General features: G+C 68.3%; 54 protein-coding genes and 1 pseudogene (1 of these 55 running past the window's edge). 32 read left to right on the forward strand and 23 right to left on the reverse strand.

Going from position 1 to position 56614, the window contains the following annotated elements; genetic code table 11:
• Positions 1-359, reverse strand: partial view of a DNA repair protein RadA gene (radA, locus tag EV186_RS02990; RefSeq protein WP_133847530.1) — the 5' end (the start) only. 1021 nt of this gene lie to the left of the window's left edge; 359 of the gene's 1380 nt are visible here — the first part of the coding sequence; the start codon lies at positions 357-359; the stop codon falls past the left edge of the window.
• 36 nt (positions 360-395) lie between these two features.
• Entirely contained in the window at positions 396-1091 is a 696-nt protein-coding gene (locus EV186_RS02995; protein ID WP_133847531.1) for a copper chaperone PCu(A)C, read from the reverse strand.
• Positions 1092-1382: 291 nt separating this feature from the next.
• On the opposite strand from EV186_RS02995, the gene EV186_RS03000 reads away from it, so the two are divergent.
• From EV186_RS03000 to EV186_RS03035, 8 genes are all read left to right on the forward strand, one after another.
• Positions 1383-1874 carry a CarD family transcriptional regulator gene (locus EV186_RS03000; RefSeq protein WP_133847532.1) on the forward strand — a complete coding sequence of 164 codons (492 nt, stop codon included), beginning with the start codon at positions 1383-1385 and terminating at the stop codon, positions 1872-1874.
• 45 nt (positions 1875-1919) lie between these two features.
• Positions 1920-2588, forward strand: a complete 669-nt coding sequence (gene ispD / locus EV186_RS03005) for a 2-C-methyl-D-erythritol 4-phosphate cytidylyltransferase (protein WP_133847533.1) — start codon at positions 1920-1922, stop codon at positions 2586-2588.
• Between the two features lie 373 nt (positions 2589-2961).
• Positions 2962-3426 (forward strand): 2-C-methyl-D-erythritol 2,4-cyclodiphosphate synthase, encoded by a 465-nt coding sequence (gene ispF, locus EV186_RS03010; protein ID WP_133847534.1) that lies wholly within the window; start codon positions 2962-2964, stop codon positions 3424-3426.
• Positions 3427-3435: 9 nt separating this feature from the next.
• Positions 3436-4062 (forward strand): HAD family hydrolase, encoded by a 627-nt coding sequence (locus EV186_RS03015; protein WP_133847535.1) that lies wholly within the window; start codon positions 3436-3438, stop codon positions 4060-4062.
• 34 nt (positions 4063-4096) lie between these two features.
• A complete protein-coding gene (cysS, locus tag EV186_RS03020) occupies positions 4097-5491 on the forward strand; it encodes a cysteine--tRNA ligase (protein ID WP_133847536.1) in 1395 nt (464 codons plus the stop codon).
• Positions 5492-5495: 4 nt separating this feature from the next.
• A complete protein-coding gene (gene rlmB, locus EV186_RS03025; protein WP_133847537.1) occupies positions 5496-6452 on the forward strand; it encodes a 23S rRNA (guanosine(2251)-2'-O)-methyltransferase RlmB in 957 nt (318 codons plus the stop codon).
• A gap of 453 nt (positions 6453-6905) precedes the next feature.
• On the forward strand, positions 6906-8339 hold the full coding sequence (locus EV186_RS03030; RefSeq protein ID WP_133847538.1) for an MBOAT family O-acyltransferase: 1434 nt from the start codon (positions 6906-6908) through the stop codon (positions 8337-8339).
• A gap of 635 nt (positions 8340-8974) precedes the next feature.
• On the forward strand, positions 8975-10222 hold the full coding sequence (locus tag EV186_RS03035; RefSeq protein ID WP_133847539.1) for a pentapeptide repeat-containing protein: 1248 nt from the start codon (positions 8975-8977) through the stop codon (positions 10220-10222).
• On the opposite strand, the gene EV186_RS03040 is transcribed toward EV186_RS03035, so the two are convergent.
• On the reverse strand, positions 10183-10656 hold the full coding sequence (locus EV186_RS03040) for an NUDIX hydrolase (RefSeq protein ID WP_133847540.1): 474 nt from the start codon (positions 10654-10656) through the stop codon (positions 10183-10185). The genes EV186_RS03035 and EV186_RS03040 overlap by 40 nt on opposite strands.
• Before the next feature lie 67 nt (positions 10657-10723).
• Here EV186_RS03040 and EV186_RS03045 point away from each other — a divergent pair, with 67 nt between their 5' ends.
• The 13 genes and pseudogenes from EV186_RS03045 (at position 10724) to EV186_RS03100 (ending at position 21602) form a co-directional block, all read left to right on the forward strand.
• Positions 10724-11503, forward strand: coding sequence for a GntR family transcriptional regulator (locus EV186_RS03045; RefSeq protein ID WP_133847541.1), 780 nt, complete (start codon positions 10724-10726; stop codon positions 11501-11503).
• A 120-nt stretch (positions 11504-11623) separates the two neighbouring features.
• Positions 11624-12073, forward strand: a complete 450-nt coding sequence (locus EV186_RS03050) for a hypothetical protein (RefSeq protein ID WP_133847542.1) — start codon at positions 11624-11626, stop codon at positions 12071-12073.
• Entirely contained in the window at positions 12073-12333 is a 261-nt protein-coding gene (locus EV186_RS03055) for a hypothetical protein (protein ID WP_133847543.1), read from the forward strand. Before EV186_RS03050 ends, EV186_RS03055 begins: the two co-directional genes overlap by 1 nt.
• Complete coding sequence (locus EV186_RS03060; protein ID WP_133847544.1) at positions 12330-12956, forward strand: hypothetical protein; 627 nt, start codon at positions 12330-12332, stop codon at positions 12954-12956. The genes EV186_RS03055 and EV186_RS03060 overlap by 4 nt, the downstream gene beginning before the upstream one ends.
• Positions 12957-13195: 239 nt before the next feature.
• Positions 13196-14806 carry a cell division protein FtsK gene (locus tag EV186_RS03065; protein WP_243753793.1) on the forward strand — a complete coding sequence of 537 codons (1611 nt, stop codon included), beginning with the start codon at positions 13196-13198 and terminating at the stop codon, positions 14804-14806.
• Positions 14803-14961 (forward strand): hypothetical protein, encoded by a 159-nt coding sequence (locus tag EV186_RS38690; protein WP_166658999.1) that lies wholly within the window; start codon positions 14803-14805, stop codon positions 14959-14961. Before EV186_RS03065 ends, EV186_RS38690 begins: the two co-directional genes overlap by 4 nt.
• 20 nt (positions 14962-14981) lie before the next feature.
• Complete coding sequence (locus EV186_RS03070; RefSeq protein ID WP_133847545.1) at positions 14982-15395, forward strand: hypothetical protein; 414 nt, start codon at positions 14982-14984, stop codon at positions 15393-15395.
• Positions 15392-17012: pseudogene (locus tag EV186_RS03075) on the forward strand (replication initiator). The gene EV186_RS03070 and the pseudogene EV186_RS03075 overlap by 4 nt, the downstream one beginning before the upstream one ends.
• Before the next feature lie 16 nt (positions 17013-17028).
• Positions 17029-17205, forward strand: a complete 177-nt coding sequence (locus tag EV186_RS03080; protein WP_133847546.1) for a helix-turn-helix domain-containing protein — start codon at positions 17029-17031, stop codon at positions 17203-17205.
• Positions 17206-17207: 2 nt separating this feature from the next.
• Entirely contained in the window at positions 17208-18416 is a 1209-nt protein-coding gene (locus EV186_RS03085) for a tyrosine-type recombinase/integrase (RefSeq protein WP_133847547.1), read from the forward strand.
• 118 nt (positions 18417-18534) lie between these two features.
• On the forward strand, positions 18535-19134 hold the full coding sequence (locus EV186_RS03090; protein WP_133847548.1) for a gamma carbonic anhydrase family protein: 600 nt from the start codon (positions 18535-18537) through the stop codon (positions 19132-19134).
• A gap of 43 nt (positions 19135-19177) precedes the next feature.
• Complete coding sequence (locus EV186_RS03095) at positions 19178-20413, forward strand: DUF445 domain-containing protein (RefSeq protein ID WP_424982361.1); 1236 nt, start codon at positions 19178-19180, stop codon at positions 20411-20413.
• 4 nt (positions 20414-20417) lie between these two features.
• On the forward strand, positions 20418-21602 hold the full coding sequence (locus tag EV186_RS03100) for a DUF445 domain-containing protein (RefSeq protein WP_243753794.1): 1185 nt from the start codon (positions 20418-20420) through the stop codon (positions 21600-21602).
• A gap of 479 nt (positions 21603-22081) precedes the next feature.
• Here the strand turns inward: EV186_RS03100 and EV186_RS03105 are convergent, their stop codons facing one another.
• The 3 genes from EV186_RS03105 to EV186_RS03115 are packed head-to-tail and all read right to left on the reverse strand — an operon-like array spanning position 22082 to position 24695.
• Positions 22082-22948 (reverse strand): metal ABC transporter permease, encoded by an 867-nt coding sequence (locus EV186_RS03105; RefSeq protein WP_133847549.1) that lies wholly within the window; start codon positions 22946-22948, stop codon positions 22082-22084.
• The gene (locus EV186_RS03110; protein WP_133847550.1) at positions 22948-23805 is read right to left on the reverse strand and encodes a metal ABC transporter ATP-binding protein; all 858 of its coding nucleotides are present in this window, start codon (positions 23803-23805) and stop codon (positions 22948-22950) included. The genes EV186_RS03105 and EV186_RS03110 overlap by 1 nt, the downstream gene beginning before the upstream one ends.
• Before the next feature lie 2 nt (positions 23806-23807).
• Positions 23808-24695 (reverse strand): metal ABC transporter solute-binding protein, Zn/Mn family, encoded by an 888-nt coding sequence (locus tag EV186_RS03115; RefSeq protein WP_243753795.1) that lies wholly within the window; start codon positions 24693-24695, stop codon positions 23808-23810.
• A 201-nt stretch (positions 24696-24896) separates the two neighbouring features.
• On the opposite strand from EV186_RS03115, the gene EV186_RS03120 reads away from it, so the two are divergent.
• The gene (locus EV186_RS03120; RefSeq protein ID WP_133847552.1) at positions 24897-25997 is read left to right on the forward strand and encodes a LacI family DNA-binding transcriptional regulator; all 1101 of its coding nucleotides are present in this window, start codon (positions 24897-24899) and stop codon (positions 25995-25997) included.
• A gap of 48 nt (positions 25998-26045) precedes the next feature.
• Here the strand turns inward: EV186_RS03120 and EV186_RS03125 are convergent, their stop codons facing one another.
• Positions 26046-26723 (reverse strand): hypothetical protein, encoded by a 678-nt coding sequence (locus EV186_RS03125; RefSeq protein ID WP_133847553.1) that lies wholly within the window; start codon positions 26721-26723, stop codon positions 26046-26048.
• A 163-nt stretch (positions 26724-26886) separates the two neighbouring features.
• Here EV186_RS03125 and EV186_RS03130 point away from each other — a divergent pair, with 163 nt between their 5' ends.
• The 4 genes from EV186_RS03130 (at position 26887) to EV186_RS03145 (ending at position 30497) form a co-directional block, all read left to right on the forward strand.
• Entirely contained in the window at positions 26887-27381 is a 495-nt protein-coding gene (locus EV186_RS03130) for a beta-class carbonic anhydrase (RefSeq protein ID WP_133847554.1), read from the forward strand.
• 16 nt (positions 27382-27397) lie between these two features.
• Positions 27398-28288 carry an HhH-GPD family protein gene (locus EV186_RS03135; protein WP_133847555.1) on the forward strand — a complete coding sequence of 297 codons (891 nt, stop codon included), beginning with the start codon at positions 27398-27400 and terminating at the stop codon, positions 28286-28288.
• A gap of 539 nt (positions 28289-28827) precedes the next feature.
• Positions 28828-29880 carry a peptidoglycan recognition protein family protein gene (locus EV186_RS03140; protein ID WP_133847556.1) on the forward strand — a complete coding sequence of 351 codons (1053 nt, stop codon included), beginning with the start codon at positions 28828-28830 and terminating at the stop codon, positions 29878-29880.
• Between the two features lie 104 nt (positions 29881-29984).
• Complete coding sequence (locus EV186_RS03145; RefSeq protein WP_133847557.1) at positions 29985-30497, forward strand: 2'-5' RNA ligase family protein; 513 nt, start codon at positions 29985-29987, stop codon at positions 30495-30497.
• Here the strand turns inward: EV186_RS03145 and EV186_RS03150 are convergent.
• Entirely contained in the window at positions 30484-31242 is a 759-nt protein-coding gene (locus tag EV186_RS03150) for an alpha/beta fold hydrolase (RefSeq protein WP_133847558.1), read from the reverse strand. The two genes, EV186_RS03145 and EV186_RS03150, sit on opposite strands and share 14 nt — an antisense overlap.
• 71 nt (positions 31243-31313) lie before the next feature.
• Here EV186_RS03150 and EV186_RS03155 point away from each other — a divergent pair, with 71 nt between their 5' ends.
• Together EV186_RS03155 and EV186_RS03160 are read left to right on the forward strand one after the other, a co-directional pair.
• Positions 31314-32744: a M1 family metallopeptidase gene (locus EV186_RS03155; RefSeq protein WP_133847559.1), complete on the forward strand. Its 1431-nt coding sequence runs from the start codon at positions 31314-31316 to the stop codon at positions 32742-32744.
• A 9-nt stretch (positions 32745-32753) separates the two neighbouring features.
• Positions 32754-33599: an SIR2 family NAD-dependent protein deacylase gene (locus tag EV186_RS03160; RefSeq protein ID WP_424981925.1), complete on the forward strand. Its 846-nt coding sequence runs from the start codon at positions 32754-32756 to the stop codon at positions 33597-33599.
• Here EV186_RS03160 and EV186_RS03165 read toward each other — a convergent pair.
• Positions 33572-34591, reverse strand: a complete 1020-nt coding sequence (locus EV186_RS03165; RefSeq protein WP_133847560.1) for an endonuclease/exonuclease/phosphatase family protein — start codon at positions 34589-34591, stop codon at positions 33572-33574. The genes EV186_RS03160 and EV186_RS03165 overlap by 28 nt on opposite strands.
• A gap of 711 nt (positions 34592-35302) precedes the next feature.
• Between EV186_RS03165 and EV186_RS03170 the strand changes: the two genes are divergently transcribed.
• Positions 35303-36283 carry an ATP-binding cassette domain-containing protein gene (locus tag EV186_RS03170; protein ID WP_133847561.1) on the forward strand — a complete coding sequence of 327 codons (981 nt, stop codon included), beginning with the start codon at positions 35303-35305 and terminating at the stop codon, positions 36281-36283.
• Entirely contained in the window at positions 36280-37095 is an 816-nt protein-coding gene (locus EV186_RS03175; RefSeq protein WP_133847562.1) for an ABC transporter permease, read from the forward strand. The genes EV186_RS03170 and EV186_RS03175 overlap by 4 nt, the downstream gene beginning before the upstream one ends.
• Positions 37096-37119: 24 nt before the next feature.
• Here EV186_RS03175 and EV186_RS03180 read toward each other — a convergent pair whose 3' ends face one another.
• The 3 genes from EV186_RS03180 to EV186_RS03190 form a co-directional block, all read right to left on the reverse strand.
• Positions 37120-40365: an AfsR/SARP family transcriptional regulator gene (locus tag EV186_RS03180; RefSeq protein ID WP_133847563.1), complete on the reverse strand. Its 3246-nt coding sequence runs from the start codon at positions 40363-40365 to the stop codon at positions 37120-37122.
• Complete coding sequence (locus tag EV186_RS03185; protein ID WP_166659001.1) at positions 40356-41456, reverse strand: DUF559 domain-containing protein; 1101 nt, start codon at positions 41454-41456, stop codon at positions 40356-40358. The genes EV186_RS03180 and EV186_RS03185 overlap by 10 nt, the downstream gene beginning before the upstream one ends.
• A 610-nt stretch (positions 41457-42066) precedes the next feature.
• Positions 42067-44619, reverse strand: a complete 2553-nt coding sequence (locus EV186_RS03190) for an ATP-dependent Clp protease ATP-binding subunit (RefSeq protein WP_133847565.1) — start codon at positions 44617-44619, stop codon at positions 42067-42069.
• Between the two features lie 268 nt (positions 44620-44887).
• Here EV186_RS03190 and EV186_RS03195 point away from each other — a divergent pair, with 268 nt between their 5' ends.
• Positions 44888-45697, forward strand: coding sequence for a (2Fe-2S)-binding protein (locus EV186_RS03195; RefSeq protein WP_133847566.1), 810 nt, complete (start codon positions 44888-44890; stop codon positions 45695-45697).
• A gap of 102 nt (positions 45698-45799) precedes the next feature.
• On the opposite strand, the gene EV186_RS03200 is transcribed toward EV186_RS03195, so the two are convergent.
• Complete coding sequence (locus EV186_RS03200) at positions 45800-46144, reverse strand: histone-like nucleoid-structuring protein Lsr2 (protein ID WP_133847567.1); 345 nt, start codon at positions 46142-46144, stop codon at positions 45800-45802.
• 124 nt (positions 46145-46268) lie between these two features.
• The gene (lysS, locus tag EV186_RS03205) at positions 46269-47723 is read right to left on the reverse strand and encodes a lysine--tRNA ligase (RefSeq protein WP_133848727.1); all 1455 of its coding nucleotides are present in this window, start codon (positions 47721-47723) and stop codon (positions 46269-46271) included.
• A 114-nt stretch (positions 47724-47837) separates the two neighbouring features.
• Between lysS and EV186_RS03210 the strand changes: the two genes are divergently transcribed.
• Positions 47838-48596: a class I SAM-dependent methyltransferase gene (locus EV186_RS03210; protein ID WP_208115460.1), complete on the forward strand. Its 759-nt coding sequence runs from the start codon at positions 47838-47840 to the stop codon at positions 48594-48596.
• Positions 48597-48987: 391 nt separating this feature from the next.
• Here the strand turns inward: EV186_RS03210 and EV186_RS03215 are convergent, their stop codons facing one another.
• The 9 genes from EV186_RS03215 to folB form a co-directional block, all read right to left on the reverse strand.
• The gene (locus EV186_RS03215; protein WP_133847569.1) at positions 48988-49791 is read right to left on the reverse strand and encodes a type III pantothenate kinase; all 804 of its coding nucleotides are present in this window, start codon (positions 49789-49791) and stop codon (positions 48988-48990) included.
• Between the two features lie 9 nt (positions 49792-49800).
• Positions 49801-50277 carry an aspartate 1-decarboxylase gene (gene panD / locus EV186_RS03220; protein WP_133847570.1) on the reverse strand — a complete coding sequence of 159 codons (477 nt, stop codon included), beginning with the start codon at positions 50275-50277 and terminating at the stop codon, positions 49801-49803.
• 11 nt (positions 50278-50288) lie between these two features.
• Positions 50289-51164: a pantoate--beta-alanine ligase gene (gene panC / locus EV186_RS03225; protein WP_133847571.1), complete on the reverse strand. Its 876-nt coding sequence runs from the start codon at positions 51162-51164 to the stop codon at positions 50289-50291.
• Entirely contained in the window at positions 51161-52057 is an 897-nt protein-coding gene (locus EV186_RS03230; RefSeq protein WP_133847572.1) for a Rossmann-like and DUF2520 domain-containing protein, read from the reverse strand. Before EV186_RS03230 ends, panC begins: the two co-directional genes overlap by 4 nt.
• 125 nt (positions 52058-52182) lie before the next feature.
• Entirely contained in the window at positions 52183-53355 is a 1173-nt protein-coding gene (locus tag EV186_RS03235; protein WP_243753796.1) for a PrsW family intramembrane metalloprotease, read from the reverse strand.
• Between the two features lie 24 nt (positions 53356-53379).
• Positions 53380-54924 (reverse strand): DUF6779 domain-containing protein, encoded by a 1545-nt coding sequence (locus EV186_RS03240; protein WP_133847573.1) that lies wholly within the window; start codon positions 54922-54924, stop codon positions 53380-53382.
• A 46-nt stretch (positions 54925-54970) separates the two neighbouring features.
• A complete protein-coding gene (locus EV186_RS03245; protein ID WP_133847574.1) occupies positions 54971-55441 on the reverse strand; it encodes a DUF3180 domain-containing protein in 471 nt (156 codons plus the stop codon).
• Positions 55438-55932: a 2-amino-4-hydroxy-6-hydroxymethyldihydropteridine diphosphokinase gene (gene folK / locus EV186_RS03250; protein WP_133847575.1), complete on the reverse strand. Its 495-nt coding sequence runs from the start codon at positions 55930-55932 to the stop codon at positions 55438-55440. The genes EV186_RS03245 and folK overlap by 4 nt, the downstream gene beginning before the upstream one ends.
• Positions 55929-56303: a dihydroneopterin aldolase gene (gene folB / locus EV186_RS03255; protein ID WP_133848729.1), complete on the reverse strand. Its 375-nt coding sequence runs from the start codon at positions 56301-56303 to the stop codon at positions 55929-55931. The genes folK and folB overlap by 4 nt, the downstream gene beginning before the upstream one ends.
• Between the last annotated feature and the right edge of the window lie 311 nt (positions 56304-56614).

Here is a 56614-nt window from a genome sequence, read left to right on the forward strand (position 1 = left end):
GTGGTGGCCGCCCATTGGTAGGTGACCTCGAGCAGCAGCGTCGACTTGCCGACCCCGGGCTCGCCCGCCAGCAGGACGACGACGCCCGGCACCAAACCGCCGCCCAGCACCCGGTCCAGCTCGTCGACGCCCGTCTTGGTCGCCCGCGCGGACTCGACGTCCACCTCGTGGATGCGTCGCGCGGGCGCGCTCGGGGCCCCCGCGGCCACCTTGGTCAGCGCGGACCGCGGCACACCGGTCTCCTCGAGGGAGCCCCAGGCCTGGCACTCCGGGCACCGGCCGAACCACTTCGCGACCTCGTGCCCGCACTCGCCACACCGGTAGGCGGCCTTCACGGTCCGTGCGTTCTTCGTCACCACGCCCTCACGGTAGAGGCGGGCACCGACAATCCGCGGTTACTCCGCCGGGGAGCCACCCGGCGGAGCGACCGGCACGTTCAGCGTCACCGAGCCCGACTGGGCGAAGGTGAAGGTGACGGTGATGCTCTGTCCGGGCTGCACCGTCGTGTTGACCTGCTTGAGCACGATGTTGATCTGGCCCGTCGGGAGCTGCGCGCTCGACGTCTCGGTCGTCGTGGTCGTCTCGGTCGTGGTGGTCGTGGTCTGCGACGAGCCACTGGTCTGGGTGCCCGTGGTGGTCGTCGGGGCGCTGCTGGACGAGGACTCGGCGGTCGGCGTGACCTGCGCCGTCGCGCTCTGGCTCGGCCGGTCCACGGCGTCCGCGCCCGCGACCAGCGCCGTGCCGGGCAGCAGGTCGAGCGAGCCGGTGAGCTCCGCGGGCTTGCTGATCGTGCTGGTCACCGAGACCAGGGTGTCCTTGACCGGACCGGAGTTGACGATCGTGACGATGAGCGGCACGTCGCTGCCGACCGCGTAGGTCCGCCCGTTCTCCGGGTACGCGACGAGCGCGTCGCGCACCGCGATCTTGCCCGCCTGGGCGATGCCGCCGTTGACCGCGGGCGGCATCCCCGAGGTCTGCGCGAGCTGGCCGGACCCGCACGCGGCCACCGTCAGCAGCGCGGCGATGCCGAGCCCCAGCACGGCCGGCACGGTCCGACGCCGAGGAGTCGCTTCCTGCTGTGCACGCCTCACGATCGCGGGTCCTTCCTAGCGTCACCCAGTCTCCGGCGGAAGGGTATCCGGGCACTCGCGCGCGTGTTGCGTGTGGTCCACCGGAAACGGTTCCGCCCACTGTCCACAGTGGAGATGAATTGGCGTTGTCCGGCCAAATCCCCAAGGGGCGCCATGCATGCCGCCAGCCGGTTTGTCAACCCCCGTTCGGCCCTGCATGGTGCCGCTGACCTGCGAAGACGGATCACCCATCCGGCGTGCCCCCTGTTCGGGCCGTGCTAAGATGGAGTCAGCGAAAGGGGCAGAGGACACATGGTTTTCAAGGTCGGAGAGACCGTCGTCTACCCGCACCACGGTGCCGCTCTCATCGAAGCAATCGAAACCCGAGTGATCAAGGGCGAGGAGAAGAAGTACCTCGTGCTCAAGGTCGCTCAGGGTGACCTCACGGTTCGCGTCCCCGCAGACAACGCCGAGATCGTAGGCGTGCGGGACGTGGTGGGCCAAGAGGGCCTGAACAGGGTTTTCGATGTGCTGCGTGCTCCTCACACCGAGGAGCCGACCAACTGGTCACGGCGGTACAAGGCCAACCTCGAGAAGCTCGCCTCCGGCGATGTGAACAAGGTTGCCGAAGTGGTGCGAGACCTTTGGCGGCGTGAGAAGGACCGTGGCTTGTCGGCAGGCGAGAAGCGGATGCTGGCCAAGGCGCGGCAGATCCTGGTCAGCGAGCTCGCCCTGGCCGAGGGCACCGATGAGGACAAGGCGGAGGTGCTCCTCGACGAGGTGCTCGCCGCCGCGCCCGTCTAACCTGACCGTTCAGCTCAAGACATCACCCCGTCCGGAAAAGCCGTCATGAGTGTCGTCGCGCTCGTGCCAGCCGCTGGGCGGGGTGAACGTCTTGGTGCGGACCTCCCCAAGGCGCTCGTTCCCGTTGCGGGGGCGCCCTTGCTCGTGCACGCGGTGCGCGGGCTGCTCGACTCCGGTTGTGTGGACCACGTCGTCGTGGCGGCCCCGCCGTTGCACGTCGAGCAGACCGAATCGCTTCTCTCCGGCTTGAGCCCGGTGACCGTCGTCGCCGGCGGCGCCGATCGCACGTCCTCGGTGCGCATCACCCTGGACCACGTTGTGGCATCGGACACCGTCGTGCTCGTGCACGACGCGGCGCGCGCGTTCACCCCGGCGTCGGTGATCAAGCGGGTCGTCGCGGCCGTTCAGTCGGGCAAACCGGCGGTGATCCCCGTCCTGGCCGTCACGGACACCATCAAGCAGGTCGACGCATCCGGTGTGGTGACCGCCACGATCGACCGCTCGTCCTTGCGCGCCGTCCAAACCCCGCAGGGCTTCGCCCTCGACGTCCTGCGCCGCGCCCACGCCTCAGCGGGCGACACCGCCACCGACGACGCCACTTTGGTCGAACGCCTCGGCATCCCGGTCCACACCGTCGAGGGCCACCCCCACGCCCTCAAGATCACCACCCCCTTCGACCTGGCCATAGCCGAATCCCACCTCCCCACCCCCTAACTCCCTCCCCCGGCCCCGCCACCCCTCAGCGGCCACCCTCCCCGCCTCGCCGCGTTCAGCGGGCTTAATCCCACCCCACCCGCCTGACCTGCGCCTCCGTCATTCAGCAGGCTTAATCCCGCACGCCCGCTGACACCCCTCCCCTGGCTGGCCGCGTTCAGCGGGCTTATTCACCGACACCTGTCTGACCTGCGGGTCTGTGATTCAGCGGGCTTAATCCCGCACACCCGCACACCCGCACACCCCAGGGCGGCGGCGTTCACCGGCTCGCCGCGTTCAGCGGGCTTAATCCCGCGCACCCCGCCTGACCTGCGGCCGCGGGATTCAGCGGGCTTATTCACGCGGGCCGGGCAGCGGATGGGAGGATCGCCGGGTGCGGGTAGGGATCGGAACGGACGTGCACCAGCTCGCCGAGGGCGTCGACTGCTGGCTGGCCGGCTTGAAGTGGGACGGCGCGCCCGGCTGCGTCGGCCACTCCGACGGCGACGTGGCCGCCCACGCCCTGTGCGACGCGCTGCTCTCCGCCGCCGGCCTCGGCGACCTCGGCGCCGTCTTCGGCGTCGACGACGAACGCTGGAAGGGCGCCTCCGGCGTGACCCTCCTGACCGAGGTCCGCAGGCTGGTCGAGGACGCCGGCTACCACGTCGGCAACGCCGCCGTGCAGGTCATCGGCAACCGGCCCCGCATCGGCCCGCGGCGCAAGGAAGCCGAGCAGGTCCTCACCGACGCGGTCGGCGGCCCGGTCGCGCTGTCCGGCAAGACCACCGACGGCCTCGGCCTCACCGGACGTGGCGAAGGTCTCGCCGCGATCGCCACCGCGCTGCTCCTCGATTCCTAGAGTGAAGGCATGACCGTTCGCGGCGTCCTGTTCGACTTCTCCGGCACCCTGTTCCACCTCGAACCCGAGCCCGGCCCCGGCACCGACCTGATCACGACCATGGCCTCGTCCGCGTTCCTCGAGCGCGACGTGCCCGCGGAGATCGCCGACGACTGGCACCGCCGCGACCTCGACTCCGACGTGCACCGCGCCGTCCACCTGCGTCTGCTGCAAGAGGCCGGTGTAGCCGACCCGGGCCCGGTCTACGAGCTGATGCGCGCGGGCACGTCCTGGCGGCGTTACCCGGACACCATCGAAGCCTTGACGCGCATCCGTTCCTACGGCCTGCCCGTCGCCGTGATCAGCAACATCGCCTGGGACATCGACGAAGCGCTGCGGCTCGGTGGCGCCCACGACCTCGTCGACTCGATCATCCTGTCCTATGTGGAGGGTGTGCAGAAGCCCGATCCGCGGATCTTCGAGCTCGCCTGCGAACGCGTCGGCATCAAACCGACCGACGCCCTGATGATCGGCGACAGCCCGGCCGACGCGGCGGCTACGGACGTGGGCGCCGAGTTCGAAATGGTGGCCAACGTCCCCACGCGCGAACGGCCGGACGCCCTGATCACGGCGTTGGCCAAGCACGGCATCGGCTGAAATGGGATGGAGCTCACCCCGTACCATCGTCGAGGTGAGCCTGCACTTGTACGACACCGCGACCCGGGGCATTCGGGAGTTCCATCCCGTCCGCAGCGGATCGGCGTCGATCTACGTGTGCGGTCCCACCCCGCAGGGCATGCCGCACATCGGGCACGTGCGTAGCGCGCTGAACTACGACGTCCTGCGCCGTTGGCTGACCACTTCCGGCCTCGACGTCCAGCTCGTGCGCAACGTCACCGACATCGACGACAAGATCCTCGCCAAGGCCGAGCAGAACGGCCGGCCCTGGTGGGAGTGGGCGGCGACCCACGAGCGCGCGTTCGAGGAGGCCTACGAGGCGCTCGGCGCGCTGCCGGCGTCGATCGCGCCGCGCGCGACCGGGCACGTGACCCAGATGGTCGAGCTGATGCAGATCCTCATCGATCGTGGGCACGCATATGCCTCGGAGGGCGACGTCTACTTCTCGGTGACGTCTTTCCCCGAGTACGGCGTGCTTTCCCGGCAGAAGCTCGACGACGTGCAGCAGGGCGAAACCGCGGCGACCGGCAAACGCGACCCGCGTGATTTCACCTTGTGGAAGAGCGCGAAGCCCGGCGAGCCGTCGTGGCCGACGCCCTGGGGTCCGGGCCGGCCAGGCTGGCACCTCGAGTGCTCGGCCATGGCGCGGACCTACTTCGGTTCGGCATTCGACATCCACGGCGGCGGGGTAGATCTGATCTTCCCGCACCACGAGAACGAGCTCGCCCAGTCGCACGCGGCGGGTGACCAGTTCACGCAGTTCTGGATGCACAACGCGTGGACCACGATGGCCGGCGAGAAGATGTCGAAGTCGCTGGGCAACGTCGTGTCGATTCCCGAGATGCTCGCCAAGGCCCGTGGCCAGGAGCTGCGGTACTACCTGATCGCCCCGCACTACCGGTCGACGATCGAGTATTCCGAGGCCGCGCTGCAGGAAGCCGTGACGTCCTACCGGCGCATCGAGACCTTCGTGCGCAACGTGTCGGACCGCCTCGGCACGGTCCCGGCGGACGGTCAGCCGTGCGCCGAATTCGTCGCGGCGATGGACGACGACCTGAGCACGCCGAAGGCGTTCGCGGCCATCCACAACACGGTCCGCGAAGGCAACCTCGCGCTCGACCGCGGCGACGACACGGGCGCACGCGGTGCGGCCGCTTCCGTGCGGGCCATGACCGCGATCCTCGGCGTCGACCCACTCGACCCGCGGTGGGCTTCGTCGTCCGGTGTGGACAGTGCGGGGCACGCCGCGTTGCAGTCGCTGATCGGCGATCTGCTCGACGAGCGGCTCCGGGCCCGCGCGAACCGCGACTTCGCGACCGCGGACTCGATCCGCGACCGGTTGACCGCGGCGGGCATCGCCGTGGAAGACACCCCCGATGGTCCTTTGTGGACTTTGAAGGACGGCTGAGCAAGTGGCAGGCAACTCCCGGCGCAAAGGCGCGATGCGCAAGGCCGGAAGCAAGAAGGGCGCGGTCGTCGGCTCCGGCGGCCAGCGCCGTCGCGCACTTGAAGGCAAGGGCCCCACGCCGAAGGCGGAGCAGCGGCCGGGTCACCCGGCGCAGCGCCGCGCGGCCGTCGTGGCCAAGCGCCAGCAGCGCGCCGACAGGCAGGCCGGCGGCCCCGAACTGGTCGCCGGCCGCAACCCGGTGGTCGAGTGCCTGCGCGCCGACGTCCCCGCGACGGCGTTGTACGTGGCGCTGGGCATCGACGTGGACGAGCGCGTGAACGAGGCCGTCCAAATGGCGGCCGACCGGGGCATCTCGGTGCTCGACGTCAGCCGCCCGGAGCTGGACAAGCTGACCGGCGGGGCGATGCACCAGGGCCTCGGCCTGCAGGTGCCGCCGTTCTCGTACGCCGACCCGGAGGATCTGCTCGACCTGGCCGCGGCGACCGGCGAGCCGCCGCTGCTGGTCGCGCTCGACGGCGTGACCGACCCGCGCAACCTGGGCGCCGTCATCCGCTCGGCGGCGGCCTTCGGCGCGAACGGCGTGGTGGTGCCGCAGCGGCGCAGCGCCAGCATGACGGCCGTCGCGTGGCGAACCAGCGCGGGCACGGCAGCGAAGCTCCCCGTCGCGATGGCGACCAACCTGACGCGGACGCTGCGCGCCTACGCGCAGGAGGGCCTGATGATCGTCGGCCTGGACGCCGACGGCTCGATCGACATCGACGGCCTGGAACTCGCCACGTCGCCGCTCGTCGTGGTCGTCGGCTCGGAAGGCCGTGGCCTGTCCCGCCTGGTCCGCGAGTCCTGCGACGAGACGGTGTCGATCCCGATGGCCGCGGGCGTCGAATCCCTCAACGCCTCCGTCGCCGCCGGCGTGGTCCTCGCCGAAGTAGCCCGCCGCCGCCGCGCCGCCGGCCGCATCTAACCCACCCAACCTCTCCACTCACCCGTCCCGCGCCCTCCGCCGCGGGACCCACACCCCTGCCCTAACGCACCCCGATCAAGCCCGCTGAACTCCAAACCCCCAGCTCAGCCGCCCCGCCGGGATTAAGCCCGCTGAACACCCCATGCCCAGCGCCCGCCCCGGGGATTAAGCCCGCTGAATCCCAAACCACCAGGTCAGCCCACCCTGGGGATCAAGCCCGCTGAACGCCGCGTGCCCAACCGACAGCACCCGTCGGCGCCCTGCTCCTCGCAGCACACACCCACGGGATTAAGCCCGCTGAATCACAGAACCCCAGGTCAGGCGGCCATGCGGGATCAAGCCCGCTGAACACCAGCAGGGTCGGGGAGGGCCAAAGCGGCCGATGCCCAACGGCGCGCACCGGGGCTCGGCTACAGTCGGCGGGCTGCCCTGCACGATGTCGAGAGCGCCAGGATGTCCTTCGCGAGCCCACTGTTCCTGTGGTACTTCATCCCGGTCGTGCTCGCGGCTGTGCTCATCGCGCCCCGGCACTGGCGCAACGGCATCATCGCCGTCGCGAGCCTCATCTTCTACGCCAGCGGCGCGGGCGCCACGACGTTGCTCCTGTTGTCGTGCATGCTGGTCAACTTCCTCGCCGGTCCACACCTGCAACCCGACGAATGGGATATAAACCCGCGCAGGCGCAAGGCAGTCCTCATCGGCGTGATCTCGTTCGACGTCGCCGTGCTGCTCGTCTGGAAGTACGCGGGCTTCGCCACCCAGCAGCTCGCCGGCTTCGCACACCTTTTCGGCGGCGACTTCCCGGTGACGCACCTGGTGTTGCCGATCGGCATCTCGTTCTACACGTTCCACCACATCTCGTACGCGGTGGACATCTACCGCGGTGAGCGCCCGGCACTGCGCGACCCGGTGTCGTTCGTGACCTACATCGCGATGTTCCCGCAGCTCATCGCGGGTCCCATCGTGCGGTACCGGGAGATCGCCGACCAACTGCCGCAGCAACGCACGCACCGCCTCGACGACATCGCGGCGGGCTTCCCCCGGTTCGCGCTGGGCCTGTGCAAGAAGGTCATCGTCGCGGACTCGCTGTCGCCCCTGGCCAATGCGTGCTTCGCAACGCCACCCGGCGACATGACGTTCGCGATCGCGTGGCTGGGCGCGATCACGTACACGCTGCAGCTGTACTTCGACTTCTCGGGCTATTCGGACATGGCCATCGGCCTGGGCCGCATGCTTGGTTTCCGCCTGCCCGAGAACTTCGCGCGCCCGTACTCCTCGGTGACGGTGACGGAGTTCTGGCGCCGCTGGCACATGTCGCTGTCCCGCTGGTTCCGCGACTACGTCTACATCTCCTTGGGCGGCAACCGCCAAGGCGCGCGCAAGACCTATCGCAACCTCTGCATCGTGTTCGTCCTGACCGGCTTCTGGCACGGCGCGAACTGGACGTTCGTCGTCTGGGGCCTGTTCCACGGCGCCTTGCTCATCATCGAGCGCGGCTTCGGCTGGGACCGTGCGCCCGCCGACCCCACCCGCCGCATCGCCCGGCGGGCCTTGACCACCGTCCTGGTCGTGTTCGGCTGGGTGTTCTTCCGCGCGACCGACATGGGCCAAGCACTGGCGATGCTCGGCCACATGCTCCTGCCCGACTTCACCGGCCTGTCCGACCTCGTGACCGCCGCGATCACCAACCAGCGCCTCGTGATCCTGCTGCTGGCACTGGTGATCGTCCTACTGCCCGCCCACCCGGTCACCGGCCCGATGCTGGAGTCGTCCCGCAGCCTGCCAGCGTCGGTAGTGCGGGTGAGCGTGATGACCGTAGGCCTCTTCTACGCGGCAATCCTTGTCGCTCAAGGCACCTTCAGCCCTTTCCTTTACTACCAGTTCTAGTCCCGGCCTTCCACCTACCTCGGCGTCCTGCGGCTACAGCCTTGCTGACCTGCGCGGATGCCTCTCACCAGTTCTCACCGGGTCTCGTCGTCTGTCACCGTCTGACGGCCTGACGACGGCCTGATCTTGGTCACCACCCACAAGGGATGGGCCTCGGCGTCTTCCCCGTCGGCTGGTGCCGTCTCGACCCAACGGCCGGCCAGGCTGCAACCACGCTCCACCGGTTGTGGCGTGGCCGGCCGTTGGGTAGGTACCTGCCGGTCGTCGGGGAAGGCGCCGCGTGCCCAGCCCGAACCGCAGGTTGACGGCGGACCGGACTTCCCTGGAGGCTGCCCGCCCGGCGAGGGCACGTCTGTTCGGCGTAACAGTCCGCTGACAGTCCGCGATGCCTGGCGCAGAGGTGATCACCGTGGATGACCGGATACGTGGCTCGGGGAGACCGTGCGCGCCGCCTGTGGCCGCACGCGGAACGCGCGCCACCGCGGGCGCACCGACCGGCCGGGCGGCGAAAGCGGAGCGGCAGCCGCCCGAGTCGAGTCGGAAGCGCCCGCAACGTGCGCCCGCTGGTACGCAGCCGCCGCAGGCGGCGCACCTTGATCCCCTAGAGCCAAATTCGGCAGATCTTAGGACAGCGAGTGGAATCCGAACAGACGTCCAACAATCCTCCGCAGTTACGACCAAGGACTTGGGTTGCAATCGTTTCGGCAATTCTGGGAGCCGGGCTAGTCGCGCTTGTGCTTCTACTCTGGGTTCCTGGACTATCAGAGGACCCAGCCGAAGCGGCCAATCAACTCGACACGATCAAGGTGTGCCTCAGCGTAGTCGCCGGACTTGGCGCAGGCGTTGCGCTTTGGTTGTCATTCCGTCGACAGCAATCAACCGAGCAGGACATAAACCAAAAGGAGCGCGCTCTTTCTCATCAGATTGCCGAGGCAGAGAAGAGTCGTGCCCATCAAGATCGGGTCGCTTCAAATACTGAAAAGGATGCTGCCGAGCGTCGAATAACTGATACATACGGTAGGTCTATCGAGCACCTCGGCAGCGACAAGGCCGCCGTTCGACTCGGTGGATTATACGCACTGGAACGGCTCGCGAATGAGAATGAGCCCTTGCAACAGATGGTCTGCAATGTAATTTGTGCATATCTTCGCATGCCCCCGGACTGCTCGCCGGACACACTCAAAACATACCTGAAGCGAAAGCGGCCTAAGGTAGCCGAAATTGAAACGGATATTTCTGAGCAGCAAATCGCTGAGGAAATACAGGTTCGGATGGCCGCTCAGAGCATCTTGCATCGACACTGCGTCGAATCGACAGACTTTCGCTACAACCTCGCTCCTCAAATCTGGAAGGAGATGACGTTCGACCTAGCTGGCGCCGTGCTCATCAATCTCGACTTCTCGGACGTCGTCCTGGGAACGATAAGCTTCCATAGCGCAACATTCGTTGGGCCAGCCATATTCAACGAATCCCTATTTGAAGGGTACGTCAACTTCTCGGGCGCTCGGTTTATGGATTACGCGTCTTTTGAAAAGTCCGTACACGAAGAACTAGGCTCGACGTTCTCCGAATGCGTATTCGACGGCACCGCGTACTTTACAGGAGCAAAGTTTGCCGGACGCGGCGCCTTCGATAGCTGCAAGTTCAAATCGGATGCAAACTTTGAGGCTGTCCACATTGACGGCCCCGGGGAGTTCTACTTCACAAAGTTCGAAGCTGGATTTGATCTCAGCACAATTCTGGAAATTGATCTTCAAGGCGCAACCGCGAGCAACAAGGATTGCGCTAGGAGTTGGGCTGATCCGTGGGTTCTAAAGCCCAAAGATGATACAGAGAAGATCCTTTACTTCTCCGACCCAAGAGATCCGTCGCCTGAATGCTGACGTGATTTTATTAGACTCGTGCCGTCATGCACCCTTACCGGTATGTTCTCTCCAAACGCATCGAGAATTCGAATGCTATACGCCTCATCCATGAGGTCAACTACCACTGAAGGCAGTATCCAGCGAACACGAGTCGCCTCATTCGTTTGAGTTGCATCGTTGCTCACGAGCGCTCGGCACCTAAAGACCAGTGCAACAATTCCACGTTTCATGTTCTTGTAAACACCAGTCAACCGCTGGACTTCGACGTGGACGCCGGTTTCTTCGAGGACCTCGCGCTTGACGCCTTCCTCGAAGGTCTCGCCCAGCTCCAGCACACCGCCCGGCGGTTCCCAGTGGCCGTTGTCCCGACGCTTGATGACCAGCACTCGGTCCTGGTCGTCGACCACGATTCCGGCGACGCTGACGGAGTGCTTCGGCGTCTCCTCGGGCATCTCCGCTTTCCCTTCAGGGCCCTGTATGCCACCATACATCTCGTCTAGTCGTCTACAGGAGTCCATCATGCTTGACCTTGGTGTCATCGATAGGACCGACGACCGCCCACCCTATCGCCAGATCGCCGCTCAGCTGCGACGACACATCTCCGCGGGCACGCTCGCTCCCGGCGAGAAGCTGCCGTCCGAGTCGGAGCTGATCGAGCACTTCGGCGTTGCGCGGATGACCGTCCGCCAGGCCTTGCAGGAACTCCGCGGTGAGGGCCTGGTCGTCGCCGAGCACGGTAAGGGTGTCTTCGTGCGGTCGGCTCCCCCCGTTCGGCGCCTCGCCTCCGACCGGTTCGCGCGGGCTCATCGCCAGGACGGCAAGGCGGCCTTCCTCGTCGAGGCAGAGGCGACCGGGCGCAAGGCCACCGTCGACCAGATTTCCGTGTCCACCGAAGCGGCGCCGGCCGAGGTGGCCGAGCGGCTGCACCTGGAAGAGGGTGCGCGGGTCGTCGTCCGTTCGCGGCGCTACCTCTCGGCCGGCGTCCCCGTGGAGATCGCGACCTCGTACATCCCCGAGTCCATCGCGGCGGGGACAGCGATCACCAGCACCGACAGCGGTCCGGGCGGGATCTACGCCCGGATCGAGGAGCAGGGCCACGAGCTGGCGCACTTCACCGAAGAGGTGACCGCGCGGATGCCGACGCCCGAGGAACGCAAGGCCCTCCAGATCGGCGCGGGTGTCCCGGTCATGACGCTGATCCGCACCGCGTACGACACCGACGAGACGCCCGTCGAGGTGTGCGACACGGTGAAGGTCTCCCATGCCTACGTGCTGGAGTACGACGTCCCGGCGCGCTGACCAGCACTAACAAGCCGTCTCGTTCACGAAAGCGAAGGAACGAGGCTTCTCGATTGGACTCCTCTAGACGACTATGTATCTTGGAACTTGTCTAGAGGACCGACAGGGAAGGGTGATGAAATGGCGATCACAGGTGGAGCCCGGCTCCCGATCAGCCACGACGATGTGTTCCCCGAAGGCGCCTTGGTGATGGGCGTCGAGCCGATGCTCAAGTTCCAGTCGGCCGACGACAGGGCGCGCGGCGTTCCGGTCCAGCCGGAGGTGGACAAGGTCTCGGGTCTGCCGCTGTTCGCGGTGACGGTCATCGACCAGGCCGCCGAGCGGAAGGCCGACGCCGTGGTCACGGTGAAGATCGCGGCCAAGCAGCAGCCGGTTCCTCCGGAGGCGATCCCCGGCACGAACCTGCGGCCGGTGATCTTCGAGGGTCTGACCCTCACCCCGTGGATCGACGACAAGGCATGCCGCTCGAACCCCGGTGAACGGCACAAGTGCCGGGCGCGCATGGCCTACAGCCTCCGCGCCACCGGCATGAAGCCGGTCGGCACCAACCGCACGGCGAAGGCGGCGTGATGGCCTTCAACGTCACGTGCACGCCCGGTCAGAACGCATCGGCGGCCTACATGCAGATCACGTCCGAGATTCCGGCACTCGTGATCTACCTCGACCCGGTGAACATGGCGGTCCAGTTGCCGCCGTTCCCGGGTGGTGACCAGGTGCTGGTCCGGTTCTGCCGAGAGCTGGCGCGGGAGGCGGCCAAGCTCGCCGATGCGCTGGAGTCCCACCAGGCGGCGGGTCCTCGGCACATGCTGGCGGACGGGGAGGACCTGTGAGCGTCGAGCCTGCGCGCAGGACCATCCTCGCTCCCTACATCGTGTCGTGGACCGAAGAGGTCGACCCGCCTGCCCGCGTCGAGCTGGTGCCTGGTCGCGGGATCGGCTACGCCGATGAGAAGGTCACCGACCGAGACAGCCACGGGGTCTTGTGGCATCGGTCAGCCTGGCGGCCCTACGAAGGCCGGCCGCAGTTCGCGCGGATACATCCCGCCCGGCAGCGTCGCGCCATGCAACGGCTGCTGTGCCTGGTCTGCGGCGGCCCGGCCGATGAGACCGAAGAGGGTGTCCTGTGGCTGCTCCAAGACCACCGAGAGGACTGGAAGGGCTGGCCCAACCGGATGGCGGTGGCCGAACCGCCTGTCTGCCTGCCGTGCGTCGAGGTGTCGGTGCAGAAGTGCCCCGCATTGCGCAAGGGCGCGGTCGCGATCCTGGCGGGCCGGTACCCGGTGGCGGGTGTCCGCGGCGTGCTCTACGCCGAAGGCCCGAACAGGATGCCCACCCCGGTCGAGGACGCCATCGTGGCCTATGACAGCCACAAATCCCGGTGGATCAAAGCCCACAACCTGGTCCGTCAACTGGGCGACTGCGAACTGTTCGAGGTCCACGAACTGATCAAGTAGGACAGTCCCATTTAGACAGACGGCGCACGCGAGCTCGTGCGGCGATGCCGCATGTCCTGTTGTGCCGCAACGAGTGCGTAGTCGCAGAAGCGGAAACCTGGCTACCAACCTGTCCGCTTCTGCGCTGCCTATCCAACCCAATGGAGTAGACGTGGCAAGCGTAGAACACGCATGTGGTGACCGCGCAAGGGGCGTCACCCAAGAGAACCGCACCGCCTCCGTTCTGGAGGTGAGCTGACATGTCCTCGAACCTGACGTGGCTGATCCCGTTCGGGCTCGGCTTCGCCGTCCTGGTCTACGTGCTGCACAAGGTCGGTAAAGCCATCACTGCCGTCCTTGAAGCCGCCGCAGCGCTGGGCGCCATCGTCTTCGGCCTGTACCTGCTCGGCCGGGCTCTGTTCCGCTGCATTCGTTGGTGTGTCAAGCATTGGCGTATGTCGCTCGGTTCTCTCGCCGTCAGCGCCTGGATGCTGTGGTGGGGTTGGCTGCCGGTCGTCCTGGCGCTCGTGGCCGTTGCGGCGGGGCTTGGTGGGTGGCGGCTGCTGCACCTCGCCTCGTTCGACCCATGGATCGGTCGGCGACTGCGGGCGTGGTGGCGGCGCTGGGGTGTCTACGCCCGGAAGATGCCGGGCTGGCTGGCGGCGTGTGAGTTGACGGTGCGGGAGCATGATCGGTCGGTCACGGTGAATGTGAACCCGTTGCGCCGCAATGCCATCCAACGTCAATCGAAGCCGCTGTCGGATCAGGTGCCGGTGATCACGGGTGTGCGGTCGGGGCCATCGTGGGACGAGGTCCGGCTACGGCTGGTGCCGGGACTGACACCGGAGGACTTCGACGAACACGCCCGCCAACTCGCCGTCGCAGCTGGCGTAGCTCGGTGCCAAGTCCGGGAAATCGGTCCGGCCGAGGTGTCCGTCGACTTCCAGCGCCGGGACCTGCTTGGCGACACTGTGCCCTGCACGGACCTGGTGCAGCTCGTTGATCAGCCCAGCGACTCGATCGATCTGCGGCGGGTGTGGTCCGGCATGACCGAGTACGGCACGCCCTGGACGCAACCCCTCGTGGGCACACACACCCTGAACGCAGGGGCGACCGGCGCAGGCAAGGGCTCACTGATGTGGTGCCCGCTCGTCTCCATCGCCCCGGCGATTCGTGACGGTCTCGTGCGGCCCTGGGGCATCGATCCCAAGGGGATGGAGCTCGCCTACGGGCGGGACATCTTCGCCGACCGCTACGCCGTCACCGGACGGGATGCCCTCGCCCTGCTCGACGAGCTGCTAGCGATCGCGGATCAGCGCAAGAAGGAGTTCGCCGGCCGCCTGCGCACTGTCCCCACCTCGGTCGACTATCCGCATGAGTTGTTGGAGTTCGACGAGATCGGCGCCCTGATGCGCTACATCGGCGACCGCAAGCTCAGAGAGCAGATCACCGAACGGGTCTCGCTGCTCACGACGCAAGGTCGGGCGTTGGGGATCACGGTCCGCGGCTACGTCCAAGAACCCACCAAAGACACCGTCCCGGTGCGGGAGCTGTTCCCCCGGCGCGTGTGCCTGCGGGTCGCGGCGAAGTCGCACGTGGCGATGGTGCTCGGCGACCAAGCCTACGAACGCGGAGCGTGGGCCAACAGGATCCGCGAAGACGAACCGGGCGTGGGCTACCTGTTCGGCGAAGGCATCCGCGAACCCCTGCGCATCCGCTCGGGTTGGGTGCCCGACTCGACGGTCAAGGCGCTGGAAGCGTTCGTCACCAAGCGGATCGCACCGGACGCACCCGCCAAGGTCGTGCACCTGCCTCGGATCACCGCCGAACGCCTGGACCGACCCGGTTCGTGGGGTGGTGAGTCCGCGTGAAGCGGACCGCGAACAAGACCGTCCCTGTGCTGCTCCTGCTGGTCGTCGCCTACATGGTCAAGCAGCCGACAGAGGCCGCGCACACCTTCTCCGGCGTCTGGGACTGGCTCGGCCACGCCGGAACCGCGTTCGGCCGCTTCCTCGACTCCCTCTGACCACAAAGGACACCATCACGATGTCTACGCATGCTAACCACCTGGCCGTGCTCGCGACCCTGACCGAGCACCTGATCACCTTCGACCTGCCTTGCCCGATCGCCTCGACCGCCGTGCACCACGAGCTGACCGGGCAAAGCGTCACCATTCAACTCAGCTGCCGGGCACTACCCGGCCTTGCTACCGCCTTGCTGGAGTGGGCCGACACCCTGACCAACGTCGCCGCTGAAGCATGGCGCACACCCTCGGGCGACTCGGTGCACCTGACTGTGGCCGGTCACTTGGCCAACGGCACGCCGGTGCAGGTCTACGGCGGGTTGTCGCACAAGGTGCAGGTGTTCGGGCCGTACCTCGAGCCCGGCGAGCACCACTCCATCCCGCTCGGCCTGCTGCGCCAGTGGGCCGATCTCGACAGCTTTCGGGAGTCGGCATGACCACTCCCGCACTCGCGCCGGGTGCACACCAGAGCCGTGCCGAGCGCATGAAGCAGCCGCGCGCGATCGACGTCATGACCGCTGCCGCCGAGAAGCACGGCGTGTGCGTGCGGCCGTTCACGATGGAAGTCGGGGACCTCGACACCGGCGAACTCCGCTACGTCCCGGTGCCCTGTGGATCAACGATCGAAATCTGTGTGCAAACCCTGTGCACGCAAGGCCCGCGCGTTGCGGATGGCGCAGTGCCGCGAGGGCTGGCACCTGCAAGAAGAGCCCGATTTCACGCCCGATCCACCGACTGTGGATCAACGGGAGATGCTGACCTACCGCGCGGACCTGGTCGCGCTCTACAGGCAGGCCATTGCGGACGGCCAAGCGGGCGACCAGGACGAGTTGCGCGACGAGATCAGGTCAGTTGACGACCAGTTGCACGCGATGGGCATTCGTGGACGGCTTCCGTCGCCCGATCCACAGCAGCAAAAAAGTCCCGCGCGTTCGACCAAGCGCCGCCAGGACGCACCCAACCTGCCTCGGCGGCGCGTCGACAAGCGCACTGTCGGTCGGGAGTTCGCCGGAGCGTACCGACCGTCGATGTTCGTCACGCTCACGTGCGACTCGTACGGCCCGGTCCGCGACGGCGTGCCCGTCGACCCGAAGCGCTACGACTACCGCCGTGCGGCAAGGGATGCCGTCCACTTCGCGTCCCTTGTGGACCGCTGGTGGCAGAACCTGCGCCGCGTCGTCGGGTGGGACGTGCAGTACTTCGCCACCGTCGAACCGCAGAAGCGCGTGGCGCCGCACCTGCATACCGCGATCCGCGGTTCCATCCCGCATGAGGTGCTCCGGCAGGTCACCGCCGCGACCTACCTCCAGGTGTGGTGGCCCAAGCACGACCAGCTCGTCTACACCGACCGGCTTCCGGTCTGGGATGGCACGCAGTTCGTCGACCCGGACACGCGTCGGCCGCTGCTCACCTGGGCCGACGCGCTCGGCGAGCTCGAAGAGCCCTCGCATGTCGCGCGGTTCGGCGAACAGGTCCACTCCAAAGGCATCCTCGGCGGCACCGAGGAAGCCGGACGGCACATCGGCTACCTGACCAAGTACCTCACCAAGTCCACCGGCGAAGTCATCGAAGCCTCGTCCGACCGACAACGCGCCCACCACGACCGACTGCACGCCGAGCTGGCCGTGACGCCATGTTCGCCTCGGTGCGCCGTGTGGCTGCTCTACGGCGTCCAGCCCCAGGGCGCGAACGGCAAGGCCACGCCCGGGCACTGCAAGGGCCGCGCACATCGGCGAACCACCCTCGGCCTGCCTGGTCGTCGGGTCTTGGTCTCTCGCAAGTGGTCCGGCAAGACGCTCGCTGACCACAAGGCCGATCGGAAGGCGTTCGTCGCCGCCGCGCTCAAAGCCGTGGGCATCGAGAAGCCGCAGCCGAACCCGGACCGGCAGGTCTGGCACAAGCTCCAGCCCGGCGATCCGAACGTGCCACCGCGCGCCCACCTGCTCATGCACGCGATCTCCGAACGCATCACCTGGCGCGCCGAGTACGACAGAGCCCTCCTCGCCGCTGGCGGTAGTCCGCCCGATCTTTCAGCAACTCCGCAAGCAGCCTGATCTACCTGGGGGAACCATGCGCAAGATCGATCGTCTGTGGAGCGCTGATGAGGTTGCCGACTACCTCGGCGTTCCAGTGAAGACGCTCTACCAGTGGAAGTGGCGCGGTGAGGGGCCACCGGTCCGCAAGGTCGGCCGCCACCTCCGCTACGACCCCGACGAGCTGCGCTCCTGGCTGCGGGAGGCGGCTTAGCCATGGGCCACATCCAAGATCGCTGGTACAAGAAGGCCGTCGATCCGGAGACCGGCAAGGCTGTGCGCGAGAAGACCTCGCTGTACGGCAAGGGCGACCGGTACAAGGTGCGCTACATCGACCACACCGGCCGTGAGCGGTCGAAGACCTTCCCCGACAAGCAGAAGCGCCAGACGGAGACGTACCTCAACGAAGTGGAAGGCGAGCTGAACCGCGGGACGTACATCGATCCGGCGGCAGGCAAGATCACCTTCGAGGAGTACGGCACGCGGTGGTTGCGCACTCAGCAGTTCGACGAGTCCACGCGTGAAGCGGTCGGTGTCCGGCTACGCGTGCACGTCTTCCCACACGTCGGGTCGACGAACATCGATGCGCTGAGGCCCGGCGACCTGCGGGACTGGCTGCGCGAGCTGCAAGAGAAGGGCCTCGCGGCGAGCTACCGACAGGTGCTCTTCATCCATGTGCAGACCATCCTGAACGCCGCCGTCGACGACCAGCGGATCAGGAAGAACCCGTGTTCTGCGTCGTCGGTGCAGAAGCCGCAGATCCCGCCGCGCAAGGTGGTGCCGTGGACGGCTGAGCGGGTGCAGGCCGTGCGAGAAGCCATGTCCGAGCGGTACCGCCTGACCGTCACGCTCGGCGCCGGCCTCGGACTGCGGCAAGGTGAGGTCTTCGGCCTGGCCGTCGATGATGTGGACTTCGAGGACAATACGGTGCACGTCCTCCGGCAGGTGAAGATCGTCGGCGGCAAGCCGTGCTTCGGACCGCCCAAACGAGGCAAGACCCGAGACGTCCCGCTGCCAGCCTCCGTGGCGAGGAAGATCCGCGCGCACATGAAGGCCCATCCCCCGGTGAAGATCACCCTGCCGTGGCAGAAGCCGGACGGCGAACCGACCACGGCCAACCTGATCATCACCAGCCGGGATCGCACGCAGGCGTGGCGACCGGTCTACAACCAGTGGACATGGAAGCCCGCGCTGGAGAAGGCCAAGATCACCCCGCAGGCACGGGTGGACGGCTTCCACGCCCTGCGGCACTTCTACGCCTCGACCCTGCTCGACGCGGGCGAGACGATCACGGCGCTGGCGAGCTACCTCGGGCACGCCGACCCCGGCTTCACGCTGAAGGTCTACACGCACCTGCTGCCGTCCAGTAAGCAGCGCACCCGTCAGGCCGTCGACGATGTGCTCGGCGACCCCGATCCGGCCTGATCACGGCCTGACGGCCCGAGACGCGCGTGAACCCGCAGGTCAGAGCCGTGCGCATGCGGTGAACTACCAGTTCTGACGACTTCGGCGGTGTCTGCGGGACGCTCCTATGCTCGTTCGCATGCTGCTCGAACACCGAGGCCAGGCACCGCGAATCGACCCGAGTGCTTACGTCGCGCCCAATGCGACGCTGTGCGGCGACGTCACCGTCGGGCCGGGGTGTCGGGTGTTGTTCGGGGCGGTGGTGACGGCCGAGGGTGGGCCGGTGCGGTTGGGCGCGGACTGCATCGTCATGGAGAACGCAGTGGTGCGCGGGACGCCCAAGGACCCGGTCGACGTCGGTGATCATGTGCTCATCGGACCCACGGCTTATCTGACCGGGTGCACGATCGCCGACGATGTCTTCCTCGCCACCGGCACGCGGGTGTTCAACGGCGCCCGGATCGGCGCGCGGAGCGAGGTGCGGATCAACGCCGTCGTGCACTTGCGGACCGTGCTCGCGCCGGACACGACGGTGCCGATCGGGTGGGTCGCGGTCGGGGACCCGGCGCAACTCTTCTCGCCCGAGCGGCACGACGAGATCTGGGCCGTGCAACGGGAACTGGACTTCCCCGGCTACGTGTTCGGGCTCGAGCGCAGCGACACGCTCATGCCTGAGATGACCACGCGCTACGGCCGGGCACTCGCGACACACCGAGACGACCGGGAACTGCCGAGCTGATCCCGTAGTCTCCCTTGCGAACAACGGGGAGACCACAGTGGACATCCAGCGCATCGTCGACGACTTCGGCGCGCACTGGCACATCTACGTCACCATGCCCTTCATCGCCGCGGCGATCGGGTACATCACCAAGCGCGTGGCCATCGAGATGATGTTCCGGCCGCTGGAGTTCGTCGGCATCCGCGTCATCGGGCTCCCGGTCGGCTGGCAGGGCGTTCTCCCCGGCAACGCCCAGCGCATGGCGACCATTGCGATGGACCTGCTCACCACGAACCTCATCAACCCCAAGGAAATCTTTTCCCGGCTCGACCCGAAGCGGGTCGCCGCGGAACTGCACGACCCGCTGCTGCGTTCGGTCGAACAACTGACTCGCGAGCTCATGGCCGAATACCAGCCGGGTATGTGGGAAATGCTGCCCGAGGCCGCGCAACGCCTCCTTCTGCGGCGCGTCGAAACCGAGGCACCGCGCGTGGTCGAGCAGATCATCCGCGATCTGGCCAACAACATCGACGACGTCCTCGACGTCAAGGCCATGGCCGTCGAGGCGATGGTGCGCGACAAGGCACTGCTGAACCGGCTGATCCGCGAAGTGTCCAAACCGGAGCTTCGGTTCATCGCGCACTCCGGGATCTACTTCGGGTTCGTGATCGGGCTGGTCCAGATGATCACGTGGGCACTGACCCACAACATGTGGATCATGCCCATCTTCGGCGGTCTCACCGGGTGGTTGACCGACTGGCTCGCATTGAAGATGATTTTCTTCCCCCGCACACCACGACGGTATTTGGGCCTGTTCACCTGGCAGGGAATGTTCCAGCGCCGACGGATGGAAGTGTCGCGCGATTACGGCCGGCTCGTCGCCGACGAAATATTGACGGTGCACAATGTTCTGCACGCGGTGTTGACCGGTCCGCGCTCCGACCGGTTGTTCGCCTTGGTGCACCGGCACGTTTTACGCAGCATTGACGCGAATTCCGGGATCGCCAAACCGGTGGTGGTCATGTCGATCGGCTCGCGCCGCTACCAGGAGATGAAGGAGACCGCGGCGAAGCGCGCCCTCGAGCTGGTGCCGGACACGTTGCGGCACGTCGAGAGCTACGCGACCGAGGCGCTCGACGTGCGCAACACGATCGTCGACCAGATGCAGCGGCTCACGCCGGTCCAGTACGAGGGCATCCTGCGCCCCGCGTTCCGGCAGGACGAGTGGAAGCTGATCGCGGTCGGCGCGATCATCGGCTTCCTCGTCGGCGAGCTGCAGGTCGTGCTGCTGCTGCATTGATACCGTGCCCTCGAACCCGGGAGGTGGCGTGCACGACTGGTACGTGTACCTGCTGCTCGTGGTCTTCGGCACGGTGATCGGGTATGTGACAAAACTTGTCGCGGTCCAGATGTTGTTCCGCCCGGCCACGTTCATCGGCATCCCGCCCGCGCTCGGCTGGCAAGGCGTCGTGCCGCGCAACGCCGATCGCGTCGCCCGCGTCAACGCCGAGCTGCTGGCGACCCGGCTCCTCGAACCACGCGACGTCTTCGCCCGCATCGACCCGGCGGCGTTGACGGCGCAGCTCGAACAACCGTTGATGGCCGCGATCGACGAGATCGTGCGCGACGTCCTGCGCGCGCACCACCCGCAGCTCTGGGAGATGCTGCCGATGCTGGCACAGGACCTGATCGTCAAGCAGGCGCAGGCTTCCGCGCCACGACTGGTCGAGCAGGTCGTGACCGAACTGCGTGCCGAGGTTGGTTCGGCACTCGGCGCGCGCGCCTTGGAAGCGGCATTCCGGCGCGATCCCGAGCTGGTGCCGCGGGTCGTGCGGGAGTTGTCGCGGCCGGAGATGGCGTTCATGGCGCGCTTCGGGATGTGGTCGGGGCTCGCGCTCGGCATCGTCGAAGCAGTGGTGTGGGGCCTGACCGGCACGGACTGGGTGCTGCCGGTGGCCGGCGCCGTGATCGGCGGGGTGACCAACGCCGCGGCCTTGCGATTGATCTTCTTTCCGCGGACACCGACCGGGTTCCTGTCGCTGCAAGGTGCGTTCCAGCGACGGCGGGACCGGGTCGCGGTGCGCTACGGCGAACTTCTCGCCAGCGAGGTGATCACCGTGCCGGCCCTGGTGGATGCCGTGTTGCAGGGCCCGCAGGCGGCGAAGGTGCAGGCGGTGATCGCGCGTGCGGTGAACCAGGTCGTCGACGAACAGCCGCGCATCACCCGGCTGACCCGGCTGCCCGAGGTGAAGCAGGCCGTGACCGTCGCCGCGGTCCGGCGGCTGCCCGAGACGATCCGCCACGCCGAGTCCTACCTGACGGCGGCGATGGACCTGGCTCGCACGATCACCGCCCGCGTCCGCAAGCTCAACCCGGTCGAGTACGAGGCCCTCCTGCGACCCGCCCTCCGCTTCCACACCTGGCCCCTGACCGTCGTCGGCACCCTCCTCGGCGCCCTGATCGGCGCCGCCACCACCCTCTTCCTCTGACCGGGATCAAGCCCGCTGAATCCCAAACCCCAGGTCAGCGCACCTTCCCCGGAACAAGCCCGCTGAACGCCGCCCACCCCCAGCCACCAAACCCGGCCCGCCACGAGCAGCAGGTGATAAGCCCGCTGAATCCCAACCCCGCAGGTCAGTGCACCTCCCAGGGAACAAGCCCGCTGAACGCCGCCGGCGATGGACGGTCGGAATCAAGACCTCACGGCGGTGTCGAATTAAGCCCGCTGAATCCCGAATCGGCAGGTCAGCGCGCGTCCCCGTGAATAAGCCCGCTGAACGCGGGCGGAGGTGAGCGGTCGGGATCGAGGCCTCGCGGGCGGCGCGGGATCAAGCCCGCTGAATCCCGTCGGCGCAGGTCAGGGAAGGTCTGGGGAATTAGCCCGCTGAATCACTTTCGGATTTGGCAGTCGAGGAAGGTGCAGGTCAGGAGGGGGTGGGGGAATTAGCCCGCTGAACGCCGCGGTGGGTCAGGCTGGGGTGGGAGCGGGGGTGGTGGTGGAGCGGGCGTGGGAGCGGAGGTAGTCGACGAGGCGGCAGATCAGGTAGATCACGAACGAGATGGCCGTGACGAACGAGCTGATCGGCTTGCCCGGCGCGAGCGACAGGATGATGCCGCCCACCGCCGATACCTCGGCGAAGATCACCGACAGGATCGTCGCCCGAAGCGGACTGGACGTGACCCGGCACGCCGCCGCGGCCGGCGTGATCATCAACGCCAGCACGAGCAGGGCGCCGACGGTCTGCACGCCCATCGCCGTCGCCACGCCGACCAACACCGCGAACACCGGCGTCAGCAGTTGGGTCGGCACGCCCCGCGCGACCGCCACCTCCGGATCCACCGAAGCGAACAGCAACGGCCGGTAGATCACGGCCAGCACCACGAGCACCACCACGGCGCACCCGCCGAGCAGCTCGAGCCCCTGGGTGTCCACGCCGATGATCTGCCCGGTGAGCAGCCCGAACTTGTTCGACGACCGTCCCTTGTAGAAGGACAGCAGCAGCACACCCACGCCCAGCCCGAACGCGAGCACCACGCCGATCACCGAGTCGTGCTCCGAACTGCGCCGCGACAACACCCCCAGGATCACCGCGGCCACGATCGCCCCGGCCAGGGCGCCGAAGCCGACGTTGATGCCGAGCAGCAACGCCGCCGCGCCGCCGGTGAACGACAGTTCGCTCGTCCCGTGCACGGAGAACGCCATGTTGCGGCTGATGATCAAGGGCCCGAGCACGCCCGCGAGCAGGCCGAGGATGGCGCCCGCGAGCAGCGCGGTCTGCACGAAGGGTCGCCCCAGCAGGTCAGCCGTGAGCGTGAAGTCGAAGAGGCGGTCCATCACGGTTCGTCGTCCAAGTGGTGGTGGGGCTGATCTTCACAAAGGCCGCTCTGCGCGCCGACCACGTGGATCTGGCCACGCACCCGCACGACGTCGATCGGCGTCCGGTACAGCGCGGTCAACGTCTCCGACGTCATCACCTCGTCGGGCGGGCCGATCCGGAACCGGCCGTCCACCAGGTACAACACCCGGTCGACCAGCGGCAGGATCGGGTTGATCTCGTGCGTCACGAACAGCACGGCCACCTCGGCCTCGCGCCGGGTGCGGTCGATCAGTTCGCTCACCGCGCGTTGGTGGGCGAGGTCGAGCGAGAGCAACGGTTCGTCGCACAACAGCACTTCGGGCGACCCGACGAGCGCTTGCGCCACCCGCAGCCGCTGCTGCTCACCACCGGAAAGCAGGCCGACCGGCTGATCGGCGAACGCCTCCGCGCCGACCGCCTCGATGGCCTCGGCCACCCGCTGCCGCCGGACCCGCGCGCCGCCGATGCCCATGCCCCACCGGTGCCCGTCGAACCCGAGTCCGACCAGGTCGCGGCCGCGCAGCCGCAGCGCCGGGTCGAGCGCACGCTGCTGCGGGATGTATCCGATCCGCCGGTTTCCCGAGCCGGGGTCGGCGCCGGCGATCCGAGCTGTGCCGCTGGTCAGGCGCTGCAGACCAAGCAGCACACGCAGCAGGCTGGTCTTGCCTGAGCCGTTCGGGCCGAGCACCGCGACGAACTCGCCCGGCTCGACGTTCAGGTCGAGCCCGCGCCAGAGAACACGGTTGCCATAAGCGAGCGTGGCGCCGGACAGCGCGACCACCGGACCGCGGCCCGGGCCCTCGACCGTCGCGGTGACGCCAGCCGTTTCGTGCATGGTCATTCTTTCGCCACGGCCGCTGCCAGCCCGTTCACCTGCTTGGTCATCCAGCCAACGTAGTCGCTTTCACCCGCCGGGAACGTCTCGGATACGGCCACGACCGCGATGTCCGCCTTCTGCGCCTCGCCGACCAACGTGTTGGTCAACGTGGTCTCGGTCTGGACGTTGTTGATCAGCACGGACACCTTCTTGCCGGCGATCAGGTCGGTGATCTCGCTGACCGCGTTCGCCGACGGGTCGGACTCCTGCTCGATGGCCTCGGCGAAGTCCTCCGGCGTCACGTCCTGCACGCCGGCCAGGTCGAGCAGGTATTTCGCGACGGGTTCGGTCGCCACGGCCTTGCGTCCGGGGTGCGCCTTGCCGATGCCGCTGACCGCGGTGATCAAGGTGTCGATCTTGCCGTCGAAGGTCTTGGCGTTGGCGTCGAAGGCGGCCTTGCGATCCGGCGCGATGGCCCCCAGTTCCTGGGCGATCTTGTCGGCGACCTTCTTCACGGTCGGCAGGTCGTACCAGACGTGCTCGTTGTCGCCTTCGGAGTGGCCGGACACGTCGAACGCGACGACCTTGTGCGCGTCCTGGGCCGCGGCGTTGACCATGTCGGCGAAGAAGTCGTCGTAACCGCCGCCGTTGTAGACGATCAGGGCGGCACCGTCCAGTTCGGTCGCTTCGGCCGCGTCGCCTTCGTGGGCGTGCGGGTCGGCGGCCGGGTCGGCGAGCAGGGCCTTGACGTTGACGTCGTCACCCCCGACCGCCTTGGCGACGCTCCCCCAGATGTCGGTCGACGCGACGACGGAGATCTTGCCGTCGGCTCCCGGCGTGGCACCGCCCGCGCTGTTACACGCGGTCGCGACAAAGCCTGCTGCTGAGAGCACTGCGAAGGCCGTCACCGTGCGTGTCATCCATCGCCGCATCGCCACTCCCAGGGACCCTCGATAGAGATAATGGAAACCGTTGTCGTCTTCACTCTACAACGCCTCCGCCACCGCGTTCCACCAACCGGGTGGTTGTGCCAATCGCCACGTCTTCGCGGATGTGGGCTGCGGGTGGCGCCCTTCTGCAATTGGTTCTGAACCGTTACGGTCCCCTACATGGCGCGTTCCATGCATGTGCGAAGGCCGGCAACCCTTGCCTCGCTCGCCGCGGAACTCGGGGTCTCGCGGACCACCGTTTCCAACGCATACAACCGGCCCGACCAACTCTCGCCGGAACTGCGCCGCCGCGTGCTGGAGACCGCCCGCCGCCTCGGCTACCCGGGACCCGACCCCGTGGCCCGTTCTTTGCGCACCCGCAAGGCCGGCGCGGTTGGTCTACTTCTGACCGAGAACCTTTCGTACGCGTTCCGCGACCCGGCCGCGCTCGCGTTCCTCGAAGGCGTCGCGCTCGCGTGCGAGGGCGCGGGCCAGGGTCTGCACCTCGTGCCCGTCAACCCGGAACGGGAGGACATCACGGCCGTCCACCGTGCCGGTGTGGACGGTTTCATCGTCTACTCAGTACCGGACGACGACCCGCACCTCGCCGCCGTCCTGTCCCGGCCGGTGCCGACCGTGGTGTGCGACCAGCCCCGCGTCGAGGGCGTCGACCGCGTCGGGATCGACGACCGCGCGGCCATCGCGCAACTCGCCCAGCGGCTGATCACGTTGGGGCACCGCAAGGTCGGCGTGCTGTGCATGCGTCTCGCCCGCGACCGCAACGACGGCTTCGCGGCCATCGACCGCCAGCGCACCGCCCACTTCCACGTGCAGAAGGCCCGGCTCGCGGCGCTCAACGAGGCCTTCTCGGCCGCGGGCGTCGACTGGGCCGGCGTGCCGGTGGTCGAGCGGTTCGACCACAGCCAGGCCAGCGGCGCGTCGGCAGCCGCGCAGTTACTGGACAAACACCGCGACGTCACGGCGTTGATCTGCACGTCGGACATCCTCGCGTTGGGTGCCCTCGCCGAAGCCAAGAGAAGGGCGCTGCGGGTGCCGCAGGACCTGTCGATCACCGGCTTCGACGGGATCGCCGACGCCGAGCGGGCCGGGCTGACCACGGTCCGCCAGCCGATGCTCGACAAAGGACGCGCGGCGGGCACGCTGCTGCTCGACACCGTGGACCGCGGCCGGCCGCGCGAGATCACCTTGCCAACCGAGCTGATCGTGGGCAGCACCTCGGCGCAGCCGCGCACCGCCGAGGAGCGCTGGTTCGGCCCGTGAATCCCCAGGTCAACCACCCCACGCGGGATTAAGCCCGCTGAATCCCCGTCAGTCGGTGAGCTTCAACTGGGCGGGGCGACTCGCCAGTTTGCCGAGCTTGGCGACGACGTAGTACCGCCCGGCCGGCACCGTCGAGCGGTCCGCGGGGCAGCCCTTTGCTGAGGTCCGCCCGGCCCACGTGATCGAGAACGTCACCTTCTGGCCGGGTTGCAGCAGGCGCACGTCCTTGTCCGGCTCGGGAGTCGCGCAGTCGTTGCTCGACCACAAGCGCTTCACCCCGTCGCCGCTGACCACGACCAGCTCGCGCAGCTTGCGGCTGATGTCGCGGGTGCACGGGAGCTGGCCGTCGTTGCTGATGACGATCTTCATCAGCGGGTGCTGACCAACCTTGTAGTGCGATGCGCCGAGTTGCGCGGTGATGGTGATGGCGGCGTCGACGCACTTGAGCGGTGGCTGGGGCTTCGGCTGGGACTTCTTGGTCGTCGTGGGCGGCGCCGTCGTCGTCGGGCCAGAGGTCTTCGTGTACCTGCTCATCGGCGGCGGGGACGAAGGCGGGACGGACGTTCTCGTGTCACGCAGGCCCGCCATGTCCGGCGGTCCGGGATCGCCGGGACCGTCGTCCCCGATCAGGCCGCCGATGATCCACGCCAGCAGGAAGACGGCCACGATCGTGGCCACCACCGCTGCGGCGCGCCTGCGCCAATAGACCGCCTCCGACTCGATCATCGGCAGACGGTAACGCCGCAAGCACGCGAAGCGATGTATATGGTTCGCCACGATCGGGTCATATTCGCTGTTCGACCATCTCGGAGCGTGACATTCATCCAATCCTCTTGTCACGACTGCTATCACGGCACTGCAATGCTCGTGAGCGCGGGAGGGTGAGGCGATGAGCGGGATCGACGACCTGGTACGAAGGCACCTCGACGGCACCGACATAGGCGCACCGGAGATCCTGAGTCCGGTTCCCGGTCTGCATGTGACGGTCGTGACCTGCATGGATGCCCGGATCAAGGTCTTCGACGTCTTCGGGTTGAAGCACGGCGAGGTGCACATCCTGCGCAACGCCGGCGGCATCGCGACCGACGACATCATCCGCTCGCTCGCGATCAGCCAGCGCAAGCTCGAGACGCGCGAAGTGATCATCATGCAGCACACGCGGTGCGGGATGATGACGATCACCGACGACGAGTTCAAAGACGAACTCGAGGCGGACACCGGACTGCGGCCGCCGTGGGCGGTGGAAGCTTTCCGCGACGTCAAGGCGAGCGTCCGGCAGTCGATGGAACGGGTGCGGCGCAGCCCGTTCGTGCCCTACCGGGACAAGGTGCGCGGGTTCGTCTACGACGTGAACACCGCCGCGCTGGAGGAAGTCCTCGCCTGACAGAATCGGCGTCCGTATGGACGTCGATGTGTTGAGCGAGTGGTTCGACAAGTCCGCGCGGGACCTGCCGTGGCGCCGGGACGACTGCACCGCGTGGGGCGTGCTGGTCAGCGAGATCATGCTGCAGCAGACCCCGGTCGCGCGGGTCGAGCCGATCTGGCACGAGTGGATGGCGCGGTGGCCGAAGCCGTCGTCGCTGGCCGCGGCTTCGCAGGGCGATGTCGTGCGGGCGTGGGGCAAGCTCGGCTATCCGCGCCGGGCGTTGCGGCTGCACGCGGCGGCCGCTGCGATCGCTTCGACGCACGACGACGTCGTTCCATCCGATGTGGACACCTTGCTTGCGTTGCCCGGTATCGGGGCATACACCGCGCGGGCGGTGGCGGCTTTCGCATACGGCAAGCGGTGCCCGGTCGTCGACACGAACGTCCGGCGGGTGGTGGCCCGGTCAGTGCACGGCGCGGGTGACGCCGGTCCGCCGTCGACCACCCGCGACATGGCCGACGTCGAGGTGCTGTTGCCGCCCGACGACGCTTCGGCTGCCAAGGTCTCGGCCGCCCTGATGGAACTGGGTGCCGTGATCTGCACGGCCCGCGGTCCTCGCTGTGCCGACTGTCCGGTGTTCGCGACGTGCGCGTGGCAGCTCGCCGGTCGTCCCGCTTACAACGGCCCGGCCAAACCGGTCCAACGCTTCGCGGGCACGGATCGTCAAGTCCGGGGTCGCCTCCTGGACGTCCTGCGCGACACCACCGGCCCGGTCACCCGCCCCCAACTCGACCTCGCCTGGCACGACGCGCCCCAACGCGACCGATGCCTGGACTCCCTCCTCGTCGACGGCCTCATCGAACAAACCCCGGACGGCCTCTTCACCCTCCCCGGCGAACACCCCACGGCGGAACAAGCCCGCTAATTCCCAAACCCCCAGCCCACGGCCCTCCTCAAGGAATTAGCCCGCTGAACCTCCTTCACGTCTCCCCAACCCCCACCCCGCCCGGGATTAAGCCCGCTAAACCCAAACCCGCAGGTCAGCCGCCCCTCGGGGAATTAGCCCGCTGAACTACCTTCACGTTCCACGCCCACCCGGCACGCCCGTCCGCCCCTGCAGCCGCCTCGCCGCCGAGGCCGGTACCGGCGGCCGTCGAGGGGCCTGGTGTCCGGCGAGAATTAGCCCGCTGAACCTTCTTCGCGTCTGGGACCGGCCAAGAGTCGAATCGAGCCCGCGCGGGATTAAGCCCGCTGAATCACGGAGTCGCAGGTCAGAGGTGGCGCCGGGGAATAAGCCCGCTGAACGCGGGGGTGAGCGGAGGGGAAGAGGAGAGGTGTTAGAGGGTTACTAAGTAGGGGTGTAAGTGGGGAAGGGTTGTCAGGAACGTGGTCGGGCAACTACGTTCGGTGGCGCGCCAGTCACCGGTCTGGGTTGCCCGCAACCCACGTCGAGGGAGATCGAAGATGGGCACCACCCCTGAAATGAACCGCCGCGTCCTGTTACGGGCCGGCCTCGCCGTCAGCGCGGTCGGCGCGGCCGGGATCGCCGTTCCCGCCATCGCCGGCGCGCAACGCGGAACCGTCGGCAGCAAGATCAGCGCACCACAGATCGCCACTTGCGCCGACTGGAACGCGCGACCGCCGAACGGCACGATCCAGATCCTCAACTACAAACCCGTCTACATCGTCGTCCATCACACCGCGGGTGCGAACAGCACCGACACCTCGCGGGCCCACGCTTTCCAGGTCGCCCGCGACATCCAGAACCTCCACATGGACACGAATGGCTGGATCGACACCGGCCAGCAGCTGACCAACAGCCGCGGCGGCTACGTCATGGAGGGCCGGCACAAGAGCCTGCAGGCACTGCAAAGCGGCACGACCCACTGCATGGGCGCCAACGTCGCCAACCACAACAGCGAGGTCATCGGCATCGAGAACGAGGGCCTCTACTCCACCGTCGACGTGCCGCAGGCCCTGTGGGACTCGCTGGTCAATCTCGTGGCTTACATCGCCAGCCAGTACGGCATCGCGCCCGAGATGATCAAGGGTCACCGCGACTTCAACAACACCGAGTGCCCGGGCGAGGTCCTGTACGGGCGGCTGCCCGAACTGCGCAGCGCCGTGGGCGGCATCCTCGGTGTCTCGGTCGCACCCCAAGCGAACTGGCCGCTGCTCAAGCCGGGCAGCACCGGCCCGAAAGTCCTTGCGGCACAACACCTCCTGCGAGCCAACGGCGTCAATGTGCGTGCCGACGGCACCTACGGCGCGAGCACGGAGCAAGCCGTGCGCCAGTTCGCCGTTGCCCGCAAGGTCGCGTACGAACCCTGCTACGCGAGCAAGCACACGCCGGACGAACGCGGGCTGCTCGGCGCCGGCACCTGGCCGCTGTTGGTCCGCACCGTCAAGCCGGGTGACACCGGTGAGGCCGCCGAGGCCGTGAAGGCCCTGCAACGCGGTCGGCACGCCGCGCAGGTCGTCGACACGCAGACGTGGAAACAACTGCTCAGCCAGTAGACGAACCCAGCAGACGAACCCAGTGGACGAAACGTTGGGCCCGGCGGCACAAGCCGGGCCCGACGTCGGTCCGGGTAGCCCAGCACGTCTGGCAGGCTGACCGCATGCAGGCGCTCGTGATCCACTTCGACGACGAGGCCGAGACCGCGATCCGCGGTGTGTGGCGGAAGCTGGCGAAGGCCGGCATTCCGGTGCCCGACGCGTTCCCGCCGCACCTGACCTTGGCCGCGGCGAGCGCCATCCCGCGCAAGGCGCGCGACGCGGTGCGCGCCGAGCTCCGCATGCTGGCCCTGCCGAGCGTCTGGCTGGCGTCGCTGTCGACCTTCACCGCGAGCGAGAACGTGCTGATGCTCGCCGCGGTCACCGATCCCGAGCTGATCGCCGTGCACACGGCCGTGCACGACGTCCTGGCCGGGCAGGTCCGGAATCAGCAGGCTTATTACCTGCCGGGGTCGTGGATGCCGCACTGCACCTTGGCGCGAGGCGTCACCGACGCGCAGGTCGTCGCCGGTTTCGCCGCGGTGTTCCCGGTCCCGCCGATCCGGGCGAAGGTGCGCGAGATCGTCGTCACGGACACGACCACCGGCGACACCGAAGTCGTGGTCAGCGCCGCATGACCTCGGACAGGAACGCCTCGACCGCGCCTCGGTAGGCCAGCGGCCGGTCGTCGTGCACCACGTGACCCGCGCCCGCGATCACGACGTGCCGCCCACCGCCGGCCGCCCGGACCGGCAGCTGCGCCATCTGACCAGGTGGCATCGCGCTGTGCTCGGCCTCGACCGCCAGCAACGGGCACCGCACCTGTTCGACCAGCGACCAGTACTCCCGCTCACCCCACTCGCCGGCCATGGCGTAGAGGTCGTCCAGGGACGCGAGCAGGTGATAGCCGTCGTCGCGCTCCTCGACGCACTCGATGAAGTACTCGCCCTGCGCGCCGAAGAACTGCCGCACGTGGGCGAGCGACTGGAACGGCACGGGCCACGACTCGAAGTAGCCGCGCCACGCGTCGACGGTCTTGCCCCGCTGGTCGGGCGCCATGTCCTCGACCACGATCGCGCGCACCAGCTCGGGGTGGCGCGCGGCCAGCGTCCACGCGTGCAGCCCGCCCATCGAGTGCCCGATCACCACGGCGGGCCCGAGGTCGAGGGAGGTGATCACCTCGGCCGCGTCGTCGGCGAAGTCCTCGGTCCGCGCGCCGGCCGGCGACCGGGGCGCGCGGCCGTGTCCCCGCGCGTCCAGCCCGACCACCCGGCCGTAACCGGTCAGCCACTGCGCGCACGACCACCAGGTCCGCGCCCGTCCCATCAACCCGTGGAGCAGCAGGATGCCCGGCCCGTCCCCACCGAACTCGACGACGCCCATGCCGCAATCCCACCACGGCGTTACCCTCCGCCAGTCACAATGGCGGGCGAAGCCCACGGACGGGAGAGTCGATGCGGTTGCGGCACGCCACCGTTCTGGCGTTGCTCGTCGCGACGACGGCCGGGTGCACCGTGTCCGCGCCGTCGGGTCCCACGCCGACCTCGCCGCCCAGTCCCAGACCGAGCGCCACCGCGGGTCAAGCCGGTGCGGGTGACCCGTACTACCCCGACGACGGCAACGGCGGCTACGACGTCCTCGGCTACGACGTGACCATCAGCTACGACCCGAAGACCAGGCACCTCGACGGCGACACCACGGTGACGGCAACAGCCAAGGCCCCGCTGAAGGTGTTCAACTTCGACCTCAAGGGGTTCACGGTCAAGTCGGTCGAGGTCGAGGGCAAACCGGCGAAGTTCGCCCGCAGCGGTGCGCACGAACTGGTGATCACGCCTGGGAAACCGGCCGGCGGCACCTTCCACACGCGGGTGCGCTATTCGGGCACGCCGATGTCCGCCGAGGAAGGCAACCTCGGCGTCAACGGCTGGCAGATCAGCACGTCAGGCGGCGCGTTCGTCGCGGGCGAGCCGCATTCGGCCGCCTATTGGTACCCCGTCAACGACACCCCGCGCGACAAGGCGACGTTCACGCTCGCGGCCCGGGTGCCCGACGGGTGGAGCGTCATCTCCAACGGCAAGGAGGGCAAGTCGGCGAAGTCCGGCGGCTGGACGACGTACCACTGGACCGAACCGAACCGTGTGGCGTCGTACCTGACCACGGTGGCCATCGACCACTGGACGTTCGACCGCGGCACGTTGCCCGGCGGGACCCCGATCGTCAGCGCGTACGCGCCCGGCGCGGAGTCCAAGAAGTCCATCGAGGCGCGGCTGCCGGAGATCATCGCGTTCCTGTCGTCGAAGTTCGGCCCGTACCCGCAGAGCGCGGCGGGCGGCATCTACCTCGCCGACTCGATCGGCTTCTCACTGGAGACGCAGACCCGCCCGATCTACGCGCAGTGGACCGATCTGAACACGGTCGTGCACGAGAACGCGCACCAGTGGTACGGCGACTCGGTCTCGGTCGACGCGTGGGCGGACATCTGCATGAACGAGTGCTTCGCCTCGTACGCGCAGTGGCTGTGGTCGGAGGCCAAGGAGGGCAAGAACCTCGACGACCTCTACCGGTCGACGGTGTCGGGCGCCGGCAAGGGTTTCTGGGCCGGGAAGCTCTACGACATGGGGCAGGGCAACGAGTTCACGGCCGTCTACACCAAGGGACCGGTCGCGTTGCACGCGTTGCGCCGGCAGATCGGCGACAACGCGTTCGACAAGCTGCTGCACGACTGGGCAGCCCAGCACCGAGACGGCAACGCGACGTTCGAGCAGTTCCAAACGTTGGCGGAGCAGGATTCCGGGCAGAACCTCGACAAGTTCTTCGACGCCTGGTTCCGCGGCACGACCAAGCCCACCGACGTGTTCCTCTACCCCGGTTCGTTGCACAAGTAGGCTGTCGCGGTGACCGATCGGCTCGACATGGCCGCCGAGCTCATCGCCTCGGCCGACGCGCTGCTGGTGTGTGCGGGCGCGGGCATGGGCGTCGATTCCGGGCTGCCGGACTTCCGTGGTGACGAGGGGTTCTGGCAGGCGTACCCGCCATATGAGCGACTTGGCCTGCGGTTCGTGGAGCTGGCCGATCCGGTGCACTTCGTGCAGGATCCCGCGCTGGCTTGGGGTTTCTACGGGCACCGCTTGGCGTTGTACCGGGGGACCAAGCCGCACAGCGGTTTCACGGTGTTGCGTCGCTGGGCTGACACCCGCGAGGCCCGGGTCTTCACGTCCAATGTGGATGGACAGTTCCAGGTCGCCGGGTTCGACGGCGAGCACGTCGCCGAGGTGCACGGCTCGATCCACCACCTGCAGTGCGTTTTGCCGTGCCGGCAAGCGGTGTGGCCGGCGGACGACCTGGCCATCGAGATCGATCCGGAGAGCATGCGGGCGGTCGGCGAGCTGCCGTCGTGCCCGCACTGCGGCGCGCTGGCGCGGCCGAACATCCTCATGTTCGGCGACTATGACTGGGTGCCTGCGCGCAGCCAGCGCATCCTCGACGAGGTGAACGCGTGGAGCCGGCGCAACCGTGGCGCGCGGCTCGTCGCGGTGGAACTCGGTGCCGGCACGGCGATCCCGACCGTCCGGCGCCGGGCCGAGCTGGCCAGCGCATCGTCCGGTGCGCTGATCCGGATCAACCCGAGAGAGCCGGAGATCCGGCACGGCCGTGGGATCTCGTTGCCGATGAACGCCGCACTCGCCTTGGCCGAACTGGACAACCGACTGGCTCAGACCGGTGGCGCCGTCGGGTCGTGATCGGGGATCTGCACATCGGCCATGATCGCGTGGTGGTCGCTGCCGGGCAGGTCGAGCACGGCGTAACCGCGGGCGGCGGTCCGGCGGTCGATGAGCACGTGGTCGATGGTCATCGCGGGCACCCAGGGCTGCGACCACGTGGCGACCAGACCGTCGCCGAGTTGCTCGGCGACGTCGCGGTAGCCGCGGTTGATCACGTTCCGGAAGGCGGCGTGGTCGAAGCTCGCGTTGAAGTCGCCGACGACCATCCGCACCCGCCCCGCGGGCAGCGGATCGGGCAGGTGGTGGAGCTCGGAACTCCAGGTGGCGAAGTCGTGGATGGGCGGCTTGGCGTGGACGTCGACGATCTCGCCGTCCTGGTTGCCGGGCAGGTCCACGATGGCCACCGGCATCTGGAAGGTGGTGTTCGGGACCTCCGCGAGCTCACGCAGCGGGAAGACCGAGGCGATGCCGGACCCGGAGCCGCCCGGCTCGGCGCGGTAGACGTTGTAGGGCATGAGCCGGCTGAGGCCCGCGGCGTCCAGTTCGGACACCTCGACCGGGGTCAGCTCCTGCATCGCGAGGATCTGAACGTGGTTGTCGCGGACCAGGTCGACCAGGTGCTGGGCGTCGGCTTGGCCGAGGCGGAGGTTGGCGGAGAGGACGCGGACGTTCAGTCCGGTGGCGTCGGGTTGGTCGTTTCGCAGCACGCGCGGGCTGACCAGCGAGGCGAGCACCAGCGTGACGCAGATGAGCACGAACGCGGGCTTGCGCCGCCCGATGATGATCATCAGGACGCCGAGGCCGGCACCGCCCGCGACGACGTACGGGGTCAGCGCCAGCGCGACCGCGAAGTACCCGAACCCACCGAAGTCGTCGAGGCTGACCAGCCGGACCGTGCCGTACCCGAGCCAAAGCACGGTGAGCACGCCACAGAGCCCGGTGACGAACCGGCCACCCGGCCGCCACCGCCGTGGTTGCTCAACCTGCTCGAACTCCTCAAGCACCGCCACCCCCGCTCACTCCACCTTTGTATCCGATCTCCCCCACCCCCACCTCCGTTTCACCACCAACACCCCACCCCCACTCCTCCCTCTCCCCCGGTGAACAAGCCCGCTCAACGCCCCCGCACCCCTCCCACCCAGGTCAGCACACCCCACCTTCGCTCCCCGTGAATAAGCCCGCTGAACACCCGGCACGTCTTCCCGCCCAGGTCAGACCCACGTCCCATCCAGTCGATGCGCGAGTGCCCCACCCCTCGTGAAGCCCGCTGAATCCCCGGCAACGCTTCCCACCCAGGTCAGGCCCACATCCACATCCCGCCAATGGCGTCCGTGCCTTCCCCGTGAACAAGCCCGCTGAACGCCGACCGGACTCTCACCGACGTCAGACGCCCAGAGCAGCCACCGCCCCACCAACTCGGCTCTCGGGAACAAGCCCGCTGAACGTCCGCGCACACGGGAGCTGGCATCAAGCCCGCTGAATCCACCAGGGCGCAGCACAACCCCTGGGATCAAGCCCGATGAACCCGCGGCACACGTCGAGGGATTAAGCCCGCTGAATCCTGTTTGGGCTGGTCAGGAGGTGGGGCGGGATTAAGCCCGCTGGATTCGGGGTGGTGTGACAGCGGGCTGGCAGGGGGTTTGACAGCGGCGTGTGCGGGCGCTGGCAGCGGACGGGCGCATCTTGGGACCAAGCAAGCGACCCACACAGGGGGAAACACGATGACCAACGCCATCGAAGCCGAGGGCTTGGTGAAGCGGTTCGGCAAGACGACCGCGCTCGACGGCGTCGACCTGGCCGTCCCGGGCGGCAAGATCCTCGGCATGCTCGGCCCGAACGGCGCGGGCAAGACGACCGCCGTCCGCATCCTGGCCACGCTCCTGCGTCCCGACGCGGGCTGGGCCCGGGTGGCCGGCTACGACGTGGTGAAACAGTCCACACAGGTCCGCAGCCTCGTCGGCCTCACCGGCCAGTACGCCTCGCTCGACGAGGACCTCTCGGCGACCGAGAACCTGGTCCTGCTGGGCAGGCTCCTCGGCCTCAGCAAGCCGCAGGCCAAGATCCGGGCCGCCGAGCTGCTCGCGCGGTTCGAGCTGACCGACGCCGCCAAGCGCTCCATCAAGACCTTCTCGGGCGGCATGCGCAGGCGGGCCGACCTGGCCGCGAGCCTCGTCGGCCGACCGGACGTCCTCTATCTGGACGAGCCCACCACCGGGCTCGACCCGCACAGCCGCAACGAGGTCTGGGACACCGTCCGCACGCTGGTCGACGACGGCGTCACCGTCCTGCTGACCACCCAGTACCTCGACGAGGCCGACCAGCTGGCCGACCTCATCACGGTCGTCGACCACGGCCGCATCATCGCGACCGGCAGGCCCGATGAGCTCAAACGGCACACGGGTGGTCAGACGCTGCAGGTTCGTCCGACGCTGCAGGTCGACATGGACGCCACCGCCGCGATCCTCGCCGATCTGACCGGCACCAAGCCGCTGCGGGACGACGACACCGGCCTGCTCACCGCGCCGGTCGCCGACCCGATGCTGCTGTCCGCCGTCGTCCGTCGCCTCGACGACGCCGGCATCACCGCCGACGAGCTGGCCTTGCGACTGCCCAGCCTCGACGAGGTGTTCCTGTCACTCACCGGCCGCAAGTCCTCATCGGACACCGACGCGGCCCGCGTTCCGGAAAGGAGCAACGCATGACCGCCGCGACCGTGGCCGCGCCCCGGCACACCGTCATCACGCGCCGTGGACCCATCGACGCGCTGCGCGACTCGCTGGTCCTCGCCGGGCGCAACATCGTCAAGATCCGCAAGAACCCGGAGACGCTGCTCGACGTCACCCTGCAGCCGATCCTGTTCCTCTTCATGTTCGTGTACTTGTTCGGCGGCGCGATCGCCGGCGACACGCACGCCTACCTGCAGATGCTGATGCCCGGCCTCATGGTGCAAAACATCGCGTTCGCGAGCCTCGGCACCGGAACCGCGCTGAACACGGACATCACCAAGGGCGTGTTCGACCGGTTCCGGAGCATGCCGATCGCACGGTCCGCGCCGCTGGTGGGCGCCGTGCTCGGGGACATCGTCCGGTACCTGGTCGCGATGGCGGTGCTGGTGATCACCGCGGTGATCCTCGGGTTCCGGGTGCACACCGATCCGGGCTCGTTCCTGCTGGTCATCGCCCTGATGGTCGTGTTCGGACTGTGCCTGTGCTGGGTGTCGGTGTTCGTCGGCATGCTGGTCAAGTCGCCGCAGGCGGTGCCGGGTGTGCTGGTCGCGTTCATCATGCCGCTGACGTTCGGCAGCAACGTGTTCGCGCCGACCTCGTCCATGCCGGGCTGGCTGCAGGGCTGGGTGAAGATCAACCCGGTCACGCAGTTGACCGACGCCGCACGTGGCCTGCTTAACGGCGGTCCGTGGGCCGATCACGCCGCGTATGCGTTCCTGTGGGCGCTCGCGATCGCGGTGGTGTTCTTCCCGCTCGCGTTCCGCGCCTACCGCCGCCGCGTCGGCTGAGTCAGGGGGAGGGAGAGCGGCCCGTCACCACACCGGTGATGGGCCGTTTTCCTTTGGCAGTCCCATTTCCGCCACCAAGGCGGCGAGCGCCGCATCCCTGCCGATGCCTTCCCCTTCACGCAGCGCGGCCTCGAACTCCTCCTCGCCGAGGCGCTCCTTCAAGCGTCGCTTGAACTTGTTCAGCTGACGGTTACCGAGGTCAGGAGTGCCGCGAATGGCGGTCGCCCAGCCGATACACCGGGCGGCGCCCTGCGGATCGTCGCGCAGCCACAGCACCTCGGCGAAGCCTTCGCCGAGCGAGGCGATGACCGGCATGTCTGGCATGGCGTTCATGGCGGCCATGGCACGCGCGTAGGCCTTGGTCGCCGCGTCCGCGTCGCCTTCGGCGATGGCGAGCGCGCCCGCCTCGCCGGACCACATGGCGATCCCGTGTCCCTCGGCCATGCCGCTGGGAATGTTCTTGAACAACTCGATGCCACGCTGGAGGTAGTCGTGGGCTGCGGTCAGATCGCCGCGGATGCGGTGCAGCGCAGCCAGTCCGCAGTACAGAACGGCCTGCAGGTCGGCCGAACCCCGCCCGGAAGCGGAGTCCAAAGTCTCGAGCAGACCGCGCTCGGCACCGTCGAGATCGCCGGCCCGGAGCCGTTGCATCGCGAGGCGGCCTCGCTGCTCGGCGAGTTCCTCCGAAGTGCCGAGTTGGAGGGTCAGCCGCACCGCTTCCTCATGTTGGGCCAAGGCCACCGCCATCTCACCGCGCAAGGAATGGCGTTCGGAAAGCTGGCGCAACGCCATGGCCTGACCCCAGCGATCGCCGAGTTCGGTGAACCTCTCGAGAGCCTTCTGCGCCCGCTCCTCGGCCTCGGCGGCGTGGCCCTCGTTCTCGGCCAGGAAGGAACGGCCGAGTTCCGCGGCGGCGCGAGCCCACGGGTCGGGATGGGACTCGCCGCGACGCAGGCCTTCCTCGGCGGCTTCGATGTCGCCGGTGAACGCGGCGAGCAGGGGTTCGAGCATGGCGAGCATGGGGAATCTGGCCATGGCGTCGGTCTTGTGCAGCTCCTCGCGGAGACCGGCGATCTCTTCACGTGCGGGCGTTCCGGCGAACTCACCGAACGCGTCGAACGCGCGGAGGATCGCCCGGCCGTCCGCGGGCGCGGGACCGGTCAGTTCCAGCGCGCGCTTGGCAAGGGCCCCGACTTCGCCGTGCCGGCCCGTCACCATCCAGTACCAGCCACTGGACACGGTGATCCGGACGGCGGTGTCCGCGTCGTCATTGTCGACCGCGTGACGGACGGCGGCGATGATGTTGTCCTGCTCGGTGTAGAGCCGACCCAGCCAGTGGATCTGGTCGGCTCCGCGCAGGTGTGGCTCGGCTCGTTCGACCAGGTCACGCAGCGCCCGGGAAAAAGCCCGCTGAACCCGCTCGCGCTCCCCAGCCTCCGTCAGGCGTTCCTCGGCGAAGGCCCGCACGGTCTCGAGCATGCGGTAGCGCGGCTGGCCGTCGCGGCCTTCACCGGCTTCTACCAGCGACTTCTCGACCAGCGACGCGAGGACGTAGAGGACATCATCGGCGGGCAGCTCGTTGTCGGCGCAGACGGCGGTCGCGGTCTCGAGGGTCGCGCCGGCCGGAAAGACGGAGAGCCGGCGCGCGAGAACCAGCTCGGGCTTCTCCAGGAGGTCCCAGCTCCACTCGACGACCGCCCGCAAGGTGCGGTGCCTCGGCAGCGAGGTGCGGCTGCCGCCGGTGAGCAGGCGGAACCGGTCGTCGAGGCGGTCGGCGATCTGCGTCAAGGTCATCGCGCGCAGGCGTGCGGCCGCCAGTTCCAGGGCGAGCGGGAGCCCGTCCAGCTTCCGGCACACTTCCCCGGTAATTAGCCCGCTGGACTCGTCGAGGGCGAAGCCGGGGCGGACAGCAGCCGCGCGATCGCAGAAGAGGCGTACAGCTGCGGACTCGCGGATCTGGTCCAAGGTCGCGCCAGGCTCGGGCAGTTCGAGAGGGCCGACGGGCACCAGGGCCTCGCCGGTGATCGCGAGTGGTTCGCGGCTGGTAGCCAGAACGCGCAACGGTGCACAGCGGGCGAGCAGGTCGCCGCACAGGTTGGCCGCCGCGGCGATGAGGTGCTCGCAGTTGTCCAGCACCAGCAGGGTTTCCCGGGCAGACAGTGCGTCGACGAGCCGGTCGAGCGGGTCGACCTGGCGGATGTGCGCCGGCCGGTTCTCCAGCATCACGACTTCGTGCAGGCCGAGTGCGGTCAAGATCGCGGCAACGATGTCGGCACCGTCGCCCACACCTGCCAACTCCACGAAGACGACGGCCGAATCCACCCGTTGTCGGGCGGCGACCTCGGTGGCCAGGCGTGTCTTCCCGGCCCCGCCTGGCCCGAGAAGCGTGACCAGTCTGCTGTAGCCGAGGGCCGACAGGATTTCGTCGAGCTCCTCGTCGCGACCGACGAACGTGGTCAGCGGGGCAGGCAACCGCGGCGCCCGAACCTTGGCCTGCTGCGGTTCGGGTGGCGCGAGGTCCGGATCGCGGCGCAGCACCCGCAGGTGGATGTCCCGCAGCTCGGCGGACGGTTCGACCCCGAGTTCCGTGTCCAGCGCGCGCCTTGTCGCCTCGTACGCTGCCAGCGCATCCGCCTGCCTGCCGGACTGGTACAGCGCGACAACGTGCAGGCCGGCGGCACGCTCGCGCAGCGGATGCTCCCGAGTCAGCGCGCCGAGTTCGGCGATGACCTCGTGATGGCGACCGCGCTTGAGTTCCGCCTCGATGCGGTCCTCGTGCGCGGCGATCCGCAGTTCCGTCAGCCTGCTCCGCACCGGGTCGGTGAACGGCGCGTCACCGATGTCCGCCAACGGCGCGCCCCGCCACAGACCGAGCGCCGTCGTCAGTGTCTCGGCCGCGTTGGCCGGTTCACCGGCCAACAACTCGTCCCTTCCTTGGCGCGCAAGCTGTTCGAACCGGTGCGTGTCGACATCCTCGCGGTCGACCAGCAAGCGATAGCCGGCCGGATGCGACTCGAGCACGCTGACGTCACCATTACCGGACGTCCGCAAGCCACGGCGCAGCCGGGACACCAGCGACTGCAGGGCGTTCGTGGCGTCGGCGGGCGGCTGCTCACCCCAAAGGCCGTCGATCAGCGCCTCGGTCTGCACAACCTGCCCAGCATCCAGCGCGAGCCGGGCCAGCAGCATGCGCAACCTGGCGCCGCCGAGCTCGACCGTGGCTCCATCCGCCGCGCTGACCCGCAGCGGACCGAGCATCGCTATCTGCACACCGTCAAGCTTCCCAGAACAATCGTTGCCCTGGTCGTCGTGATCGCAATCCGGTCGGCGCGTCGGGGTGAGCCTCGCGCGTCGGCGAGCTCGATCAGGATCGGGTTGTCGCCGACCTTCGTGCCCGCCCGTTTAGGCAGGGCCTTGACCAGGGGTTTCGCGGTCAAATGCACCGCCGGCCGACGAGCCCAGAGGCGCACGTGAACCTGCGGCTTCCGCAGGCCGGACGACATTGCCGCGGCCCGGCGTTCGGCACGAGAGGCGTTGAGCGCTGCCCGGACGTCTCGAACAACGCCTTCGGGGTCGCCATACAGCCGTTCGGCGGTGATGGTGATGACGCGCCAGCCCGCTTTGCGGAAGCGGTTGAGCCTGACCTCGTCGCGCCGTCGCTGGGCTGGTTCGAAGTGATAGCGGCCGTCGTATTCGATGGCCAGACGCGCGCTCTCGTAAGCCATGTCGCAGCGGCCGGCGAAGCCCTTCTTGCCGAAGACCTCGACCTGGGGCGTCGGCGGCATGTCGTGCAGCGTGAGCAGTACGCGAAGCTCGGACTCCGGTGGCGACTCGGCGCGGGGGTCGGCGAGCTCGACAGCTTGACGGGCCAGGACGACGCCGTGATCGCGCCTGCGTCTCAGGAGTGCGGCAAGCACATCCCTGTCGACGAGCCCGGCGCGAAGCACTTGATCCAGGTCGGCCACGGCGACCTGCAGCCGACGTTGGCGAGACATTTCCCTTGGCGCTTGACGGAACAGCAGATCCATCGCCATACGCAATGGCGTCGCAATGGCGATCCCTTCCCAGTCCATGCGTTCGGAAGGCTTGACGGGACCACGATGCAAACGAATGCCACGGATCGGCCCGAATCGGTCTCGTTCGTTCGCCACGAATTCGACCGGATCGTACGTGTTCGCCAGGTCGATTCCATAGATGGCCGCCGCGGACCTCCCGGTCAGCACGGCGCCAGGGCGCGCGATCAGGGCAGCACCGTAGGACCGCACGACGTGGTCAACCCGCATACCTGCTGGTACGTAGACGTCCCGCACGACACGGCGGTAGCGGTCGCTGTAGAGCGCCCTGCGCTCGACCTGTTCCATGCCGACTGCGGTCGACCCCTTGAACAGGCCGACCGGCGGACACTCCCGTAGTGGCGTTGCCATAAACCGACCATGCCACAAACCCCCGACATTCGTCGAAAACTATCCACAGGCCCCCACTTATCCACAATTTGCCTCACCCCTCTTGACAACACCTCAGAACAAGTTCAGCAGGCTTAATCCGTCTCCCGCCCGGAACAAGCCCGCTGGACCCGCACCGCCGGGCTGTGGACGGGCGCGAGGATTAAGCCCGCTGAACGCGGATCGGCAGGTCAGCGACGCAGGCACGACAGGCGGGATCAAGCCGCTGAACGCGGGTCGGCAGGTCAGGGGCGCTGGCGGAACTAAGCCCGCTGGACACGGATCGGCGGGTCAGTGAACGCAGGCGGGATTAAGCCCGCTGGATCCGTGAGGGGAGGGTGGAAGAGGGTGGGTGGGTTGGGAAGGAGACCAAGGGGGTGGGTGGGCGAAGCGGGTGGCCGCGGTGGGGTGGGTGCGCAAGGGGTGCGTGTGCGGGCGGGCCCAGCACGGGTGGGGGTGTGGGAGGGGTGGAGATGCGGAAGGGCGGGGCCAGCGGCCCCGCCCTTCCGTGTGGTGATTCGTGTGGGTGTTACTCGCCAGCGGCTTCGGCGGTGTCGTCGCCGCCGCCGGAGGCGGCGAGGTCGACCGGCGGAGCGTCCGGGACGCTGGTCGGCTTGGCTTCGCCCCGGAAGGTGAAGTGCGCCTTGTCGTCCGAACCCTCGCCGTCCCAGCCATCGACGTCGACGATGATGATCTGGCCGGGCTCGATCTCCCCGAACAGGATCTTCTCCGACAGCTGGTCCTCGATCTCGCGCTGGATGGTGCGACGCAGCGGCCGCGCACCCAGCACCGGGTCGAACCCACGCTTGGCCAGCAGCTTCTTGGCCGTCGCGGTGAGCTCGAGCGCCATGTCCTTGTTCTTGAGCTGCGTCTCGACGCGGCCGATCATCAGGTCCACCATCGTGATGATCTGCTCTTCGGTGAGCTGGTGGAACACGATGATGTCGTCGATGCGGTTCAGGAACTCAGGACGGAAGTGCTTCTTGAGCTCGTCGTTGACCTTCTGCTTCATCCGCTCGTAGTTGTTGCTCTGCTCGTTTCCACCAGCAAAGCCGAGCGAGACGGCCTTCGAGATGTCCTGCGTACCGAGGTTCGAGGTGAAGATGATGACGGTGTTCTTGAAGTCCACCGTCCGGCCCTGACCGTCGGTCAGACGCCCGTCTTCCAGCACCTGCAGGAGGGTGTTGTAGACCTCCTGGTGCGCCTTCTCGATCTCGTCGAACAGGACCACCGAGAACGGCTTGCGCCGCACCTTCTCGGTGAGCTGGCCGCCCTCCTCGTAGCCCACGTACCCGGGAGGGGCACCGAAGAGCCGCGAGGCGGTGTAGCGGTCGTGGAACTCGCCCATGTCGATCTGGATGAGCGCGTCGTCCTCGCCGAACAGGAAGTTCGCCAGCGCCTTGGACAGCTCGGTCTTACCGACACCGGACGGGCCGGCGAAGATGAACGAGCCGGACGGGCGCTTCGGGTCCTTCAGGCCGGCGCGCGTGCGGCGGATCGCCTGGGAGACGGCCTTGACGGCGTCCTCCTGGCCGATGATCCGCTTGTGCAGCTCGTCCTCCATGCGCAGCAGCCGAGTCGTCTCCTCCTCGGTCAGCTTGAACACGGGGATGCCGGTCCAGTTGGCCAAGACTTCGGCGATCTGCTCGTCGTCGACCTCGGCGACGACGTCGAGGTCGCCGTCCTTCCACTGCTTCTCCCGCTCGGACTTCTGGCCGAGCAGTTGCTTCTCCTGATCACGCAGCTTGGCGGCGCGCTCGAAGTCCTGCGCGTCTATCGCGGACTCCTTCTCCCGGCGCACGTCGGCGATCTTCTCGTCGAACTCGCGCAGGTCCGGCGGCGCGGTCATCCGGCGGATGCGCATCCGGGCGCCCGCCTCGTCGATCAGGTCGATCGCCTTGTCGGGCAGGAACCGGTCGTTGATGTACCGGTCGGCCAGGGTCGCCGCGGCGACCAGCGCCGGGTCGGTGATGGTCACCCGGTGGTGCGCCTCGTACCGGTCGCGCAGACCCTTGAGGATCTCGATGGTGTGCTCCAGCGACGGCTCGCCCACCTGGATGGGCTGGAAGCGCCGCTCCAGCGCCGGGTCCTTCTCGACGTACTTGCGGTACTCGTCGAGCGTGGTGGCGCCGATGGTCTGCAGCTCACCGCGGGCCAGCATCGGCTTGAGGATCGAGGCCGCGTCGATGGCACCCTCGGCCGCACCCGCACCCACGAGGGTGTGGATCTCGTCGATGAACAGGATGATGTCGCCGCGCGTGCGGATCTCCTTGAGCACCTTCTTCAGGCGCTCTTCGAAGTCACCGCGGTAGCGGGAGCCGGCGACCAGAGAACCCAGGTCAAGCGTGTAGAGCTGCTTGTCCTTGAGCGTCTCGGGCACCTCGCCCTTGACCACCATCTGGGCGAGGCCCTCGACGACGGCGGTCTTGCCGACGCCCGGCTCGCCGATCAGCACGGGGTTGTTCTTGGTGCGGCGGGACAGCACCTGCATGACCCGCTCGATCTCCTTGGTCCGGCCGATCACCGGGTCCAGCTTGCCCTCGCGGGCGCTGGCGGTGAGGTTGCGGCCGAACTGGTCGAGCACCAGCGAGGACGACGGCGTGCCTTCGCCGCGACCGCCCGTCTCGGCGGTCTCCTTGCCACCCTGGTAGCCCGAGAGCAGCTGCAGCACCTGCTGCCGCACGCGGTTGAGGTCGGCGCCGAGCTTGACCAGCACCTGCGCGGCCACGCCCTCGCCTTCGCGGATGAGCCCGAGCAGGATGTGCTCGGTCCCGATGTAGTTGTGGCCGAGCTGCAGCGCTTCGCGCAGCGACAGCTCAAGCACCTTCTTCGCCCTTGGCGTGAAGGGGATGTGACCGCTTGGCGCGTGCTGACCCTGGCCGATGATCTCCTCGACCTGCTGCCGCACGCCTTCCAGCGCGATCCCCAGTGATTCGAGCGCCTTGGCGGCGACACCTTCACCCTCGTGGATCAGGCCCAGGAGGATGTGCTCGGTGCCGATGTAGTTGTGGTTGAGCATCCGGGCCTCTTCTTGGGCCAGGACGACCACCCGCCTCGCGCGGTCGGTGAACCTCTCGAACATTTGCACTCCCTGACTGCTGCGCCGGCGGTCCTCGTCCACCTCGCTCGGTGGAACCAGCACCGTAGGACCACTGTAGTCGCCCGTACCGTCGCGCTCAGTACTACTTGCGGCGGCTACCGCTCGCCGGGTGCCCGTGGACCCCCGATCTGCCTGTCACAACGTTCGTACACCGGGGCCGATTCCGCTCGGTAGCCGGTGTCCGCTCAGCGCGAACACGAGCGGCACGTGTGTAAGGTAAGGCAAGCCTACTCGCCCGGATGGAGCATCGATGACCTTGGCGCGACCGGCCGTCGGTGCGCCGCCGCTCGCCGACTCCATCGCCCGCATCGACTCGCTCCAGGACCGGACCCGGCTGCGGTTCGGCGCCCAGGACGGCTGGATCACGTGCGCCGACATGCTCGCTGACCAGGCGAAACTCATCCAGTGGGTCGACCGCACGGGAATAAGCCTGCTGAACGACTACGGGCACGCGCCGCGCCGGACAGCGACCGCCTATGTCATGGCGTGGTACTTGTCGGTGCCCGCCTTCGCCGCCGGGATGCTGTTCCACCACGAGCGCAGGGTGCCTTCGCTGCGTCCACACCACCTCGCGTTTCGCTTGGGTTCGCCTAGACCTGACCCTGTTGGTACGTCCCTGCTGTCCAGCCGGTTCACCTGCCTGCCCAGCGACCCGGCGGCCGGCGCCGTGGACGCGGACGTGGTGCCGGACGAACGGACGCTCGCCGCGGTCCTGCGTGGACGCTTCGCCGCACATGCGGCACGCTTCGTCACCGTGTTCGGCCCGATCGGGCGAATCGATCGGCGGACGCTCTGGGGTGCCGCCACAGACGCGCTCGACAACGCGTTGCTGCTCGCCGGTCGGGCCCACGGCGCCGAACAAGCAGGCGTGATGGACGCCACACTGGTGTTCCCGGCTGTTTTCCCGCCCTTCACGACGGCGTCGACCGTGCGGCCGAATGCCGCCGGGACGGGGTGGATCCGCCGCAAGGAGAGTTGCTGCTACCACTACCTGTTGCCCGCCGGGCAAGGACCGTGCGACACGTGTCCACGCGTCCTGCCGAAGCAATTCGCCAAATGATCATTTCCGCTTGGCCCGGACGCCAATGCGCCGATCGTGATCGTGTTCTGCACGACAAAAGGGGCTCCCCGCATCGCGGAAAGCCCCTTTTGCCGTAGGACGTCAGCCTTGCTTGTGGTAGGCGTCCAGCACCTCGGACGGGATTCGTCCCCGATCGGACACCTTCAGGCCCTGCTTGCGGGCCCATTCGCGAATTGCCTGGTTCTGCTCCCGGTCCGCCGAAGCGGTCCTGGGGCGACCACCAGGCCCGCGGCCCATCAGGCGCTTGCGTCCACCGGAACGGCGCGCGTGATTGACGTAATCGGCAAGCGCCTCGCGAAGCCTGTCGGCATTGCCCGAAGACAGGTCTATCTGATAGGAGGCGCCATCGAGACCGAACTCAACTGTCTCCTCTGCTGTGGACCCGTCGAGGTCGTCCACCAGAGTAACCATGACTTTCTGCGCCATATGCGCCTCCTTCGGCGGAATGCGGGTGCGATAGGGCGGTGGCGGCATGGATATAAATACTCCACCCATGCCGTACAACGCAAATCAGAGAGATTGCGTTAGCGTGTCCCGCACCCGCCGCACATCATTCGGGCTTGACCAACGGGAACAGGATGGTCTCCCGCATACCCAGCCCGGTCATGGCCATCAGCAGCCGATCGATACCCATTCCGACGCCACCGCTGGGCGGCATTCCGTACTCCAGGGCACGCAGAAAGTCCTCATCGAGCTGCATGGCTTCGTCGTCACCCGCCGCGCCGAGCCGGGCCTGCTCGGTCAGCCGCTCGCGTTCGACCACCGGGTCGACCAGCTCGGAGTAGCCCGTGGCCAGCTCGAACCCGCGGATGTAGAGGTCCCACTTCTCGGCGACGCCGGGGATCGAACGGTGCTGACGGGTCAGCGGTGAGGTCTCGACCGGGAAATCCCGCACGAACGTCGGCGCGTGCAACTGCCCGGAAACCAGGTGTTCCCAGAGCTCCTCGATCAGCTTCCCGTGCCCGAGCTTCGGATCGAGTTCGGCGCCGACGCGCTGCGCGTGCTTGCGCAACAGCTCCACAGGCGTTTCCGGGGTTGCCTCTTCACCGAGGGCCTCGGAAAGCGACTCGTACATGGACAAGGTGGTCCACTCGCCGGAGAGGTCGTACTCCGTACCGTCGTGCAACGTCACCACCTGGGTGCCGAAGACGGACTCCGCGGCCTCCTGGACGAGTTCCCGCGTCATGACCGCATTCGTGTCGTATGTCGCGTATGCCTCGTAGAACTCGAGCATGGCGAACTCGGGCGAGTGCGTCGAATCGCTGCCCTCGTTGCGGAAGTTGCGGTTGATCTCGAAGACCTTCTCGATCCCGCCCACCACGCACCGCTTGAGGTACAGCTCGGGCGCGATCCGCAGGTAGAGGTCGATGTCGAACGCGTTGGAATGCGTCACGAACGGGCGTGCCGTCGCGCCACCGTGCATGGTCTGCAGCATCGGCGTCTCGACCTCGAGGAACCCGCGCTGGTGGAACGACTCGCGCAACGACCGGACCACGCCGGCCCGGCTCCGCACCATGTCGCGCGCTTGACCGCGCATGATCAGGTCGACATAGCGCTGCCGGACACGCGTCTCCTCCGCGAGCGGCTTGTGCGAGACCGGCAAGGGTCGCAATGCCTTCGCGGCCATCCGCCATTCGTCGGCGAGGATGGAAAGCTCGCCGCGCCGCGACGTGATCACTTCGCCGCGGATGAAGACGTGGTCGCCGAGGTCGACGTCGGCCTTCCACGCGGCGAGCGCTTCTTCGCCGACCTTGTCGCGGCTCAGCATGACCTGCAGTTCGGTGCCGTCGCCTTCGCGGAGCGTGGTGAAGCAGAGCTTGCCGCTGTTGCGCACGAACAGCACGCGGCCGGCGACCGCTACGACGTCGCCCGTGGTGGCGTCAGGGGCGAGGTCGGGGTAAGCCTCACGGACCTGGCGCAGGCTGTGCGTGCGCGGCAGCTGCACCGGATACGGCTCCGTGCCTTCGGCGAGCAGCCGGGCGCGCTTCTCGCGGCGCACGCGCATCTGCTCGGGCAGGTCGTCGACTCCGGGTGATTGCTGCTGATCGGTCACGGTTCAAGGGTAGAGAGCAGGTTCGCGGCAGGACCAATGGGTATCCGCGGCGTTAGCTTGGTGGGCATGGCCAATGATCCTGATCTTCTCGCCCGCCGGGCGTCGTCGTTCGGCGAGGTCGCCCGGGAGTACGCCGAGCACCGGCCCGACTATCCGCCCTATGGCATCGCGTGGGCACTCGCGGGCTGCGCGCACGCCGTGCGCGACGTGCTGGATCTCGCCGCCGGGACCGGCGCTCTGACGCGAGGATTGGTGGCGACCGGGCACAGGATCACGGCAGTCGAGCCCGACGATCAGATGCGGGCGGAGCTGAGCCGGCGAGTGCCGGAGGTGCCCGCGCTGGCGGGGACGGCGGAGGAGATTCCGTTGCCGGACAACAGCACGGATGCGGTGATGGTGGGTCAGGCGTTCCACTGGTTCGATCCCGAGCGCGCGCTGACGGAGATCGCACGGGTGTTGCGGCCGGGCGGGGCGCTGGGACTGCTGTGGAACGGCGAGGACGACTCCGTCGGGTGGGTGCGTGAGCTGGTGCGGCTCAACACGTCGAGTGTGAGCAGGAAGTCGCGCACCATGAACGAGCTGCCGACCCATCCGTCGTTCGGCGCGTTCGAGGAGCGGGCTTTCCCGCATTCGCAGCGGCGGACGGCGGAGTCGTTGACCGCGACCATCGGCACCCATTCGCACACGACCGTGGCGACGGCCCAGGAGCGTACCGAGGTTCTGTCCCGCGTCCGCTCGTTCCTCGACACGAACCCCGCCACCGCTGAGGGCGAGTTCGACCTCCCTCTCCGCACCTTGGTCGCCCGCGCCACCCACCACCCGTGACTCAGCGGGCTTAATCCCTCACACCCTCCTGACCTGCGAATTCGAGTTCAGCGGGCTTAATCCCGGCCGCCTCGCCAAGCCCACCTCCTGACCTCTCAAACGTGAAGGAGGTTCAGCGGGCTAAATCCCGAAGGCCTCCTGACCTGCGGCTTTGGGATTCAGCGGGCTTAATCCCGGGTGGCGTTGAGGGGTGCTGCGCACGAGAAGGGTGAGGAGCGTTCAACGGGGCTCGGGAGCCTGCCGGCCGGGGTGAATGGTGCCGGTCGCGCGGGGACGCCTGAGGCCCGCGGGTTGGCGTCGAAGGCCCCTGGGCTGGTCTGTGCAGGGGGTGGGAGTTCAGCGGGCTTGTTCCCTGAGGTGGGGGTGAGCTGGGGGTTTGGAGTTCAGCGGGCTAATTCCCGGGTGGGTGGGGGGTGTTGCGTTCGAAGACGAGGCGGAGGCCCATGAGGGTGAGGTCCGGGTAGTGGTGGGCGATGGTGTCCGATTCCTCGAGGACGAGGGGGGCCAGGCCGCCGGTGGCGATGACGGTGACGGGACCCGGGTGGGTGGTGCGGTCGAGCTCGGCGACGATGCGGCGGACCAGGCCGTCCACCTGACCGGCGAAGCCGAACAGGATGCCGGACTGAAGACATTCCACGGTGTTCTTGCCGATCACCGAACGCGGGCGGACCAGCTCCACCTTGCGCAGGGCCGCGGCTCGGGCGGCGAGGGCGTCCACCGAGATCTCGATGCCCGGCGCGAACACGCCGCCCAGGAACTCACCCTTCGCGGAGATCACGTCGATGTTCGTCGACGTGCCGAAATCGACCACCACGCACGCGGTCGCATGCAGGTGGTGGGCGGCCAGTGTGTTGATCACACGGTCGGCACCCACCTCCTTGGGGTTGTCGACCAGCAGCGGCACGCCGGTCCGCACGCCCGGTTCCACCACCAGGGTCGGCACGTCCGCGTAGTACCGGCTCAGCATCACCCGCAGCTCACGCAGCACCGCCGGCACCGTGGACAGCGCCGAGATCCCGGTGACGGCGTCGGCATGCGAACCCAGCAGGCCACGCATGGTCAGCGCGAGCTCGTCGGCGGTCATCCGGGCATCGGTGCGCATGCGCCAATCCCGCACCAGCTGCGCCTGCTCACCCCAGCCCTGGTAGAGGCCGAGCACGATGTTGGTGTTGCCGACGTCGATGGTGAGCAGCACGCGTGGGCCTCAGTGTTCCGCGGCGAGCAGCGCGTCGAGCCTCGCGGCGTCGGCGGTCTCGGCGGGTGCTTCGTCGGCGGTCTCGGCGCCGGACTGCAGGTCGAACCCGGCAGGCACGTGCGCGGGGTCGTCGCCGAGGTCGACGATCTTGTTGTCGGCGTCCACGAACACGATCTTCGGCTGGTACGCGGCCGCCTCGGCGTCCGACATGACGCCGTACGCGATGAGGATCACCAGGTCACCGGGGTGCACGAGGTGCGCGGCCGCCCCGTTGATCCCGATCACGCCACTGCCCCGCTCGCCTGCGATGACGTAGGTCTCGAGCCGTGCGCCGTTGGTGATGTCGACGATCGTCACCTGCTCGCCGGGCAGCAGGTCGGACGCCTCCATCAACACCGGGTCGACCGTCACCGAACCGACGTAGTGCAGGTCGGCCTGGGTCACCGTGGCCCGGTGGATCTTCGACTTCAGCATCGTGCGGAACATGGTCAACCTTCCTACGAATCGTCGCTGACCAGCAGCACCGCGGCGTTGTCGATGAGCCGGGTCGAGCCGACCCGCGCCGCCACCAGCAAACGTGCGTCGCCCCGCTCGGGCGCCGGTCCAAGATCGATGTTACGGAGCGTCAAGTAGTCCACAGCGATGCCCGGCTCTGTGGACAACACCTCGTGGGCGGCGGCCAGCACAGCCGCACCGCCCTGTGCGCTGACGTGCGCACCCGCGGTCAACGCCGCCGACAACGCGACGGCCGCGGACCGCTCCGATGGGCTCAGGTACACGTTGCGTGACGACAACGCCAACCCGTCGGACTCCCGGACGATCGGCACGCCGAGCACCGACACCCCGAGGTTCAGGTCCTTCGCCAGGGCCTTGACCAGCACGAGCTGCTGGTAGTCCTTCTCGCCGAACATCGCGTAGTCCGGCCGGATGATGTTGAACAGCTTCGCGACCACGGTCAGCACACCGGAGAAGTGGCCCGGCCGCGCCGCACCTTCCAGCTCGTCGCCGAGCGGCCCCGGGTGGACGGTGACCTGCGCGCCAGGCGGGTACATGTCCTCGACCCCCGGCGTGAACACGATCTCCGCGCCTGCCTCGCGGCACACGTCGAGGTCCGCCTCGAGCGGCCGCGGGTAGCGCTCCAGGTCCTCTCCCGCGCCGAACTGCAGCGGGTTCACGAAGATCGACACCGCCAGCACGGTGTTGGGGATCCGTCGGGCACGGCGCATCAGCTCGCGGTGCCCGTCGTGCAGGGCACCCATGGTCGGCACGAAGGCGATCTTGCGACCGGTGGTCCGCAGCGCCCTGGAGACCGCACCGACCTCGGCGGGCGAGGTGTAGACGTGCAGGTTTCCGGGCACGAACCGCGGCGTCATGAAGGGTCCTCCGGGTGGTCGAGGGCGGCAAGGACGTCGGGTGCGAGGTCCGCGCGCAACAAGCCCGCTGATTCCGCGCGGGCAGCGGTTCGCCTGGCCAGGGCCAGATAAGCGGGCAGGATGTCGGGGGCGCGCTCGGCCAGGACGCGGCGGTGTGCGCGGATCGTGCCCGCGTCACCCCGGGCCACTGGACCGGTCAGCGCGCGATCGCCGTGCCGCAGGGCGTTGTCGAGCGCGGCCGAGAGCAGCGGGCCGATCATGCGCTGGGGGTTCGCGACCCCGGCGTCGGCGAGCAACTGGGCGCAGTCGGCGACCAACGTGACCAGGTGATTCGCGCCGTGCGCCAGCGCCGTGTGGTAGAGCGCGCGCGCTTCGGCGGGGATGCGCACCGGCTCGGCGCCCATCTCGACGACCAGGGCCTCGCCCACGCTCCACGCCGCCTCGTCGCCGGTCGTCGCGGTCACGCCGACCGAGCACGCGGCGATCCGCTCCAGGTCTTCGGCCCGGCCGGTGAAGGTCATGACCGGGTGCAGCGCGAGCGGCAACGCCCCCGCATCGGCCGCGGGCTGCAGCACTTCGACGCCGTGCGCGCCACTGGTGTGCACGACGATCTGCCCGGCCCGCAACGCCCCGGACGCGACGAGCCCGCGCACCATCCCGGCCATCGCGTCATCAGGCAGCGCGAGCACCACGAGGTCAGCCCGGCGGACCACCTCGTCGGGCGCGAGCAACGGCACGCCGGGCAACAGTTCCTCGGCACGCCGCACGGATGCGGCGGACACGCCGGACGCGGCCACGACGGTGTGCCCGGCCCGGGCCAGCGCCGCGCCGAACACGGCCCCGACCCGACCGGCCGAGACCACACCCACCGCAAGTCGCGCCGGGCGGGTCACCGCGGACCGCCAGCAGGCACCATTGCGTGCGACTCCCTATCCCGTTCCGGTCCGCTTCGGGTACCGGACGACGGCCGCGAGAGTAACCGCACGCGTCGGACGGCGTGGCATCCGGGTGACCAGCTTCACCCGGTCGTCGAACCCGGCCCGCCGACGGTCCCGCGGATCAGCCGGGCGACCCGGTCCCGCGTCTCGCCGACCGCGTTGACCAGGGCGTCTTGCCGCTCTCCGGCGTCCTCGCCGACCGTGCCGCGGTGCATGCCGTGGCGCAGGAACGCGAGTTCGCTCACCGCGGTCTGGAACTCGCCGAGGGCGTCGGCGGCCTCCGCGCCGTGCTTGGCCCGGGTTCGTTTGCGCCACTTGGCCCGTTCGACGAGGCTGCACAGCTTCTCCTCGTCCGACCGGGTGATCAGCCCGGCGGCGACCATGCTCGGCAGGCCTTCGGTGACGATGCGCTGCTCGCGGTTGCGGTGCCAGTTCACGAACAGCACGCCGACGATGAAGATCGGGACCATCACCAGGAAGTAGACGACCAGGAACGAGTTCGACCCGCCCAGCGTCGCCGAACCGTTCCACAACCCGTGCAGCACCACGGCGATCACGTAGCCGGCGACCGGCGCGACGATCCGCACGACGTTGTTGGACGTGCGCGCGGCGAGGCCGATCCCGATGCCGGTCATGCACGTGAAGAGCGGGTGCGTGAACGGCGAGAGCACCCCACGCAACACGAAGGCGAGCAGCACGCCCGGCGCGGTGATGCTGCCGAAGCCGTATTCGGCGAACGCGCGGCCGAAGTAGTAGATGTTCTCGGTGAACGCGAAGCCGGCCGCGCACAGCCCGGAGTAGACGATCCCGTCGATCACGCCGTCGAACTCGTGCCGCAGCCGGACCAGCAGCGCCAGCACGAACGCGGCCTTCAGCGCCTCCTCGATCACCGGTGCGGTGAACACCGCGGCCAGCTTGTCGCCGTTTCCCTTGCCCAGCAACAGATCGCCGACCGCCTCGGCCGTGTTGTTCATGATCAACGCGGTGATCGCGGCCAGGCAGGCGCCCCACCCGAAAGCGAGCCACAACAAGCCCGCTGGTTCCGGTTCCCACCGGTCGACCCACAAAAAGGCGGCAACCACAGGGCCGACCGGGAGCAACGCGGCCGCGACGCCGACGAGTTCAGCGACCAGGCCGACCTTCGCGGTGGACAAGGCCAGCAGGGTCAGCCCGCACGCGGCCAGCACGACCAGCCCGATCACGGGCAACAACACGGTCAGCCTGCGGGGCCGGGGCCGGCTGTCGGTGGTCACAGCCGGCCACTGTAACGGTGTTGATCAGTCGTCGTCGTCGCGACGGCGGCGACGACGCGGGCTCGCGCCCTGGCCGTGCGCCGCAAGCAGTTCGCTCACCGACGTGCCCGACGCGTGCGACCCGGCCGGGGGTTCCTCGGCGGCCCGCCGACGCCCGCCGCCGGCCGCGGCGTCGGGCACGGCGTGGTGACCGCTCGGCTCGGCGTAGTTCGTCGACTGCTCCAGCGCCGAGGTGTAACCCGAGCGCTCGGTGACGAACTGCTCGGCGGCTGCGCGGTAGGTGTCGTTGTTCGCCGGACGGACGCCGGTCTGCTCGGCCGGGTTCGCGTGCCGCGACGGCTGGGCGGGAGCGACGTAGTTGCTCCCGGTTTCCTCGAGGCGGTTGGCGATGGACGACGGCGCGGGCGGCGGCTTCGGCTGGTACGCCGAGGGATCAGGGCGGTAACCGGAACTCTGCGCGCCCCTGTTCGGCGCCTGGACCGGCGTACTGGCCGGAGTGGTCCGCTCGCCGATCGGCCGATGGCTGGTCTCGGTGGCGGCCCGGCGGCTCGGCGGCTGCTCCGCGACCGTTGGATACCCGCCCGTCTCGGCAGCGGCTCGGCGACCGGGTGCCTGCTCGGCGACCGCACCGCGGCTGGGCGGCTGCTCTGCGACCCCTCGATAGCCACCTGTCTCGGCAGCGGCTCGGCGACCCGGTGCCTGCTCGGCAACCGCACCACGGTTGGGGGTCGGCTCCGCGACCGGCTCCACGCGCCGGCTCGGCGGCTCGGCCTCCGCGGTCCGGCGGCCCGGCACGCGCGCGCCGGGCCTCGCCTGTGCATCCCGTGCCTGGGGGCGCTCGGCGTCGATGGTCTTGGGGAGGTCATCAGGGCGGCCAACGGCCTGGGCACCGGCGAACCAGCGCTCCGAGCCCTCGTTGACGTACGACGACCGGGACGGCTCGGGCCGGCGCGGCTCCGGCCGTTTGGGTGCCTGCCGAGCGGGCTGGCGGGCGACGTGCACCCGCTCGATCAGCTCGGTTTCGCGCTCGGACTGGGCGGCGGTGATCCGGCGGATCCCGCTCTGCCGCACGGTGAGTGGCCGGGAGTCGGTGAGGGGCTGCGAACTGTCGGTCAGCGAGCGCATCCGCGTGGACTCGGCGTGCAGTGCGACGCGTTCCACGAGCACCTCGCCGCCGAGGAGGACTTCCAGGCTTTGACGCAGTGCGGAGACTTCCTGGCGCAAGGCGGCCATGTCGTCGTGGGAGCCGCGCTCGCTCTTGCGGCGCGCCTCGGCCTCCACCTCGAGTTCGAACTCGCGGCGAGCCGCGACCTCGCGTTCCAGCTCCAGCTCGTAGACGGCCTGGCGGTCGGCCATCTCGTCCTCGCGGTCGGCGACCTGCCTGCGGAACTTGGCGGCGACGAACGCGCCGACCAGTGCGGCCCACAACGCCGCCACGATGCCGAGGCGTAACCACTTGACGTCGTCGGCGAGGATGAGCAGCGCGGTCGCACCGACGGCTAACAGCAACGCAGCGACGAGCAGCACACGTCCGGTTTGTGTGCTTTCGGGCCCTTCGGCGTCACGCATGGCCTCTACCGTACCTGGCAGTAACTCAAACGAGACCAGGTCGGTATCAAAGTTTTTGATCTATTTCCCGGCGGCCTTGATCATCGGGGTCGTGCGGGGTGCGGCAGCAGTACTCGAGCCACAGCGCCGCACCGGTCAAACCCGCTGAACAAACGACTCCCGCGATCGCGGACGGTAGGTCATCGGCCGCCGCGGCGATCTGACCGCGTTCGGGCACCAGGTAGACCACGGCCGCCAGCCAGGCACCGAACATCAGCGCGCCAAGGATCGAGGATGCCTTCGCCAGCGCCACGGCGCGCGCGTACGTGAGCGGCTGGACCACGCGGGTCCCGCTGCGCACGCGGGCGCGGAGCGGAAAACCGAGCAGCAGTTCGACGATCGCGAGCACGCCGAGCATGAGCGCGGCGAAGATCGGCAACGGCGGGAGTTCGCCGTAGAACGCGCGCAACGCCAGGTAGATCGCGACGGCCGCGACCGCGGCGATGGCGATGAGGTCGCGCGGCCTGGTGGCGGTCATCCGGCGCCGTCCAGCGTGAGGTCGTCGCGGCGGTGCACGCCCGCGGTGTCGAGTTTGGCGAGAAGATCTTGTGCGCGGCCGTGCCCCGGCAGGACGGCGTTCGGGTCGATGTCGAGCCACGGGATGAGCACGGTGGCGCGGTCCGGGGTGCCGGGGTGCGGGAGGGTCAGCACAGGGTCGTCGCTGCGGACGTCGTCGACGGTGACTACGTCGACGTCGAGGGTGCGGGGGCCCCAGCGTTGTTCGCGGACGCGGCCGGCGGCGTGCTCGAGTTGCTGGGCTTTGCGCAGCCATGCCCAGTGATCAGCGGTTTCGTCCTCGGCGATGAGCACGGCATTGAGGAAGTCGGGTTGGTCTTCGACGCCCCAAGGTGCCGTTTCGTAGACCGGCGAGACGGCTTTGAGTTGATCCCTGAGGCCGTCGACCGCCGATTGCAGGTAGGCGAGCCGGTCGCCGAGGTTGGAGCCGAGGGACAGGACGGCGCGGCTCATGGCCGGCCCCTTTTTCGCGACCTGCGGACGGTGACGGCGACGTCGGCGAAGGTCAACGGGATGGGCGCGCTCGGCTTGTGGACGGTGACCTCGACGGCGTGGACGCGGTCGTCGGTCATCTCGCCTTCGGCGATCTCGGCGGCGACGGTTTCGATGAGGTCGCGCGGCTCACCGCTGACGATGTCGGCGACGCGCTGGGCGAGTTCGCCGTAGTGGAGGGTCTGGGTGAGGTCGTCGGTCTCGGCGGCCTTGTTCAAGTCGATCCAGACGGTGACGTCGACGACGAAGTCCTGCCCGTCGCGTCGCTCGTGGTCGAACACCCCGTGATGCCCACGCACCCGCAGCCCGGTCAACGTGATGCGGTCGGTCACGAGCATCGGCCTCCACCTGGCACAACCTGCACGAACCCCATCGAGCCTACCGAAACTCACCCCACCCGGGATCAAGCCCGCTGAATCCCAAACCCCCAGGTCAGCCCCACGTCGGGAATTAGCCCGCTGAACTCCCTTCACATTCGACCGCCCCCTCCGGGAACAAGCCCGCTGAACCCTTCTCACGTTCCCGGCGCCAGCGAGCTCTTCGCGCACGCCTACGCGCGCGGTTCGTGAATAAGCCCGCTGAACCTTCTTCACGTTCCTTGCACCTGTGACACCCCCTGCTCAGGCCTCAAGCGTGGTCGGTG

Origin of the sequence: Labedaea rhizosphaerae, from assembly GCF_004362825.1 — a bacterium.
In the GTDB taxonomy this organism is placed as follows: domain Bacteria; phylum Actinomycetota; class Actinomycetes; order Mycobacteriales; family Pseudonocardiaceae; genus Labedaea; species Labedaea rhizosphaerae.

What these genes read in the sequence shown, in the direction of transcription:
- EV186_RS03000 (WP_133847532.1), top strand. Translation starts at nt 1,383, where the DNA reads ATGGTTTTCAAGGTCGGAGAGACCGTCGTCTACCCGCACCACGGTGCC.
- ispD (WP_133847533.1), top strand. Translation starts at nt 1,920, where the DNA reads ATGAGTGTCGTCGCGCTCGTGCCAGCCGCTGGGCGGGGTGAACGTCTT.
- EV186_RS03015 (WP_133847535.1), top strand. Translation starts at nt 3,436, where the DNA reads ATGACCGTTCGCGGCGTCCTGTTCGACTTCTCCGGCACCCTGTTCCAC.
- EV186_RS03030 (WP_133847538.1), top strand. Translation starts at nt 6,906, where the DNA reads ATGTCCTTCGCGAGCCCACTGTTCCTGTGGTACTTCATCCCGGTCGTG.
- EV186_RS03040 (WP_133847540.1), bottom strand. Translation starts at nt 10,656, where the DNA reads ATGCCCGAGGAGACGCCGAAGCACTCCGTCAGCGTCGCCGGAATCGTG.
- EV186_RS03045 (WP_133847541.1), top strand. Translation starts at nt 10,724, where the DNA reads ATGCTTGACCTTGGTGTCATCGATAGGACCGACGACCGCCCACCCTAT.
- EV186_RS03050 (WP_133847542.1), top strand. Translation starts at nt 11,624, where the DNA reads ATGGCGATCACAGGTGGAGCCCGGCTCCCGATCAGCCACGACGATGTG.
- EV186_RS03055 (WP_133847543.1), top strand. Translation starts at nt 12,073, where the DNA reads ATGGCCTTCAACGTCACGTGCACGCCCGGTCAGAACGCATCGGCGGCC.
- EV186_RS03065 (WP_243753793.1), top strand. Translation starts at nt 13,196, where the DNA reads ATGTCCTCGAACCTGACGTGGCTGATCCCGTTCGGGCTCGGCTTCGCC.
- EV186_RS03070 (WP_133847545.1), top strand. Translation starts at nt 14,982, where the DNA reads ATGTCTACGCATGCTAACCACCTGGCCGTGCTCGCGACCCTGACCGAG.
- EV186_RS03080 (WP_133847546.1), top strand. Translation starts at nt 17,029, where the DNA reads ATGCGCAAGATCGATCGTCTGTGGAGCGCTGATGAGGTTGCCGACTAC.
- EV186_RS03085 (WP_133847547.1), top strand. Translation starts at nt 17,208, where the DNA reads ATGGGCCACATCCAAGATCGCTGGTACAAGAAGGCCGTCGATCCGGAG.
- EV186_RS03090 (WP_133847548.1), top strand. Translation starts at nt 18,535, where the DNA reads ATGCTGCTCGAACACCGAGGCCAGGCACCGCGAATCGACCCGAGTGCT.
- EV186_RS03105 (WP_133847549.1), bottom strand. Translation starts at nt 22,948, where the DNA reads ATGGACCGCCTCTTCGACTTCACGCTCACGGCTGACCTGCTGGGGCGA.
- EV186_RS03110 (WP_133847550.1), bottom strand. Translation starts at nt 23,805, where the DNA reads ATGCACGAAACGGCTGGCGTCACCGCGACGGTCGAGGGCCCGGGCCGC.
- EV186_RS03120 (WP_133847552.1), top strand. Translation starts at nt 24,897, where the DNA reads ATGGCGCGTTCCATGCATGTGCGAAGGCCGGCAACCCTTGCCTCGCTC.
- EV186_RS03125 (WP_133847553.1), bottom strand. Translation starts at nt 26,723, where the DNA reads ATGATCGAGTCGGAGGCGGTCTATTGGCGCAGGCGCGCCGCAGCGGTG.
- EV186_RS03130 (WP_133847554.1), top strand. Translation starts at nt 26,887, where the DNA reads ATGAGCGGGATCGACGACCTGGTACGAAGGCACCTCGACGGCACCGAC.
- EV186_RS03135 (WP_133847555.1), top strand. Translation starts at nt 27,398, where the DNA reads ATGGACGTCGATGTGTTGAGCGAGTGGTTCGACAAGTCCGCGCGGGAC.
- EV186_RS03140 (WP_133847556.1), top strand. Translation starts at nt 28,828, where the DNA reads ATGGGCACCACCCCTGAAATGAACCGCCGCGTCCTGTTACGGGCCGGC.
- EV186_RS03145 (WP_133847557.1), top strand. Translation starts at nt 29,985, where the DNA reads ATGCAGGCGCTCGTGATCCACTTCGACGACGAGGCCGAGACCGCGATC.
- EV186_RS03150 (WP_133847558.1), bottom strand. Translation starts at nt 31,242, where the DNA reads ATGGGCGTCGTCGAGTTCGGTGGGGACGGGCCGGGCATCCTGCTGCTC.
- EV186_RS03155 (WP_133847559.1), top strand. Translation starts at nt 31,314, where the DNA reads ATGCGGTTGCGGCACGCCACCGTTCTGGCGTTGCTCGTCGCGACGACG.
- EV186_RS03170 (WP_133847561.1), top strand. Translation starts at nt 35,303, where the DNA reads ATGACCAACGCCATCGAAGCCGAGGGCTTGGTGAAGCGGTTCGGCAAG.
- EV186_RS03175 (WP_133847562.1), top strand. Translation starts at nt 36,280, where the DNA reads ATGACCGCCGCGACCGTGGCCGCGCCCCGGCACACCGTCATCACGCGC.
- EV186_RS03185 (WP_166659001.1), bottom strand. Translation starts at nt 41,456, where the DNA reads ATGGAACAGGTCGAGCGCAGGGCGCTCTACAGCGACCGCTACCGCCGT.
- EV186_RS03190 (WP_133847565.1), bottom strand. Translation starts at nt 44,619, where the DNA reads ATGTTCGAGAGGTTCACCGACCGCGCGAGGCGGGTGGTCGTCCTGGCC.
- EV186_RS03195 (WP_133847566.1), top strand. Translation starts at nt 44,888, where the DNA reads ATGACCTTGGCGCGACCGGCCGTCGGTGCGCCGCCGCTCGCCGACTCC.
- EV186_RS03200 (WP_133847567.1), bottom strand. Translation starts at nt 46,144, where the DNA reads ATGGCGCAGAAAGTCATGGTTACTCTGGTGGACGACCTCGACGGGTCC.
- lysS (WP_133848727.1), bottom strand. Translation starts at nt 47,723, where the DNA reads ATGCGCGTGCGCCGCGAGAAGCGCGCCCGGCTGCTCGCCGAAGGCACG.
- EV186_RS03210 (WP_208115460.1), top strand. Translation starts at nt 47,838, where the DNA reads ATGGCCAATGATCCTGATCTTCTCGCCCGCCGGGCGTCGTCGTTCGGC.
- panD (WP_133847570.1), bottom strand. Translation starts at nt 50,277, where the DNA reads ATGTTCCGCACGATGCTGAAGTCGAAGATCCACCGGGCCACGGTGACC.
- panC (WP_133847571.1), bottom strand. Translation starts at nt 51,164, where the DNA reads ATGACGCCGCGGTTCGTGCCCGGAAACCTGCACGTCTACACCTCGCCC.
- EV186_RS03240 (WP_133847573.1), bottom strand. Translation starts at nt 54,924, where the DNA reads ATGCGTGACGCCGAAGGGCCCGAAAGCACACAAACCGGACGTGTGCTG.
- EV186_RS03245 (WP_133847574.1), bottom strand. Translation starts at nt 55,441, where the DNA reads ATGACCGCCACCAGGCCGCGCGACCTCATCGCCATCGCCGCGGTCGCG.
- folK (WP_133847575.1), bottom strand. Translation starts at nt 55,932, where the DNA reads ATGAGCCGCGCCGTCCTGTCCCTCGGCTCCAACCTCGGCGACCGGCTC.